The 56,453-nt window shown below is 48.5% G+C and carries 58 protein-coding genes, 1 tRNA gene and 5 pseudogenes (1 of these 64 running past the window's edge); 29 read left to right on the top strand and 35 right to left on the bottom strand.

The window, feature by feature from the left end:
- The 3 genes from NDA02_RS20640 to NDA02_RS20630 form a co-directional block, all read right to left on the bottom strand.
- Positions 1–199, bottom strand: partial view of a response regulator gene (locus NDA02_RS20640; protein ID WP_348255743.1) — the 5' portion only. The gene continues 59 nt to the left of window position 1, outside the view; 199 of the gene's 258 nt are visible here — the first part of the coding sequence; its start codon is at positions 197–199; its stop codon lies beyond the left edge, outside the window.
- Positions 200–250: 51 nt separating this feature from the next.
- Positions 251–451: a hypothetical protein gene (locus tag NDA02_RS20635; protein ID WP_348255741.1), complete on the bottom strand. Its 201-nt coding sequence runs from the start codon at positions 449–451 to the stop codon at positions 251–253.
- A gap of 89 nt (positions 452–540) precedes the next feature.
- Positions 541–2,181: a deoxyribodipyrimidine photo-lyase gene (locus tag NDA02_RS20630; protein WP_348255739.1), complete on the bottom strand. Its 1,641-nt coding sequence runs from the start codon at positions 2,179–2,181 to the stop codon at positions 541–543.
- A gap of 77 nt (positions 2,182–2,258) precedes the next feature.
- Here NDA02_RS20630 and NDA02_RS20625 point away from each other — a divergent pair, with 77 nt between their 5' ends.
- On the top strand, positions 2,259–2,540 hold the full coding sequence (locus tag NDA02_RS20625; RefSeq protein WP_348255737.1) for a hypothetical protein: 282 nt from the start codon (positions 2,259–2,261) through the stop codon (positions 2,538–2,540).
- A 453-nt stretch (positions 2,541–2,993) separates the two neighbouring features.
- Here NDA02_RS20625 and NDA02_RS20620 read toward each other — a convergent pair whose 3' ends face one another.
- The gene (locus tag NDA02_RS20620; RefSeq protein ID WP_348249199.1) at positions 2,994–3,338 is read right to left on the bottom strand and encodes a ssl1498 family light-harvesting-like protein; all 345 of its coding nucleotides are present in this window, start codon (positions 3,336–3,338) and stop codon (positions 2,994–2,996) included.
- A 380-nt stretch (positions 3,339–3,718) separates the two neighbouring features.
- Here NDA02_RS20620 and NDA02_RS20615 point away from each other — a divergent pair, with 380 nt between their 5' ends.
- A complete protein-coding gene (locus NDA02_RS20615) occupies positions 3,719–4,588 on the top strand; it encodes a DNA/RNA non-specific endonuclease (protein WP_348255735.1) in 870 nt (289 codons plus the stop codon).
- 2 nt (positions 4,589–4,590) lie between these two features.
- Here NDA02_RS20615 and NDA02_RS20610 read toward each other — a convergent pair whose 3' ends face one another.
- From NDA02_RS20610 to NDA02_RS20595, 4 genes are all read right to left on the bottom strand, one after another.
- Positions 4,591–4,995, bottom strand: a complete 405-nt coding sequence (locus NDA02_RS20610) for a nuclease A inhibitor family protein (protein WP_190790760.1) — start codon at positions 4,993–4,995, stop codon at positions 4,591–4,593.
- A 46-nt stretch (positions 4,996–5,041) separates the two neighbouring features.
- The gene (locus tag NDA02_RS20605; protein WP_348255734.1) at positions 5,042–5,539 is read right to left on the bottom strand and encodes a transposase; all 498 of its coding nucleotides are present in this window, start codon (positions 5,537–5,539) and stop codon (positions 5,042–5,044) included.
- A gap of 125 nt (positions 5,540–5,664) precedes the next feature.
- Positions 5,665–5,829 (bottom strand): transposase, encoded by a 165-nt coding sequence (locus tag NDA02_RS20600; RefSeq protein ID WP_199296415.1) that lies wholly within the window; start codon positions 5,827–5,829, stop codon positions 5,665–5,667.
- Between the two features lie 428 nt (positions 5,830–6,257).
- The gene (locus NDA02_RS20595; RefSeq protein WP_190790759.1) at positions 6,258–6,455 is read right to left on the bottom strand and encodes a hypothetical protein; all 198 of its coding nucleotides are present in this window, start codon (positions 6,453–6,455) and stop codon (positions 6,258–6,260) included.
- Between the two features lie 212 nt (positions 6,456–6,667).
- On the opposite strand from NDA02_RS20595, the gene NDA02_RS20590 reads away from it, so the two are divergent.
- Both NDA02_RS20590 and NDA02_RS20585 read left to right on the top strand, forming a co-directional pair.
- Entirely contained in the window at positions 6,668–6,832 is a 165-nt protein-coding gene (locus tag NDA02_RS20590) for a hypothetical protein (protein WP_347277832.1), read from the top strand.
- 205 nt (positions 6,833–7,037) lie between these two features.
- Positions 7,038–7,367, top strand: coding sequence for a YnfA family protein (locus NDA02_RS20585; protein ID WP_190790758.1), 330 nt, complete (start codon positions 7,038–7,040; stop codon positions 7,365–7,367).
- Positions 7,368–7,387: 20 nt separating this feature from the next.
- On the opposite strand, the gene NDA02_RS20580 is transcribed toward NDA02_RS20585, so the two are convergent.
- Both NDA02_RS20580 and NDA02_RS20575 read right to left on the bottom strand, forming a co-directional pair.
- Positions 7,388–8,665, bottom strand: a complete 1,278-nt coding sequence (locus NDA02_RS20580) for an ATP-binding protein (protein ID WP_190790757.1) — start codon at positions 8,663–8,665, stop codon at positions 7,388–7,390.
- A 36-nt stretch (positions 8,666–8,701) separates the two neighbouring features.
- Positions 8,702–9,379 (bottom strand): response regulator transcription factor, encoded by a 678-nt coding sequence (locus tag NDA02_RS20575; protein WP_190790756.1) that lies wholly within the window; start codon positions 9,377–9,379, stop codon positions 8,702–8,704.
- Positions 9,380–9,575: 196 nt separating this feature from the next.
- Between NDA02_RS20575 and NDA02_RS20570 the strand changes: the two genes are divergently transcribed.
- Positions 9,576–9,899 (top strand): hypothetical protein, encoded by a 324-nt coding sequence (locus NDA02_RS20570; RefSeq protein WP_348255732.1) that lies wholly within the window; start codon positions 9,576–9,578, stop codon positions 9,897–9,899.
- A 13-nt stretch (positions 9,900–9,912) separates the two neighbouring features.
- Here the strand turns inward: NDA02_RS20570 and NDA02_RS20565 are convergent, their stop codons facing one another.
- Positions 9,913–10,626, bottom strand: coding sequence for a bacteriorhodopsin (locus tag NDA02_RS20565; RefSeq protein WP_190790755.1), 714 nt, complete (start codon positions 10,624–10,626; stop codon positions 9,913–9,915).
- Positions 10,627–10,793: 167 nt separating this feature from the next.
- Here NDA02_RS20565 and NDA02_RS20560 point away from each other — a divergent pair, with 167 nt between their 5' ends.
- Both NDA02_RS20560 and NDA02_RS20555 read left to right on the top strand, forming a co-directional pair.
- The gene (locus tag NDA02_RS20560; RefSeq protein WP_190790754.1) at positions 10,794–13,508 is read left to right on the top strand and encodes a cation-transporting P-type ATPase; all 2,715 of its coding nucleotides are present in this window, start codon (positions 10,794–10,796) and stop codon (positions 13,506–13,508) included.
- Between the two features lie 86 nt (positions 13,509–13,594).
- Positions 13,595–14,122: a general stress protein gene (locus NDA02_RS20555; RefSeq protein WP_190790753.1), complete on the top strand. Its 528-nt coding sequence runs from the start codon at positions 13,595–13,597 to the stop codon at positions 14,120–14,122.
- A gap of 8 nt (positions 14,123–14,130) precedes the next feature.
- Here the strand turns inward: NDA02_RS20555 and NDA02_RS20550 are convergent.
- Positions 14,131–14,415 (bottom strand): annotated as a pseudogene (locus tag NDA02_RS20550) (IS1 family transposase); the annotation flags it as partial.
- 212 nt (positions 14,416–14,627) lie between these two features.
- Here NDA02_RS20550 and NDA02_RS20545 point away from each other — a divergent pair.
- From NDA02_RS20545 to NDA02_RS20520, 6 genes are all read left to right on the top strand, one after another.
- Positions 14,628–14,861, top strand: coding sequence for a hypothetical protein (locus NDA02_RS20545; protein ID WP_190790752.1), 234 nt, complete (start codon positions 14,628–14,630; stop codon positions 14,859–14,861).
- A 43-nt stretch (positions 14,862–14,904) separates the two neighbouring features.
- Positions 14,905–15,001, top strand: a tRNA-Ile gene (locus NDA02_RS20540).
- Positions 15,002–15,044: 43 nt separating this feature from the next.
- Positions 15,045–16,226, top strand: coding sequence for an RtcB family protein (locus NDA02_RS20535; RefSeq protein ID WP_190790751.1), 1,182 nt, complete (start codon positions 15,045–15,047; stop codon positions 16,224–16,226).
- A gap of 312 nt (positions 16,227–16,538) precedes the next feature.
- Positions 16,539–16,664, top strand: a complete 126-nt coding sequence (locus NDA02_RS20530) for a hypothetical protein (protein WP_277879055.1) — start codon at positions 16,539–16,541, stop codon at positions 16,662–16,664.
- Entirely contained in the window at positions 16,657–16,803 is a 147-nt protein-coding gene (locus NDA02_RS20525; RefSeq protein WP_190790765.1) for a hypothetical protein, read from the top strand. The genes NDA02_RS20530 and NDA02_RS20525 overlap by 8 nt, the downstream gene beginning before the upstream one ends.
- Before the next feature lie 91 nt (positions 16,804–16,894).
- A complete protein-coding gene (locus tag NDA02_RS20520) occupies positions 16,895–17,101 on the top strand; it encodes a hypothetical protein (RefSeq protein ID WP_348255730.1) in 207 nt (68 codons plus the stop codon).
- Positions 17,102–17,110: 9 nt separating this feature from the next.
- Here NDA02_RS20520 and NDA02_RS20515 read toward each other — a convergent pair whose 3' ends face one another.
- Complete coding sequence (locus tag NDA02_RS20515) at positions 17,111–18,856, bottom strand: hypothetical protein (RefSeq protein WP_190793959.1); 1,746 nt, start codon at positions 18,854–18,856, stop codon at positions 17,111–17,113.
- 809 nt (positions 18,857–19,665) lie between these two features.
- On the opposite strand from NDA02_RS20515, the gene NDA02_RS20510 reads away from it, so the two are divergent.
- On the top strand, positions 19,666–20,757 hold the full coding sequence (locus NDA02_RS20510) for a hypothetical protein (RefSeq protein WP_348249141.1): 1,092 nt from the start codon (positions 19,666–19,668) through the stop codon (positions 20,755–20,757).
- Between the two features lie 139 nt (positions 20,758–20,896).
- On the opposite strand, the gene xylB is transcribed toward NDA02_RS20510, so the two are convergent.
- The 6 genes from xylB to NDA02_RS20480 all read right to left on the bottom strand — a co-directional run bounded on the left by xylB (position 20,897) and on the right by NDA02_RS20480 (position 26,798).
- Complete coding sequence (gene xylB, locus NDA02_RS20505) at positions 20,897–22,378, bottom strand: xylulokinase (protein WP_190790926.1); 1,482 nt, start codon at positions 22,376–22,378, stop codon at positions 20,897–20,899.
- Positions 22,379–22,416: 38 nt separating this feature from the next.
- A complete protein-coding gene (locus tag NDA02_RS20500; RefSeq protein ID WP_190790927.1) occupies positions 22,417–23,298 on the bottom strand; it encodes a sugar phosphate isomerase/epimerase family protein in 882 nt (293 codons plus the stop codon).
- Positions 23,295–24,035, bottom strand: a complete 741-nt coding sequence (locus NDA02_RS20495; RefSeq protein ID WP_199296426.1) for an ATP-binding cassette domain-containing protein — start codon at positions 24,033–24,035, stop codon at positions 23,295–23,297. Before NDA02_RS20495 ends, NDA02_RS20500 begins: the two co-directional genes overlap by 4 nt.
- 140 nt (positions 24,036–24,175) lie before the next feature.
- Positions 24,176–25,135 carry an ABC transporter permease gene (locus tag NDA02_RS20490; protein ID WP_190790929.1) on the bottom strand — a complete coding sequence of 320 codons (960 nt, stop codon included), beginning with the start codon at positions 25,133–25,135 and terminating at the stop codon, positions 24,176–24,178.
- Between the two features lie 102 nt (positions 25,136–25,237).
- Entirely contained in the window at positions 25,238–26,266 is a 1,029-nt protein-coding gene (locus NDA02_RS20485; RefSeq protein ID WP_190790932.1) for a substrate-binding domain-containing protein, read from the bottom strand.
- A gap of 352 nt (positions 26,267–26,618) precedes the next feature.
- On the bottom strand, positions 26,619–26,798 hold the full coding sequence (locus NDA02_RS20480; protein WP_190790930.1) for a hypothetical protein: 180 nt from the start codon (positions 26,796–26,798) through the stop codon (positions 26,619–26,621).
- A gap of 358 nt (positions 26,799–27,156) precedes the next feature.
- On the opposite strand from NDA02_RS20480, the gene NDA02_RS20475 reads away from it, so the two are divergent.
- Positions 27,157–27,522 carry a hypothetical protein gene (locus NDA02_RS20475; RefSeq protein WP_190790931.1) on the top strand — a complete coding sequence of 122 codons (366 nt, stop codon included), beginning with the start codon at positions 27,157–27,159 and terminating at the stop codon, positions 27,520–27,522.
- Positions 27,523–28,040: 518 nt separating this feature from the next.
- Here NDA02_RS20475 and NDA02_RS20470 read toward each other — a convergent pair.
- Positions 28,041–29,825 carry an AAA-like domain-containing protein gene (locus NDA02_RS20470; protein WP_348255727.1) on the bottom strand — a complete coding sequence of 595 codons (1,785 nt, stop codon included), beginning with the start codon at positions 29,823–29,825 and terminating at the stop codon, positions 28,041–28,043.
- 314 nt (positions 29,826–30,139) lie between these two features.
- On the opposite strand from NDA02_RS20470, the gene NDA02_RS20465 reads away from it, so the two are divergent.
- The 4 genes from NDA02_RS20465 to NDA02_RS20450 all read left to right on the top strand — a co-directional run bounded on the left by NDA02_RS20465 (position 30,140) and on the right by NDA02_RS20450 (position 37,964).
- Positions 30,140–34,000 (top strand): AAA-like domain-containing protein, encoded by a 3,861-nt coding sequence (locus NDA02_RS20465; protein WP_190792002.1) that lies wholly within the window; start codon positions 30,140–30,142, stop codon positions 33,998–34,000.
- Between the two features lie 185 nt (positions 34,001–34,185).
- Complete coding sequence (locus NDA02_RS20460) at positions 34,186–36,648, top strand: hypothetical protein (protein WP_190792003.1); 2,463 nt, start codon at positions 34,186–34,188, stop codon at positions 36,646–36,648.
- Between the two features lie 17 nt (positions 36,649–36,665).
- Positions 36,666–36,977, top strand: a complete 312-nt coding sequence (locus NDA02_RS20455; RefSeq protein ID WP_190792004.1) for an ASCH domain-containing protein — start codon at positions 36,666–36,668, stop codon at positions 36,975–36,977.
- Between the two features lie 21 nt (positions 36,978–36,998).
- Positions 36,999–37,964: a GNAT family N-acetyltransferase gene (locus NDA02_RS20450; RefSeq protein ID WP_190792005.1), complete on the top strand. Its 966-nt coding sequence runs from the start codon at positions 36,999–37,001 to the stop codon at positions 37,962–37,964.
- 50 nt (positions 37,965–38,014) lie between these two features.
- Here the strand turns inward: NDA02_RS20450 and NDA02_RS20445 are convergent, their stop codons facing one another.
- The 3 genes from NDA02_RS20445 to NDA02_RS20435 are packed head-to-tail and all read right to left on the bottom strand — an operon-like array spanning position 38,015 to position 39,465.
- Positions 38,015–38,419: an NUDIX domain-containing protein gene (locus tag NDA02_RS20445; protein WP_199296548.1), complete on the bottom strand. Its 405-nt coding sequence runs from the start codon at positions 38,417–38,419 to the stop codon at positions 38,015–38,017.
- Positions 38,420–38,435: 16 nt separating this feature from the next.
- Positions 38,436–38,771: a hypothetical protein gene (locus tag NDA02_RS20440; RefSeq protein WP_190792006.1), complete on the bottom strand. Its 336-nt coding sequence runs from the start codon at positions 38,769–38,771 to the stop codon at positions 38,436–38,438.
- A 1-nt stretch (position 38,772) separates the two neighbouring features.
- Positions 38,773–39,465, bottom strand: a complete 693-nt coding sequence (locus NDA02_RS20435; protein WP_190792007.1) for a helix-turn-helix transcriptional regulator — start codon at positions 39,463–39,465, stop codon at positions 38,773–38,775.
- 360 nt (positions 39,466–39,825) lie between these two features.
- Here NDA02_RS20435 and NDA02_RS20430 point away from each other — a divergent pair.
- A pseudogene (locus NDA02_RS20430) lies at positions 39,826–40,224 on the top strand (class I SAM-dependent methyltransferase).
- 254 nt (positions 40,225–40,478) lie between these two features.
- On the opposite strand, the gene NDA02_RS20425 reads toward NDA02_RS20430, so the two are convergent.
- On the bottom strand, positions 40,479–41,369 hold the full coding sequence (locus tag NDA02_RS20425) for a helix-turn-helix domain-containing protein (protein ID WP_190792009.1): 891 nt from the start codon (positions 41,367–41,369) through the stop codon (positions 40,479–40,481).
- 146 nt (positions 41,370–41,515) lie between these two features.
- Here NDA02_RS20425 and NDA02_RS20420 point away from each other — a divergent pair, with 146 nt between their 5' ends.
- The gene (locus NDA02_RS20420; RefSeq protein WP_199296549.1) at positions 41,516–41,782 is read left to right on the top strand and encodes a hypothetical protein; all 267 of its coding nucleotides are present in this window, start codon (positions 41,516–41,518) and stop codon (positions 41,780–41,782) included.
- Between the two features lie 65 nt (positions 41,783–41,847).
- Here the strand turns inward: NDA02_RS20420 and NDA02_RS20415 are convergent, their stop codons facing one another.
- The gene (locus tag NDA02_RS20415; RefSeq protein WP_190792011.1) at positions 41,848–42,297 is read right to left on the bottom strand and encodes a LysR family transcriptional regulator; all 450 of its coding nucleotides are present in this window, start codon (positions 42,295–42,297) and stop codon (positions 41,848–41,850) included.
- A 96-nt stretch (positions 42,298–42,393) separates the two neighbouring features.
- Between NDA02_RS20415 and NDA02_RS20410 the strand changes: the two genes are divergently transcribed.
- Positions 42,394–43,107: an SDR family oxidoreductase gene (locus NDA02_RS20410; RefSeq protein WP_190792012.1), complete on the top strand. Its 714-nt coding sequence runs from the start codon at positions 42,394–42,396 to the stop codon at positions 43,105–43,107.
- A gap of 27 nt (positions 43,108–43,134) precedes the next feature.
- The gene (locus NDA02_RS20405) at positions 43,135–44,523 is read left to right on the top strand and encodes an MATE family efflux transporter (RefSeq protein ID WP_348255725.1); all 1,389 of its coding nucleotides are present in this window, start codon (positions 43,135–43,137) and stop codon (positions 44,521–44,523) included.
- A gap of 395 nt (positions 44,524–44,918) precedes the next feature.
- On the opposite strand, the gene NDA02_RS20400 is transcribed toward NDA02_RS20405, so the two are convergent.
- On the bottom strand, positions 44,919–45,761 hold the full coding sequence (locus tag NDA02_RS20400; protein ID WP_348249125.1) for a helix-turn-helix domain-containing protein: 843 nt from the start codon (positions 45,759–45,761) through the stop codon (positions 44,919–44,921).
- A 69-nt stretch (positions 45,762–45,830) separates the two neighbouring features.
- Here NDA02_RS20400 and NDA02_RS20395 point away from each other — a divergent pair, with 69 nt between their 5' ends.
- Positions 45,831–46,226 carry a DUF2834 domain-containing protein gene (locus NDA02_RS20395; RefSeq protein ID WP_199296506.1) on the top strand — a complete coding sequence of 132 codons (396 nt, stop codon included), beginning with the start codon at positions 45,831–45,833 and terminating at the stop codon, positions 46,224–46,226.
- 206 nt (positions 46,227–46,432) lie between these two features.
- On the opposite strand, the gene NDA02_RS20390 is transcribed toward NDA02_RS20395, so the two are convergent.
- Complete coding sequence (locus NDA02_RS20390; protein ID WP_190791590.1) at positions 46,433–47,080, bottom strand: TetR family transcriptional regulator; 648 nt, start codon at positions 47,078–47,080, stop codon at positions 46,433–46,435.
- 122 nt (positions 47,081–47,202) lie between these two features.
- On the opposite strand from NDA02_RS20390, the gene NDA02_RS20385 reads away from it, so the two are divergent.
- The gene (locus tag NDA02_RS20385; RefSeq protein WP_190791591.1) at positions 47,203–48,192 is read left to right on the top strand and encodes a Rieske 2Fe-2S domain-containing protein; all 990 of its coding nucleotides are present in this window, start codon (positions 47,203–47,205) and stop codon (positions 48,190–48,192) included.
- Positions 48,193–48,223: 31 nt separating this feature from the next.
- Here NDA02_RS20385 and NDA02_RS20380 read toward each other — a convergent pair whose 3' ends face one another.
- Positions 48,224–48,934 carry a LuxR C-terminal-related transcriptional regulator gene (locus NDA02_RS20380; protein ID WP_348249124.1) on the bottom strand — a complete coding sequence of 237 codons (711 nt, stop codon included), beginning with the start codon at positions 48,932–48,934 and terminating at the stop codon, positions 48,224–48,226.
- Between the two features lie 139 nt (positions 48,935–49,073).
- Between NDA02_RS20380 and NDA02_RS20375 the strand changes: the two genes are divergently transcribed.
- The gene (locus NDA02_RS20375) at positions 49,074–49,535 is read left to right on the top strand and encodes a DUF6220 domain-containing protein (protein ID WP_199296475.1); all 462 of its coding nucleotides are present in this window, start codon (positions 49,074–49,076) and stop codon (positions 49,533–49,535) included.
- A 9-nt stretch (positions 49,536–49,544) separates the two neighbouring features.
- Positions 49,545–50,378 (top strand): sulfurtransferase, encoded by an 834-nt coding sequence (locus NDA02_RS20370; protein WP_190791358.1) that lies wholly within the window; start codon positions 49,545–49,547, stop codon positions 50,376–50,378.
- A 248-nt stretch (positions 50,379–50,626) separates the two neighbouring features.
- Here the strand turns inward: NDA02_RS20370 and NDA02_RS20365 are convergent.
- Positions 50,627–51,362, bottom strand: a protein-coding gene (locus tag NDA02_RS20365) for an IS6 family transposase (RefSeq protein WP_242067261.1) whose coding sequence is annotated in 2 segments (ribosomal slippage) — positions 50,627–51,082 and positions 51,084–51,362 — 735 coding nt in all. Because the reading frame shifts where the segments join, the coding sequence is not laid out codon by codon here.
- Positions 51,363–51,629: 267 nt separating this feature from the next.
- On the opposite strand from NDA02_RS20365, the gene NDA02_RS20360 reads away from it, so the two are divergent.
- Both NDA02_RS20360 and NDA02_RS20355 read left to right on the top strand, forming a co-directional pair.
- Entirely contained in the window at positions 51,630–52,460 is an 831-nt protein-coding gene (locus tag NDA02_RS20360; RefSeq protein WP_190791357.1) for an AAA family ATPase, read from the top strand.
- Positions 52,461–52,509: 49 nt separating this feature from the next.
- Positions 52,510–53,610, top strand: a complete 1,101-nt coding sequence (locus NDA02_RS20355) for a ParB/RepB/Spo0J family partition protein (protein ID WP_347277853.1) — start codon at positions 52,510–52,512, stop codon at positions 53,608–53,610.
- Between the two features lie 93 nt (positions 53,611–53,703).
- Here the strand turns inward: NDA02_RS20355 and NDA02_RS20350 are convergent.
- The 6 genes and pseudogenes from NDA02_RS20350 to NDA02_RS20325 all read right to left on the bottom strand — a co-directional run.
- Positions 53,704–53,811, bottom strand: a pseudogene (locus NDA02_RS20350) (hypothetical protein); the annotation flags it as partial.
- A 217-nt stretch (positions 53,812–54,028) separates the two neighbouring features.
- Positions 54,029–54,256 carry an ATP-binding protein gene (locus tag NDA02_RS20345; protein WP_348249120.1) on the bottom strand — a complete coding sequence of 76 codons (228 nt, stop codon included), beginning with the start codon at positions 54,254–54,256 and terminating at the stop codon, positions 54,029–54,031.
- The gene (locus tag NDA02_RS20340) at positions 54,253–54,471 is read right to left on the bottom strand and encodes a hypothetical protein (protein ID WP_348249119.1); all 219 of its coding nucleotides are present in this window, start codon (positions 54,469–54,471) and stop codon (positions 54,253–54,255) included. The genes NDA02_RS20345 and NDA02_RS20340 overlap by 4 nt, the downstream gene beginning before the upstream one ends.
- Before the next feature lie 21 nt (positions 54,472–54,492).
- Positions 54,493–54,570: pseudogene (locus tag NDA02_RS20335) on the bottom strand (hypothetical protein); the annotation flags it as partial.
- Positions 54,534–54,998 carry a hypothetical protein gene (locus NDA02_RS20330; RefSeq protein ID WP_199296473.1) on the bottom strand — a complete coding sequence of 155 codons (465 nt, stop codon included), beginning with the start codon at positions 54,996–54,998 and terminating at the stop codon, positions 54,534–54,536. The pseudogene NDA02_RS20335 and the gene NDA02_RS20330, both read right to left, overlap by 37 nt.
- A gap of 121 nt (positions 54,999–55,119) precedes the next feature.
- A pseudogene (locus NDA02_RS20325) lies at positions 55,120–55,669 on the bottom strand (methanogen output domain 1-containing protein).
- Positions 55,670–56,453 lie beyond the last annotated feature (784 nt).

Below are 56,453 nucleotides of genomic sequence, written 5' to 3'. Positions count from 1 at the left end.
TCGAGACATGCTGTTGAAATCCAGCTTGCAGGGCTTGTTGCTGGTTGAAGTCGCCTGTGTAGGCAGTGACTGCAATCGCCCGAACTTGTCCGCCTTGCTCTGATGGCAGTGCTTTCACCTGTTGCAACAGCATATAGCCATCCCTATCTGGCATCCCAATGTCACTCAGCAGCACTATTGGCTTAGCTTGAATGAGCATAGTTAGTGCTTCATTAGCGGTCGTTGTGGTAAGTACAGTTGCATCCGCTTGCTACAACACAAACGCCACAAACTCTCGTGAATCTGCTTCATCATCGACGACCCAGACTTGAATCCCATTCAAGTCATAAGATGGCTCTGACGATCGACTATTGTGATCGGCGATCGCCTGAATAGGTATGAGTGGCAGCCTGACGGTAAAAGTTGTGCCCCTTCCGATTCCCAGGACTTTCGACTGCGACCGTTCCTCCATGCAATTCGACTAAATGCCGTACGATCGCCAGTCCTAATCCCAGTCCACCAATCTGCATCTTTAAGAGAGTGCTGTCTAGATTGCACTTGCTACAGGAGGGTGAGCTGTTCCGCTTGAGACTTGGAAGGGGATTTTCGTGCACCTGATGGTTTAGAAGGACGAGCGGCTCCAACAAACCAAGTTCGCAACATTTGCGCTTGGCTCTCGTCCAGTTCAGCTAAATTAAGCGCCGTTGGAAACAAGGCTCGATCGGCTAATCCTGCCCAACTCACGTCACACTGAACCCGATCGCTGCCAAACGGAAGGAAGCTTTCTGGCAAAGGCGCAAGGTAAGGCACAAGGTTACCCTGTTGAATTAACTCCTGCCGTTGCCGATCGAGTTGCTGTACTCGTTTTGCTCTGGCTTGCCTATAGTCGAGAATCGGTGCAGGATACCCCTTTGTTGACGGTGGAGTTCCAAGCTGTTGCGGCGAGAGATGCCGCAGTTCGGGTACCCAGCGTTTAATAAACTGTCCTTGGGGGTCAAATCGATCGACTGCGGCTTGCCCTGGGTTGTAGATGCGCGTCCAGGACTGGTCAATTGCGGCTGTAATCCCGGCTTGCATGGCCCACTGATAATGGTCGATCGGGCAATCCCCATCAATGAGATGCCGCATGAAGTGCAGCGCCCCATAGCGCCAGTCCATCCCCAACAGGTTACTCAAGAAGCTGGCATAACAGGCACGGGTGCGAAAGTTAAAGGCCTGCCAACCTCCAGTTGCAATTAAACAACGAGCGGCTGCATCAATAATCGGAAATCCAGTCTGTCCCTGTTGCCAGGCTTGGTACAGGTCTTCATCGAACTCAAAGCCTTCTTCATCAAAATGACGATAGAGGGATCGCACTTCGAGTTGCGGCAGGTAGCGAAAGCGTTGGGCAAAACCACTGTTCCATCTCAGGCGAGCAATAAACTGCTTACGGCTGCGCTGCACTCGCTCATCGAGCACGGTCTTGAGGGTTTGGGCAGCGTGATAGCACTGTCGCAATGAGATGACACCGAATTTGATGTGAGGACTTAATCCACTGGTGGCAGCAGCACTGGGATAGGACAACTGCCAATAGTAGCGCTGCGTTTTCTCCTCCAGGAAGCGATCGAGCAGTTGGTAAGCAGCCTGGGTTCCAGCCGGAGGCAGGGGCTTGCCATCATCGTGGAGCTTGAGGTCAGCCAGCGTGGGTAACGATGTACTCAACACCTCTGACGGGACTTCGATTCGTTGGGGAGTTGGGACGATCGCCTCACGCATCTGGTCGTACCACAACTGACGATACTGCCTCGTTGTCATGAGGTCAGGAGTTGTACCGGATGGCTCAAACCAGCGAATCTTAAGATCTTGCTCTGTGAGAATGCGATTGAGTCGAGCATCCCGGACCCGACCATACAATCGCTCGAAGTCAAGATGAGCATAGATGCCATCAGCTTTCGTCTCCCGAATCAGTTGCGGCAAGACGGTGAGCGGATCACCCAAGCGGAGGATCAGGCGTCCCCCGCGCTCCTGCAAGTCAGCATCCAGCGATTGCAGTGACTTCAACAGAAAGGCAACGCGAGCAGGGGCGGTTTCAGGATGGTGCAATAGGGCAGGATCAAAGACAAAGACGGGAACAACCGCTCCTCGACGTGCCGCTCGATCGAGGGGAGCATGGTCAGAGATGCGGAGGTCACGGCGGAACCAGACGATCGTGCAGTTGCTCACAACCCTTCCTTGAAGTACGCTTGCTCTAGCCTAGCAAAGAAACTTTGAGCGCTGGGCAGTGGCAGTTCAGTCCACCAATGCAGAGCAGTCTGTTAATCAAAGCCTTCAAGAATTTGTGCAAAGCTAAGCAAGCTTTTCTGGATACGCATCGAGTGGGGGAAGAGGGCGATCGGATGCTGCAGCAAAGATTGTTGTTTCTAGGGCGGCGCGGCTCTAAAGCAGAACACCTGACACGATCGCGGGCGGATGAGATTTTAGGGGAAGCTTGCGATCGAGTGGGGCTAGAGGGAGTTTTGACGCACTCGTTTCAACGTACCTATGTTACAAAGCTGCGCGATAAGGGGTATTCGCCTGCTTAGATTCAGAAGCTGACGGGGCATCGACGGTGGGAGAATTTGATGCACTATTTCGATCGGGTTTAATTGCTGCTTGAATGACCCAAATGAAGGCGGAGCGGAAGTGAAAATCCTCTTCTATAGATTCTTAAAACTCCTCAATCCGTTCTCTAGACTTTTTCTATAGCATCACAGCGTAATCAATTAGTCATTTCCCAGCAGCGTCGTATCCTTGCAATTGCAATCGGTACATTTACAGTTGCCTACACGCTAGGCGTGGTTCTTGGATTTATTCCAGAGTCTCAGCAACTGAATGCAACCAATCGAGCAATCCTTGCTTTTTCGTTCATCAGTGCAGAGGCGGAGGATGACGTTGAAATGCAAGACAGCGAACAGGGAACGTAACCCTACAACAAAAACCTCAGTGCCGAACTGAGGCTTATCGATAGGGAAAATCCAAACGAGATGAAACTTTAATTAGCTCACTGCAAAGGCAGTCAAGAGGGTGAGAGTCACGACGAGAACCGCAATCGCCCCTTGCAGCGCATATTGACGAGCCTGCTCTGGAGAGGGGAAGTGTGCATAGTAGAGGGTGGGTTCAACGGCGTAGTTGTTAGCTAAACCTTCTCGATCGATCGTTGCCCCATTCAATGCCGGACGACGGAGGAAGTTACGTCCTTCGCGGCGCATCCGGGAACGAACTTCAGTGGGGGTCAATTCAGTCCCATTGCTGACCCCTGCTTTGAGGGACAGCCCTTGGGTTGTTCCTAATTCACGAGCGATGGAGACGAAATCAAGGGCGGAGTCAGCAGTGTAAGTCATGGCGCTCTTTTCTGTAAACTTGTGCAACAAAAATATAACACTTTGTTAAAAATATTTGCAAATACATTTTGCTTATGGTACTTATTCTGCCTCTATAGGAGGAACTGTCCGATCGTACTATCACCAGGGGGAGAGGGGCGATCAGAGTCCGTTGACATAGAAGCTGCCAATTCGTCCCTCCCCCACCGCCGTCCCGCTTCCACCTAGCTCTGGCACACCTCAAAAAGAAGGATTCGATCGAGTTCCTGTTCTATTTCAAAAGGAAGGTTTTCTCGTGGATTTAGAGGCGCTAGACTGCCTTGATTAGGGTGAATGAAATGATCAAGTAGTTCAGGAGCATTGTCATGGGTCTCAAACATTTGCCCTGGCTAGGTGGATTTTTGTTGCTTTTAACCGGCTGCGCGATCGCTTCCGCCACTGAATCGCTATCCTTCAGCTCTTCGGAAACAACATTCCCCTCCCAAACAGTTGCACAGTCAACCCCTTCAGCAGATACAACTTCTAGCAGCGCTCATCTTTTATTGGGTAACCCGAGTGATGCAAAGGCTGATGTTGCCAGCCCTGAAAATTACCTCATGATTAAGCCTGAATATGCCTTATCCTACAGTCGTAGCAAAGGCATTCCCAATTGGGTGAGTTGGCAACTGAGTCAGGCGTGGCAAGGCGACGCTCCACGGCAAAACAATTTTCGCTCAGATACAACTCTTCCAACGGGTTGGTATCGAGTGACAACGACAAACTATACCTATAGCGGGTTCGATCGTGGACATATGACGGCGTCAGAAGATCGAACTGCGATCATTGAGGTAAACTCTGCAACTTTTTTGATGACCAACATCCTGCCCCAATCCCCAGACAATAATCGTGGTCCCTGGGCGGTTTTGGAAGAGTATTGCCGAACCTTAGTTAAACAGGGTAATGATCTCTACATCATTGCCGGAGGAAGTGGCATCGGGGGTATCGGGGAGAACGGTTCCATGTCAACCTTGGCATCTGGCAGGATTACTGTCCCTGCTAACACTTGGAAAGTCGTAGTTGTTCTTCCAGCAGGGGGCGGGATTGGGGGAATCAATAACAATACGCGAGTGATTGCTGTCAACATGCCGAACAGCCAGGGAATCAGAACGACAGATTGGCGCAGCTTTAGAACGTCGGTTGACCAGATTGAAGCCACAACTGGCTACAACTTCTTGAGCAATGTATCGGAAGCTTTGCAAGAGACGCTTGAATCCAAAGTCGATACGCAATAGCTCTAAGTCTCAATGACCTTGGTGGATATGCCTACCAGGTCGTTGGCGTGCTGACCCACAATATAAACATCAATCTCAATGTGACCAACTCGATACACCTTTATGTTGGTCAGGTTACTGGCGAGCGTATTCTCCAGAGTTTTGAAGCGATCTGCAATCTCTTGTTCTTCCGAGCCAAACCATCCCGAGGTCGGTCTAAAGAATTCAGACAACTCCATCACTTGAACTGAGGCATCTGCCGGATGTCCTGTTTGCTGAGCGACCTGTTCGGGAGTAAGACCGTCACTGGCTTGTCCTTCCCAGATAAACACCTCAAATGATGACTCTGACTCGCTTAAATACACCAAGCCTTGAGAAGCTTCTTTTAATTGAATCAAGAGGTTTGTACTGGTCTCAGTGTCGCTCATACTTCACCCTAACGCTTTGAAATCGACTATAGAATCCGTTTGAGATCTATGCACTTGCTAACCGCTTGAGCATTAATCGGATAAAACATAGGTTAAGCTTTGCTCTGGCATGGTCAAGCGTTCGCTCAAAATTCTTAACCAAACTCTTGCACCGCTCCATCCAGGCATTCGACCGCTTCACGATCCACCGAGTTGCTACAGGGACAAAGCCCGTTTTCCCTTGTGCTGCCTTCTCCGCTTTCGTCGGCTTTGGGGCGAGTTCAAAGCGAATCTTGGTCATAATCTGGGGGTAGAGTTGCTGCAAGGCAGCGATAAGCTTGTCCGGGTGATATCCGTGGTCTAGCAGAATTGTAATCTTGGGGATATTAACTGGCTTGGTGCGAAAGTAATCTAAGTTGCAACTGAGCAGTTCAATCAACCCTTGATCATCTGAAACATTTGCCCTAGTGCAATGGGTGAAGAAGGGAAACCCCAATGTATCAATGGCTAGATGGCGTTTGATGCCGTTAGTGCATTTGTAGTGACAAAAGCCTTTGGATGCCATACTCGCGTTGCAAGTGTTTTTGACCGCTTGTGAGTCAATGATGAGCAGACGGGTCCATTTCGGTTTTTTTTACGTTGGCTCGAACTTGTTGATGTAACGTTGCCAAGATGCAGTCAAGGACACCTTCAGAGCGCCATTGAATGCAAGTGCCAGAAGACCGTGGAATAAGGCGGCAGGTCTTTGGGCAAGTCACACCAATTGCAGCCGTTTTTGAGTTGATAGAAGATACCGTCTAAAATTTGTCGTTTTGTCCACTTGGGCGGTCGAGTTTGCTTCTTTTGGGGCAGCAACGGTTCAATGAGTTCCCATTCTTTGTCGGTTAAGCTGCTGGAGTATGGTATTTATGTTTGAGGTTAACCCATCTCAAAAGGATCCCAAATAGGTTCTATAGGCTGTAGCGATCGCTATTAAGGCTTCACACCGAGTCATCAAGCCACCCGCAACTAGGGCAATCCCCGTGATATTGATCTGGCTGATCTGGGACGATCGGGATCTCACATGTAAGACACCCCTGAAACCCTGAAAGAGCTAACCCTATGCTAGTTCAGGTTTAGAAACCAATAAAAAATGAGCCTTTGAGAATGCTTTGCAAGGGTTAGCTTTTATCCTGTCGAAATCCCTGAAACATTTTTTCTGAGGGTGGAAGATGCAGCGATATCACACCTTTCACTCTCAAAGCAACAGATTTCCATGCGGGATAATTTTACGGCTTATCTTTTCATTCTCGACCCATCGCTTTTTCAATCTTCCTGATTTGAGTATCAACATCTCCATCTTGCTTGAATGCTTGCCAAGCTTCAGCAATCAAAGCGTCGAGCGATCGTAAGTCACCGGGAGCTAAGTAGTCAAAGTCACCAACATCGTAAGCTTGAGCGATCGAGGCGAGATATTCTTGTTGTTGTTCTCGTGTAGTCATAAATAAACCTTATAAAAAACAAGGATCTTTATCCTTTGAGTTTATTTATACCTGATTCCATCTGGATCACACATCCTCCAATTCTGTGAGATTTCAACGTTGGCAGGGTAGACCTATTTAGGGCAACAAGCCTTATATCGAGTCATTCACCTATCCACAACGGGAGCAATCCCAATGAGGTTGAGCAGGCTCACCGATCGATCAAGCGAATTGTGAAGCCGATGATGGGATTGAACGTCTTCAATCCGGCAAGAAGAACGTTGAGTGGAATTGAAGCGATGAATATGATTTGCAAAGGACAAGTGAATGGTATTGACAAAGGGGATATTGCATCTCAGGTTAGATTTAATGATGGCAACCGTATGCCCCTGTTCTAGCAATTGCTGGGCTAAACCCCACCCCATCATCCCTGCACCACCGATGATCCCGTTCATCGTTAAACCATTAAAGAATGAATATTACAGATTACTATAGGCGTTTCAACTACCGAAGGTTGCGGATTAATGGAGCGTGAAAACCCAGTGAATCAGTTCCTTTCAACCACTAGTAATCTCAACATTGTGATCAATGATTTGATTTATCATGACAACAATTTTTTCACTATTGGTCTTTGTTTTATCGGGTCTGTGTGAGATTGGGGGCGGCTACCTGATTTGGTTATGGCTACGTGAAGGAAAAAGCATCTGGTTAGCAATGGTTGGCGCTATTTTGCTGACAACCTACGGATTTGTTGCAACGCTTCAACCCGCGAATTTTGGACGAGCCTATGCCGCTTATGGCGGTATCTTTATCATGCTGTCAATCCTTTGGGGATGGCGAATCGATAATGTTGCTCCCGATCGCTTGGATTGGGTTGGAGCGACCATTATCCTAGTGGGTGTCCTGATCATGATGTACGCTCCAAGAGTTTAAGACAGAAGATGGAAGAGTCACTAGGAGGGTAGTTTGAGGGGTAGTTCAACTTGAAACGTTGAACCTTGACCGATGACGCTCTTTACATGAAGATGCCCACTGTGAGCCTGAACAATCTGTTGAGCGATCGCTAACCCCAGTCCAGAGCCACCGCTGTCGACCGATCGCGCCGTATCAACCCGGTAAAAGCGATCGAAGATATAGGGTAAGTCCACTTCTGGAATTCCGATTCCGGTATCAATGACTTGAATCACGGCCCAACCTGGATGGGGAACAAGTCGCAACCGCACTGACCCACCTGTAGAAGTGTATTTACAAGCATTACTGAGCAAGTTTTCAATCACCTGCCTCAACAAATCAGGATCAGCCCAGACCTTAATCGCTTGTTCTGGCTGCTCATATTCAAGTTGAATGTCTTGTGCTTCTGCCAGTACCCGAAATTGGGGAACGATTTCCGCTAGAAATTGATTGAGGGTGAGCAGTTTGAACGACTCAGGCGCGAGCTTTCCCTGATGACGCGCTAGGAGCAACAGATTATTCACCAGAGAACCCATTGATTTAGCACTATCTACGATATTTTCTAGGGATGGCTGGAACCGGGAATCATCTGATGCAAGCATCAACCCTACCTGAGCATTGGTCAAGATGGCAGAAAGGGGCGATCGCAACTCGTGGGAGGCATCGGCTGTAAAGCGTTGAAGCTGTTGATAAGACTGCCGAATGGGCTGCATGGCAATTCCACTCAATAGCCAACCCGCTAAGCCAATCAACCCCAATGCGATCGGCACTGCCAGGGTTAGTGCAATCTGAAGCTCTTGCAACTGATTGTGGGTTTCTGTTAGGGGCGTTGCAACCTGAAGGTAGCCCAGCGTCCCTGTTCGCCCCTCAACAGGTAGCGTAATCTGGCGCAACCAGCGATGCTGCAACAAGGGATCAGCCGGTTGAATCGTTTGATAACCCGGAGAAGTATTGAGCTGATTGGCAGGGGCAGCCCCAAAGAAACGAACCAAGCGTCCTTGGGCGTTGTACCAACGCACATAGATCAAATCCTCAGCCAGTGGGTGAGAACCACTCCCTAGTAGAGGAACATTGGTTAAATCGACCGCAGTTTGATTCTGGCGAACATCGTAATGAACGCTCGCCGCCATAATCCGGGTTTTGTCGAGCAGCAAGCGATCGAGTGCCTCTCGTTTGTCTTTCGCCTCAATCTGGTAAATGACTCCTGCAAACAACACAAGAATACTACCCATTGAGAGGGTAAACCAGCGGGCTAGATTGCGACGACTCTGATTAAACACATTCTGCTGTGAATAGGATGGTGATTCCGATAAAAATTAATTCTCCGGAGGAGACAGCCGATACCCCATTCCATAAATACTCTCAACCCAATCACTGGCTTCTACAGACTGTAAGCGTTGACGAAGTTTACGAACTAAAACGGTAATCGCATTGCTATCAGGCTCTGTCCCCCATTCCCATACGGCTTGCTCAATCTGGTTGCGGCTCAAGATCTGGCGAGGGTGACGCATAAAGTGTTCTAGCAATTGAAACTCACGGCTGGAGAGGGTGATAGATTTACCCTGTCTTTCTACAGTTAGCGAATCAAGATGGAGGTACAGATCTTCTAAATTCAGCGTGTCTCCAACCCATAAGGGAGATCGCCGCCTCAACGCCCGCACGCGTGCCATAAACTCAATTAAGTCAATGGGCTTTACTAAGTAGTCATCGGCTCCTGCATCTAACCCGGTCACTTTTTCAGAAGTTGTATCTCTTGCCGTAATCATCAAAACGGGAGCCGTTTTTCCCAGGGCACGATAATGCTGACAAAGATTTACCCCGCTGACATGGGGCAACATCCAGTCCAGAACCAAAAGATCATAGTCCTTCTCAGATAAAAGCCACTGAGCCGTTTTTCCGTCTTTGATACCATCTACGCTATGCCCTGCTTGAGACAAAGCAATCTGGAGTGGAAGTAGTTGTTTCGGGTCGTCCTCTACTAGCAATATTTTCATTTTTCCGCCCAGCCTTTCGATGGCTTGCAGTTCTAGCATTGAGTTCTGAGATGAGATTACACATCTCCTTAAAGCTAGATTTTAAGTAGCAGAAGGCTGTATTACAGTCAGGGAAAACGCTATTGAGGAGCATCGATCGAGGGTGATCAAACGCTGGTTACAGGCATCAGGTGCAGAATTTTGGTTGCCCCTCCCAGTGGTAGCAATAGCATTCTGGCTTGGCTCCAGCATTTTGACGGCTCAAGAATTGCAGCAATCTCAGCCAACTGCAACGAAGCTTCAGGCAGATACTCAGCTTAAAGCAGTTGTGTCTGTGAATATCCTGCTGATCAATGCCGTCATTAACCGAAACCAGAATATTACTCAGGTGAAGGTCGAAACAGCCGATTCGGTTTTGAAACGGATGGAATTAGAACTTGTCACAACAGACCCTAGCCAAATTGAAGCAGCGATCGCCAATGAGCTTCAGTTGTCGCGTCAAGATGTGCGCCAGCTAGTCCGTTACGAGATCATTGAGTAAATCTACTTCTGCCTCAATAAAGGATTTTAGGGCTTGTCGCTGTAGACCGTGTTCTCAAACGGCGTAGACCATTCAAATCTAGATAGCTGAACCCAACCTTAGAGAAAAAGGGCAGTACACAAAACAGCAATGTCTCAATTGTTTGGTTGACCCAGCCCAAACCAGAAGGACCAATTAACCAGGCGATCGGGTAGCTAATCCAAAATACCGTGAAATAGGCAACGAGCTTTGTATAAAGGGTGGAAAACTCCATCCCCTGACCCCGAGTCTTTGCCCGCAACGGCACCCAAATTCCCCAAAGAACCACGAGAAACGCAACAACACCGCAGGTATACCAAACAAAGCGTGTTTCATCTGTGGTAGATAAATCTGCGATTAGCCCGCTCCCAATCACAATCACTTGCGTTCCCATCAGCCCAGCAATCAGAGTCCAATCTTTGGCAATGTGATGCATCGCTGTCCACGATAACGACAGCAGCAGTAGGGGAGTGGTTACGAACCAATCGATGTAGCGGGCATAGTGCGTGATTTGTCCTGCTATCTCAACTTTTCCCTGCCCCATTGCCATTGCCATGTAGGCGAGTCCCGACCAGATGGGAATAAAGGTCGCAACTAAATACTCATATTTGGGCACCCCGCATGGATTGCGACTGAGAGCCATGAAATAAAGTGCCCCGATCACCATCGCGGTGACATAGACCCAGTGAAATATTGCTTGCCAGTCCATACGCTACTCCAATTCGCTTGCCTCTTACTTTGAAAGCCAAATGTGATCGAAAAGTGAGTGGTTAGAATCGAGTGATCATATTTAGTTCACTTTTCTCATCGACGCTAGAGGTAATGAGAAACAGTCTTGGGGCTGTGTGATTACCGAGTTCGAGTAGAGAAAACACAATGGTTGAAACACTGGCGAAACATCCAACACAGGATCAATGGCACCATCTGTCGGTGAAAGAGGTTGTTCAATCTTTAGAAACTGACCCTGATACAGGTCTTTCCACTCAGGAAGCAAAGGAACGGCGCGATCGCTTTGGTGCTAACGAACTGACTGCCCAGAAAAGCCAGAGTGCCTGGGTTCGTTTTCTCCAGCAATTCAACCAACCGTTGCTCTACATACTTCTAGCAGCAGGCATCGTCACCGCTTTTCTGCACGAATGGATTGATGCTGGAGTGATCTTCGGAGTCACGATCATCAATGCCGTGATTGGCTTTATCCAGGAGTCAAAAGCTGAGAATGCGATCGCCGCTCTCGCAGAATCCGTCACAACGGAAGCAACCATCCTGCGGGATGGACAAAAACAGGTCATTTCTTCCAGTGAACTGGTGCCGGGAGATTTGGTGCTGCTGGCATCAGGGGATAAAGTCCCGGCAGATTTGCGTTTGATTAAAGTTTTTGACCTCCAAATCGATGAGTCAGGCTTAACCGGAGAGTCTGTTCCTGTTGAGAAAAGCCTCACCCCACTGCCGCCAGACACTCCTCTGGCAGAACAGGCAAACATGGCTTACACCGGAAGCTTAGTCACTTTTGGACGGGGGCAGGGATTGGTTGTCGCCATTGGTGACAAGACTGAAACTGGGCATTTGTCCCAGATGATGCAGCAGAGCCACAGCCTGGAAACCCCTTTAACCCGAAAAATCGATCGATTTAGCAAAACCCTGCTATACGTCGTTCTGGCTCTGGCAACATTAACCTTTGCGGTGGGAGTCGCCCAAGGTTTCTCCTGGGTTGAGGTCTTTAAAGCAGCCGTTGCGCTCGCCGTGAGTGCCATTCCTGAGGGTTTACCCGCAATCCTGACAGTAACCCTGGCGATCGGGGTTTCCCAGATGGCAAAACATCATGCCATCATTCGCAAACTGCCAGCCGTTGAAACTTTGGGCAGTACCACCGTCATTTGTTCCGACAAAACCGGAACGCTCACCGAAAATCAGATGACGGTGCAGGAAATTTATGCCGGAGGGAAACTTTATCAGGTCAGTGGTGGCGGTTACGCGCCAGAGGGAGAGATCACACTCAAAGGACAGCCCATTGATTTAGCAGAAACGCCTGCTCTCTCTCAATGCCTGCAAGCAGGGCTACTATGCAACGACGCCCAAATTAAAGAGCAAGAGGGCAACTGGACAGTGGTGGGTAGCCCAACCGAGGGAGCCTTGGTAACGGCGGCTCGTAAGGCAGAGCTAATCCCAGAATCCCTGGCAGAAACCTTGCCGCGCAGGGCTACCCTATCGTTTGAATCTCAATTTCAGTACATGGCGACCTTACACAATCGGGCTTCCGAGCAGTTGATTTACGTCAAGGGTTCCATTGAGGCGATCCTCAAACGGTGTTACCAAATGGTCGATGCTGCGGGAAATTCAACCGCCCTTGATGCAACTGCAATCGAACAAATGGTCGATCGCCTGGCAAACCAGGGGTTAAGAGTGCTGGCTTTGGCAAAGAAAACTGCTGTCCGATCCAAATCCTCCCTTGAACATTCCGACATTGAGCGAAACCTGGTCTTCCTCGGACTTCAAGGCATGATTGATCCACCTCGCTCAGAAGCGATTCAAGCCATTCGCTCCTGCCAGTCTGCCGGAATCCAGGTGAAGATGATCACGGGCGACCATGCCAAAACAGCTGCTGCAATTGCTCAGCGCATGGGAATCAATCAAACACCGGATGCACCCATCTTCACCGGACGAGAACTAGCGGATATGAGCGAGATGGAACTGGCAAACGCTGTTGAACAAAGCAATGTGTTTGCCAGGGTTGCCCCGGAACAAAAGCTCCGCCTGGTCAAAGCACTTCAGTCAAAAGGTGAAATTGTCGCCATGACCGGGGATGGCGTGAATGATGCGCCCGCTCTGAAACAGGCAGACATCGGAACTGCGATGGGAATTACCGGAACCGAAGTCTCGAAAGAAGCGGCAGATATGATCCTGACGAATGATAACTTCGCCTCCATTGAACGAGCCGTAGAAGAGGGGCGCACCGTTTATAAGAATTTGCTGCGGGCGATCGCCTTCATCCTACCGGTCAACGGGGGCGAATCGATGACGATTTTAATCGCGGTATTTTTAGCAAGCCCCCTGCCCATTCTTCCGGTGCAAATCCTCTGGCTGAACATGGTGGGTTCGATCGCGCTATCTGTGCCACTGGCATTCGAGCCCCCCTCCCCCGACGTGATGCAAAACCCGCCTCGCCCAACGAATGAACCGTTACTCTCTCGTCGTCTGATTACCCGCATTCTGGCAGTTTCTGTATTCAACTGGATTGTTATTTTTGGCACCTTTGAATGGATCATTCGGACAACGGGCAACGAAGCCCTGGCGCGGACAATGGCAATTCAGGCATTGGTAGCAGCCGAAGCGTTTTACCTCTTAAGCATCAGCCGATTTGTCCCAGCTATCATTGCCAAAATGCGTGGTCGAACAGAATCCTTTGGTTATGCAGTCCTATTTGGCATTGGCGCAGCATTCCTATTTCAAACGCTGTTTAGCCAATGGAACGTAATGAATCAACTATTTGACACAGCAACGTTGAATTTAAGTCAGGCTCTCCTGTGCATTGCGATCGGCTTACCCATGATTGGTTTAGCCACACTGCTAAGGCGATTCGCTCCCCTCAAGTAGTTGCCCCAAGAGAGACAGCAACGGGTTTCCGATACTCCCCTGACATTAGAAAAATTACGACTGAACCCTTATCGATTGAATAAATCATGAAGACTAACAACCTCAAACAAGCAATTGGTGTTTTTCCAAATCAGGAAAAAGCAGAACAAGCACTGCTTGAGCTACAAAGCGTCAATTTTCCAATGCACCAAATCTCCGTAGTGACCAAAAATTTAAACGCGACCAAGAATTTAGTAGACAAAGCAAATCAGCTATCCATCACTCGTATAGAGGGGACAAAAGCAGGAGCCATACTAGGAAGTGTAGGAGTTGGATTAACGACACTAACAATTGGATTAGGAGTTTTATTAGTTCCTGGAGTAGGTCCAGCACTCGCACTTGATAGCATCCTGACAGCATTTTTAGGCAGCAGTGTTGCCTCTGCCGCAGGTGGGTTATACGGCGCATTTTTGGGATGCTTAGACCCTGAAAAGCAGGTCAAACTCTACAAAGAACAAGTTAAGCAGGGAGATTGTTTAGTCATCATAAAGGCAACAGAAACCCAAATTCTTTCTGTTGAACCAGTTCTTCGCCGTTGTAGCGTTCGATCGTGGCAGGTCTATGACCTTCCCTAAAAAAATAAAAGCCGTGTATTTTCTCCTTCAACTCGGGTCATGTAGGTCTTGCTCACCATCGGGGCTCCCTTTGGAATAAATCCTGGATAAACAGACCAACCAGCAGTGACATAGAAGGAGCACGGCTAACTTACCACGATCATCCAGAACGGTCGGAATGTCTCAGCACTAGGGTCGCCCAACACCCACCCTAGAATCCCTTTTCTACAGTGGTCAACGGCAGTCCACAACCAGATTTTGTTTTTTTAGCCAACAAAGGCCTCCAGTGCATCCAATTCACCGACTTCAGGAAGAGCTGGAAAGAACAGCAATCTGGCGCCTCCTGACCCCGACCTTCATTGTTGAACTAAGCCAAAGTCTAAGCGAAGAGAGCAATTCAAAGCATTCATTCATTCTTGCTCTCTCCCCACCTCGAGAATTTGTAGTATGCCCTTGACAGCCTGTATTACAAATATTACATTTGTAGCATAAGATGAGACACAGAACAGCCGAAAGGAGCTAACCCATGAATTCTCGCTCCCTCCCCAGCATCGGTCTTTTCTCGAAGTGGCTAGCGTTCCTCAAACCATCCTCCCCTGGTGCAGTTGCACCCCTTCGAGACAAAACCCTTGATCTAGAACATCTTGATCTGGAACATCAATCCGATCGCAGCTTAAAACACGATCGCGGCTTGAAACAGATTGAAGCCTTTCGCCATCTAGAGCAAATCTATCGTCTGGAACGGCGCAACTTCTTCTAATTTCTGCAATCACTGCTGCTAAAACCCAGCTCCGCGACCAAATGCTGATGTAGCTTAGTGGGTAGAGCAATCGCCTTATAAGCGATGCGGTACGGATCAGCTTCGCTGCGCGTAGGCAGGTTCGAGTCCTGTCATTAGCTTGGGTTTATCCCAGTTCACAATCATCGATAAGGACACGAAACTATGCCTTACGACAAGCTCAATTTATCAACTCCAGTGCCCGTTCTGTCTTGGGCAGGACATGAGTTGGGACATGATGAAATGAAAATGGCAAAGAACGTTGCCTCCTTGCCGTTTGTTCACAAGCACGTTGCCCTCATGCCCGATGTTCATCTGGGTAAGGGTGCATTGGTGGGGTCAGTGATCGCCACCAAAGATGCGATCGTCCCTGCTGCTGTGGGCGTGGATATTGGCTGCGGGATGTGTGCTGTAAAAACGCCTTATCATGCTGACCAGCTCGACGGGAAGCTGAAGCAGATTCGTCTGGACGTTGAAAAGCTGATTCCGGTTGGCTTTAACGAGAACAAGGACACTGACAAAGACGTGACCAACTGGCAGGGCTGGGGTGACTTCAAGGATTTGCATTCTGGGGTTCAACACCTGGATGGCAAAGCTTTGAAGCAGATGGGTAGCCTTGGCGGGGGCAACCACTTTATTGAACTGTGTCTGGATACCGAGGGACAGGTGTGGCTGATGCTGCATTCCGGTAGCCGCAACATCGGCAACATGCTGGCGCAGCGTCACATTGAAACGGCAAAAGAGCTGGCAAAGCTGGCTGGATTAAAGCTGCCTGATCCGGATCTGTCTCACTTTGTTCAGGGCACTTCTGAATTCGAGGCATACTGGCGCGATCTGCAATGGGCGCAAAACTATGCCCTGCGGAACCGGGAAGTGATGATGGCACGATTCAAGCGCGTTGTTGAAACGCATCTGGCAGGCGGTAAACCGTTTAAGCCCTCCATTCAGGTCAACTGCCACCACAACTACGCCGAGCGGGAAACTCATTTTGGCGAATCGGTGTATGTCACCCGTAAAGGGGCAGTGCGGGCGCGCCAAGAAGACTATGGCATTATCCCTGGCTCAATGGGTGCAAAGTCCTTCATCGTGAAGGGCAAGGGCTGTGCAGATGCTTTCTGCTCCTGCTCGCATGGGGCAGGTCGCCAAATGTCACGCAATAAGGCAAAACTGCACTTTACGCTGGACGATCTGATTCAGCAGACCGATGGGGTAGAGTGCCGCAAGGACGAAGGCGTGCTGGATGAAATTCCGAGTGCCTACAAACCGATCGAGCAGGTGATGGCGAACCAGAACGATCTGGTCGAAGTCGTTGCCACGCTGAAGCAGGTGATGTGCGTTAAAGGCTAGAGGTTGGAGGAGTCATAAAACTGCGATCTGCAGGATTGATTGGCTCTTCAATCCCTTCCTTGCAATCTTAGATACTCTTGCCTCCACCCCGTTTGAGCAGTGTCTTCCCATTACCCGATCGTTCAAAGATGTAACTGCAAATGCCAGCATCCATGCCGTTCGACACCGGGAGCTTGGACTACTCTACGTAGGCAAACATGCTATAGCCGCGAGCGGTTCTGGGATAGACACAAGGCTTTTCTCTGGTCTTAGAAGCTATTATCATCGCTGCTGCACAACCGCCCTATAATGCCAGATACCCTGTGAGGGGTAATGCAAACCGTTGGCACACCCCTACCTTCTAAGCAAAGCGACGAGCATCTTAGCCCGATCGCTGCCAAAATGTTCCTGGCAGCCCTACCCGAACACGTTCAGCAAGCATTGTTAGGTCATGCCTAGGAAACACAGTATCCGATCGAAATGGTACTGGAAATGGCGATCGCAGGCTTTCTGGACAGTGAAGCGATTACGTTTGCAGGCTGCCGCTCTGAATATACAGATCGCTAAAGGGCTAATTTGGCAATCCCACTTTGCGTAGGAGCTAATCGATCACTTGAGTCGGGTGACAGCCCAGATAATCTCAACAGTCCTGCCAAACTAGATCCAGGAGGCTTATTGTCCAAAAAGCCGTGGAGATAGCTTATTCAGTCGAGGCCTTACTGGAAACGACGTTAGCTAACGTCCTCGATCGCGAGGCTTTCAACTTCTCGGATTGCCAGCCCTACTATCGAGGAGAAATTGATGTGCTGCTCAGCACCTATCAGCTTCGGTACCAGCGGCTTACCTTTTCCAACCGGGATCTATTGCCTACGTCTAGCCCTGATAAGACAGCTTAACTCCCTGCCCTATTCAGAATCAGGTATCTGGATGAGCGGCAGTTGCAGTTGCTCCATGTCCAGCACTCCTGGATTAATCTCTGCCCATGCCCTTGCTTCTGCTATAAGAATTGGATCACCAGACGCAAGATATTGCTGCATCTGGTCAATCTGCTGCTTCTGTTGAGCTTCAGAGCGGATGTGCTGCAGCCGCAATTGAGCCGATCGCCTTGCCTGCTGATACGCTTCCTGCTGTGCCTTCACCTGAAACAGAGCTTGCTGAATATACTCCACCCCAGTTGAACCGGAAGGAGCAAGAGCATTACCATCAGCCGATCGCCCTTCAGAACTAAAACAATGGCTAGAAGCCTTGTCCTGTCTATTATCACCGCCACCGTTAGGAAATAAGCTTGGAGAACTGAGCCAGTTAGATGCTGCTTCAGTGCAATCTAACTGGCTGTTCTCACTGAAGCAAGGGGGGTGCGGGGGGTTTTCCACAGGTTGATGACCTGCTCCCTCTTCCTGAGCAGATCCCAGTCCAAAATAATTGGGATGCCACAGGTCACGGTGGCGATAGAGTGATCCACCTCCAATGCCATATTGGAGCAGTGCCTGAAAACGAGCTGTTGGTCGAACAGGTAAACTACCCTTTTCAAGCAAATCTGCAATTGCTTGCTTAATACGGTCCCTTGTCACTGCTGACTGTCGCTGGTTCCAAGAAGGCAACTGGTCAATTGCGGTCGCCAGTTCTGGGGCTTGAAGTTCTAGCTTAGATTTGGAAATTCGAGAACCAAAATGAAAGTAATGGCTGTTTTCAATACATCGTGCCCATTCCTCAGCGCGGTGTTCAATCTCATGCTGATGCTGGCACCAATCTGTGTACCCAGGTAGGGATCGTGCAGTTACTACAATGTTATCCACTAATGCCTGTCCTTCTAACGGCTGACCACCTACTAGAAGGTGATGAAAAATATAGGACCGCATGGTAATGCGTCCTAGAAGGCGATTTGTTTGCCCTACTCCAGTCCAACCTTGCTCAATCTCAGCGTTTAGATCATTGATAAACTTTTCCACTTTGCCAGAAATTCCGTATTGGCGTCGCCTTGCCTGCTTCAGCACTCGCTTGATTGTGCTGGTATCCAAAGTATTCCGCTCTTGAACAAACTGCCACTGTCGAACGAAAGTTTGTGTATTACCCCAAACAGGCTGCCACTCAGTATTTAAGAGATAGGAACCAGCCTGTAGAGGCAGACGGTGAGCATTAAAGAGGCTATAGGTTCCATCCGTTGTGAAAGGCCTGGGATTCGGAAAAAGTTCAAGCTGCCCAGGCTGAAGTTTGAATCCAGCATTTTCCAGAAGACAAGCCAGGACAATAGCGACCTGCCAGGAACTCTGAGATCGCTGAAATGGGAAATAAAGGTGAAGTCCCCCGCTATAGCTAGAGGTACAAGCAAGATAACCGACAAGTCCCAGTGGTTCCAAGGCAGCAACAATGCGAGAAATAGCAAAGGGATCTCGACTGGGGTGATAAAGACTGGTCACGTCAATATCAACCAGAGCATACCGAGTTTCCGCACCAAAGCGCACACCATACAAAGAAGATCCTTGTCGAATCAGGCGATCGCTTAAGGGATGTCGACTCTCCGTCTTCCACTGGGGCTTTACACCTGGATCTGAATGCTCTGCCCAGATGTAGTCAAAACGATGTGGGAAAAGCATAAGAAATGCATCGTCCCACTCCTGAACATATTGAAATTCACGAGCTGCACTGACCATGATGACTCTCTTGAGAGCCAGGGCAAGCAGCAAATGCCTCTATTGATTCTCCAGCCTATAGCCAACACAAAACTCAGACTGCCACACCAAAGAAAAATGTGGTAGCCTTAGCAAGAAGGTAAATCAAAAGAATCTGAAACGATGGCAGTCGTTCCAGACTCGAACTAGAGAACCGGGTGTAGAGAGGCTTTGCGAGAGGCTCCGCCCCGGTTTTTTAGGTTTTCCAAGACAAAGCGTACCACTGCACTATAAGGATCTCAAGAGGCGAAATCTCAGTGTACGCGGGAGTTACAGGCCAACAATACGCGGGAGTTACAGGTCTTTTTAGGCAAAACCATACGCCGGAGTTACAGGGTAAAACCATACGCCGGAGTTACAGAGTCCTTCCAAAACCATACGCCGGAGTTACAGGGTAAAACCATACGCCGGAGTTACAGGCTTAAAAATAAGACTTTAATAAACTCAGTGCTTTCATAAGCTGTTTTCTACGACTTATACGTCGGAGTTACAGGGTAAAACCATACGCTGGAATTACAGACTGATTAAATCGTAGTACGGCGGATTTACAGGCGAAACCATACGCCGGAGTTACAGGCCTTTTCAGGCGAAACCATACGCCGGAGTTACAGGTTACTCCTGCAAAATCATACGCCGGAGTTACAGAGTAATTCCAGATTTAGCGGATTTTGTTTTCCTTCAGGCAAGGAACGCTAGTTCTGGGATATTGACAGATGCTTAAAAAATATGCCTTGCTGGACTACTTCGCTGGTAAAATTGCCAAACAACCCCAGACCGATCAGCAGGAGCTTATGGTAGAGAAGCAGGAAAACGGATCGTTCGCTGTTGATGGGCAACTCTTGATGGTGCTGCCTCGCGCAGGGGCATCTCTTAGAAACCCCGATGTCCAGCTACCAATCCTACGAGCCGATGAGGATGGGTACTACCTGGAGATGCGGGTTGAATCAGATTCTAATGACCCTAGTGAAGTGATACTGACTCGACGGGTACAGTTAGAAAACCTATCAGTGGAGGAATGGGAAGAACTAAAGCAGCAGTATGCCGATCTCGATCTACAGTCCTGTAGTGATGAAGGGATCAGTAATGGATTGGAGAAGATCCAGGATCGCAGAATCCAACGGTTATTCATGGCGCTGCTGACTTTCCTCAATCCCAGACAGGTCGCAATCGTGCTTTACCTATATCGATTAGCAGCTCACCAAGGTAACGGACGACTGGTTACGTTTCGATCGAATGACCTGCTAGAGTGCCTTGGCTACAAGCGTACCAAAGACGGTGGGTTTGCTTCAAAGGTGCGATCGCAGCTCAACCGCGATCTCGTCGCTCTGCACCGCACAGAACTTGTACTTGCCCAATCCCTTCGGAAGGGTAATCAGGTTGGTGCAAAGGTCATGATCAAGAGCGTGTTGCGAATCAAAGATTATGAAATTGATAACGTTCCACGCGACTTTGACTTATTGAAGGCTGCTGACTATACCTATGAATTAGCAGATGCCTACACAGTTGCTCTAGAATTCTTCGAGGGTCCAGGACGCACTGGAGATTATGTATTGTTTGCTAGCGATATTGACCTAAAGCAGAAGCTAGGAAACAATGCGAAGAACGACTATAAGACAAAGCTGTTGATTTACCTAGCTAGCCGGTTGAAGTGGGACTCCCCGCAGGACGGACAGTACCTCACGATTTCTAAACAATATCTGTTCAAGAATCTTGACCTGTTCGGGAGCAATACTGCACGCAACAACCAAATCTTCTGGCGTACTGTAGAGGAGTTGCAGCAGGAAGGCTATATCTTAGGGGCACAGGAGCTTCCTGGCAAAAGAAAGGCTGCAACAATTCAGTTTCAAATTAATCCTGAGAAGTTGAAAGCAAATGCAATTTGAGCTTAAGCTCAGTTCGGCAGAGCTGCGACAACGGCTTCACCTCCTCCTGTTCGCTAATTCAACTAGGAACTGATTCCTACAGGACTTGTGTTATGACTATCTGCTTATTCTTAAATTTGTCCAGTTAAGTTAACAGTACCTAAGGAAGTTGCGATCTCCACTGGAGCAAGGTTGGATAAAGAGTCTGAAAGCGTATCCAAGCATTGTCTAACTTGGGAGAAAAGGTATCTGGAAGGGTTGGGGGAGCCGTAATCCTTAATTGAGGAATCATGTGTTTATCGCCATAGGCTCCGATTCCTAGACCTGCTAGAATCGCGGCTCCTCGGGCTGAGGCTGCTGATACCGCAATGCTATAGAGTGGCACTTGTAGCACTGTCGCGAGCAGTTGTCTCCAAGCAGGTTCAAGGGTACCACCACCCGCCAGGCGAACGTGCGGAATAGACATATCAGGAGTCGTGGTTTGCGGGTAGCGCAACTCAGAAGGAAGCGCTTCCATTCCCTGCTTGATCGCAAAAGCAACTCCTTCCAGAGCAGCCCACATCAGGTGCGATCGCGTATGGTGTAATCCCAATCCGACCCAGGTACCCCGTGCGTGAGGATCAAGATGAGGCGTACGCTCCCCAGTAAGATAGGGCAAAAACGTCAGTCCTTCGCACCCAGGAGGAATGGAATCAGCGGCTTCATAGACCTCTGTCCAGCTTAAGCCCAGAATTCCTCGTACCCATTCCAGAGCCAGCCCGGCATTTTGAATCGCTGCTAACCGATACCATTGTCCGGGCAAAGCTGTACGAAAGAGATGGGTACGAAGGGAATCATCGGCATGGGGCTGAGCGAGCGGCGTAATAATTTGAGCTCCTGAACCAATTGTGAGCTGCACTGCTCTGGGGTCGAGCAGGCCACTACCCAGCATCGCTGCTGCGGTATCAGCAGCCCCCGCAACCACAGGAATTCCTGTCTCTAAACCCAAATGATGAGCAGCTTGAGCCGTTAGATGCCCTGTAATACGGTTGGAGGGAAAGAGGTCTGGAAGCCAGTCGGTGCGAAGATGCAATGCTTCCATCACCTCAAAAGCCCACTGATCCGATCGCACATTAAACAGTAAGGTTCCAGAGGCATCTGAGGGTTCTGCCCCGACTTCCGCTGTCATTCGGAAACGTAGCCAGTCTTTTGGCTGCAAAACCCAACGAGCGGCAGCATAGATATTCGGTTCTTCTCGCTGCAACCACACGAGCGTTGGCCCAGCCATTCCCGCCGTAATCGGGTTGGCGAGTCGGTGCAGCAAGTCGGCAGGAAGCTGCTGATAGACTTCGAGCACATCGCTTGACCGCATATCTGCCCAAAGAATAGCAGGGCGCAAGGGTCGCCCCTCTTTATCGGCTAGCACAACCCCATGCATCTGGCCCGAAAGCCCGATCGCCTCAACAGGATACGAAGAATTCGCCATCGCCTGCCGCACTGCGATCGCTACAGCCTCCCACCATGCTTCCGGGTCTGTCTCTGCCCAACCTGGTTTTGGAGATTGCACCCCATAAGTCTGCGAAGATTCAGCCAATACAGTTCCAGCCTTATCCAATAACAAAGCTTTAACGGAACCTGTACCCAAATCAATTCCCAGCAGCATGGTAATTCTAAAGGTTTGTTGAAAGGGTTGAAGAACGGTTATGGGTTCGCTTCAGCAAGCGATCGCGATGCGGTTCGCAATCCTTGATCAATGAACTGACGCGCATGGCGAGCCAAATGCATCCCATCGCTCCAAAGATTGCGCCAGATCGCTAGCGTTGTGGAAAGATTGGGGGAAACTACTGCTGAGGAGAAGCTTTCAAAGGTAATGGTGCCCTGGTAATTGATCTCAGCTAGCGCATCAAACAGCGTCGGAAAGTCTATCGTGCCCGTGCCGAGGTAACCCCGGTGGCTTTCCCCGACATGCACGTAGCCTAGACGATCGCCAGCAGTTAATACCGGAGTGCGAAAACCCGACTCTTCAATGTTCATGTGATACGTGTCAAGGTGTACCACCACATTGTCCTCGCCGATCGCGTCAATCATTTCGATTGTTTGCTCGGCTGTATTGAGGAGGTTACTTTCATACCGATTGACGGTTTCTAAACCCAGCGTGATGCCATCTGCAGCAGCCTCCCTCGCTAAGCCACGCAACACATTAACGCAGTTTGCACGCCCTTCCCTTGTGGGCATTTGAGAATATTTGCCCAAAGCGCTATAGAGAATGCCCCCCAAATAGTTAGCACCAATGCCGCGAGCAACCTCCAAAGCTTGATGGAGAAGGCGATCGCCTGCCGCCACAATTGCTGGATCTACGCTTGAAATATCGGTATCAAAACTGAGACCTAGAGAGCAACCTGCCTGCAGCCCAACCGACTGGAGGACTTGCCGGGTCATGTCGATGTCGATCGTGGAAGGGTCGAGAACTGGGATTTCGATCAGATCAAACCCCGCAGCCTTGCTACTTTCGATCGCCCTTCGGCATTCCGCCTCGCTCCATCCTCCAACCCACACCAGCGCGTGGACACCAATTTGATTCATGATTGTTCCTCCTGTTGGGCTCCTGTAATCATCGCCACCAGCTCTTTGCCGCTAGTATTCTCAGTGCGTCGTCCCCCGACTAAATGACCACTGCGCATCACCCAAATCTGGTTTGAAAGGCGCATTACCTGATCGAAGTTATGGCTGATGAGCAACACTGCCAAACCATCATCTCGAAGCCGCAAAATCAATTCTTCAACGCGAGCGGTTTCGCGTACACCAAGGGCTGCGGTCGGTTCATCCATAATCACCAGGTGCGACCCCCAACTTGCAGCGCGGGAGATAGCAACTGCCTGTCGCTGGCCACCCGATAGACGCCGTACTCTGGCATTAATGCTGGGAATGTTAACCTCTAATCGACTGAGCATTTCAGCAGATCGACGCCGCATTGTCCGCTGGTCAAGAAATGCGAGCGGTCCAAACCGTTTAACCAACTCGCGGTTCAAAAACAGATTCTGCCAAATGCTTAGGTCATTGCAAAGCGCCAGGTTTTGATAAACCGTTTCAATCCCTGTCCGTCGAGCATCTTCTGGGGAGGCAAAATGAACGGGTTTGCCATCGATGAGAATTTGTCCTGCGGTCGGCGTATGCACTCCTGAAATGCATTTGATTAATGTAGATTTTCCTGCCCCGTTGTCACCAACGATCGCCGTAATCTCGCCTTTGTAAGCCCAAATCGTAATATCTGTGATGGCATGAACATTGCCAAACCATTTGCTAACCCGATCGACATGCAAGAGTACGTTTGAAGAATTGGGTATTGTTGCGCTTGAGCTATTTCTAGTAGACGGGGAAAGGCCCCCATTTCTAGAAGGGGATGAGATGGAATTGGAAGGGTTCGAACCATCTCCTGATGGATGAATCGGTTCATCTAAACTCATTGTTGATACCTCATAAGCAAGGCGGCAAGAACAACGACAATCCCGACCGCCAGTGGCTGATAAAACTGGGAAACCGACAGCAACGTCAAACCATTAACAAGCGCTGTGAGCAACAACGCACCGATGACTGGACCCGCAACCGTGCCTCGTCCACCAAACAAACTGACACCCCCCAGCACCACAGCCGCCACAGAGTTGAGCAGAAAACTGGTATTCGAGGCAGGCTCTGCTGCGCCTACACGAGCAGTTAGCATAATACTGGCGATTCCTGCTAAGCAGCCGGAGATCATATAAGCCATGATTTTCATGCGATCGGTGTTAATTCCCGTTGCCCGTGCTGCTTCTGTATCTCCCCCTGTTGCCAGCAGATGAGTACCAAATCGATTATGGAACAGCACAATATGCGCGATGATGGCGATTATCGCTGCCAAAATCACAAAATAGCTGATAAGACCCAGACCGCCCGTCGCGAACCTCAATAGAAAAGGACTGGCAATTTGGACGGGCTTCCCATCGGATAGCACTAAGGCTGCGCCTGCCGCTGCACTAAGGGAGCCAAGGGTTACAATAAAATCGGTAATTTTGCCTTTAGCGATGACGAGCCCATTAATTAGTCCTAGGAGAGCACCTGCCGCGATTGCCAACAAGCACGCCACTCCAATTCCCCAGCCGCGACTATAGGCTTGCCCAAGCACGACACTTCCTAGCGTCAAGATCGAAGCGACAGATAGATCGATTCCTCCAGTCAAAATGACGTAAGTTTGTCCAATCGTCAGCACGACGAGAATTGCTGCTGCGAGCAGAAGGGCTTGCACATTCCCCACCGTCAGGAATACGGGGGAAGCAATGCTAAAAACGATAATTAACAGAACTAGCGCGACGGCTGCTGTCCAATCTGCCCAGAAGCTAGGGTCTCGCAGTCGCCCCAAGGTTGGAGATGTATGAGCCTGTGTCATGGCATACCTTCTACGATGTAGGAAAATTGCATCAATGGGCAATCGCAGGGGCATTTGAAGAAACACCCCTACGGCAAGAAATGGCGATCGCTGCTTCAGGCTTTACTGCCCCAGCAGATCGGCAAAGGGGTTTTCATAGTCAGAGAAGGGTTTGGGGAAACTTTGCAGCGCTCGATCTGCATTGCTCCTGTTCACCACGGCAACGGGGGCAGTCACGTCCTGTGGCAGGGTTTCACCCGCAATTGCTGCCCGACATGCGTCCATGCCCATTGCTCCGATCGCATAAGGATACTGAGCAACCGTTGCTGACAACGTCCCCTGCTGCACTGCTTTAATGGCATCTTGGAGTCCGTCTACACTAATCACCTTCACTTGAGATTGTTGTCCCCCATCAGCGAGTGCTCGAACCACTCCTAATCCCATATCGTCATTCGCAGCAAAGAATCCTTTCAAATCGGGGCGTGCCCGCAGAATGTCTCCAGCGGCGGTCAATGCTTTCTGCCGCTCCCAATCTGCGGAAACGGTTTGCACAATCCGAATGTTATTGGGAATGCCTTGTTGAAAGCCTTCCAGCCTAGCCTGACTAGTTGCATCTCCAGAAACACCGCCTATCAAAGCGACATCTCCACCATCCGGCAGCAATCTAGCCATTTCCTCAGCAGCCAATCTACCCGCACTCACGTTATCGGTGCCAATGTAAGTCGAGAGCTTCAGATTAGCTGTCTGTGCAGCCTCCTTACTGATCGGGCTATCAATGTTAACGATATGCTTGCCTGCATTAGCAACCTGAACAAGGGGCTGCACTAAGTTTGTTTGTGTGATGGGATTGATGATAAAACAGCCATAATTTTGCCCCGCCAATGCCTGCACTTTATCAGCCTGTCCTGTCGTGTCGTTTAAACTATTGGCTGCCTGCACTGTGACAGTCGTACCTGCGGTTTTTGCCTGATCTTCAATGCCCTGCTGCATTGTTTGGAAGAAGGGATTATCTAATCCTTTAATCACTGCAGCAACAGGTTGTGTGTTCCCTCCATTTTGATTGCTACTCTCATTACTGCTGTTATTGCGTTGAGGTCCACTACAGCCCGCGAGTACCATCACCGCGACCAAAAGCACTGAAGCACTCCTCATGTCGCATCGTTTCTTGCCCACTTTCATGCCTCCTATCGTGAGACTATCCCTAGGGCAAACGCATCTTCATAAACAAAGACAAATTTTGAATTTTATTCAGAATCTTCTCTAGATGTAGTGTTTATTAGAGAATGATGTCTAGAGAATATTCATTTACAAAATTGTAGTGCGTTTATCCTGGAAAACTTTATTTTTCTATCTTCTACGGAGGCATAAAACTGTGCGTCCACCTAAAGACTGACCTCAATGATGATTCGATGGACACGAATGATAAACAAAAATAGCAAAGAAAGTAAAACGAGGATAGCAAAGAAAGTAAAACGAGGACGGGGAGATGGAGATATTGCGATCGTCACAGATGCATTCTCTGAGGTGGGTCGAGCCGAAGATAGCTTCGGCAGCCCATGACGCTAATGTTTCGTATCGTCGAATGCTCTTTTGCAGGATGTGCCACAGTTTCCGTCCGAAACAACACCCGCTCACCGCTCAGTGCTACCGTGAACAGATGCGCCAACGGATTCAGGATTGGCAAGAGATTGTTGGGTTGAAACCTGCCGCATAATCCTGTGATTCCAACTTGCCAGGGACTATCTGCTTATTCTTAAATTTGTCTAGTTGAGTTGACAGTACTGCTGCAACTACATTGCACCCTGATTAGGCGATGTGGCACAGCTTATGGTTTATTGCTTCTATAATATTGCAGCTGCCTTTGGTTCTTAATCATCTAGGAATTCGCGCTTCTTTGGCTTCTAAGTGTTTTGACAATTTTTGTAAGGTTAAAAATCTAATCTGACAAAATCAGAATGATTTTTCAAATTTGCAAGTGCGGATGTAAAGTCTTCCCCGATCAGTTATTTTTGTAAGATAGACAAGCAAACATTACGAAAATAATGATGTTCTCTTCTCACCTCGAAGCCGAGAAGCAATGCCTTTTAAATTGCATCGAAGCAATTCGCAAAAGTGGGTCTGTAGCTCCAGCACGTTATTTTCTCACAACAACAACGACGACTTCTAAGGCAGGCAAGACCTACTACTATGCTCGCCTAGTAAAGGAGGAAAGTGTGGGTAAGCAAACTGTTCGTTCTCTAGGGCGCATTGGCAGTGGCCAGCACCTTGCTTGGGAGCGATCAATCGTGCGACGGGATGCGATCGTTGAACTGGAGCAGCAGCTTAAGCTCTTGGATGAACTGATGCAAAGGCAGCAGGAGCGATCGCATCTAGTCGCGCGAGACTTTTCGGAGCCAAAGAAGGATTAATCTCAGTTTTACTTCCAGAATTTGCGCTGCGATTGTTGCCTAGCGTTTTCCTAAGAATTTTGTAAGGTTTAAGCAAAAACGTTACAAAACATTTATATAATGAGCTTAAGCACAATAGGAAAGCCTCAAGAGGTAAATCTTATACGAACGGCACTACGGTAATGTTGTACAGTGCTGACCCTTCAAGATTTGGTTGTGTCGTATAAATGACAAGGTGGGGAAGCTCAATTTTCTCTAGTCACACCCTAAATAGCCTCCCAATTCTTGTTGAAGTGGAAACACTTCCTGCCCGAAATCATTGTATTGAAGCAATGAGTCTAATTCGCAAAGGACAAGTCAAGGGAATCAGCAAAGGAGACAGTGTGTCTCAAGTAAAATTGATTGAAGCATTCTTCGGAATTAGCGCTTAACGGAACGCGAACGAGATACTGTGTTTGTCACTAAGTTTGTCACTAAAAAGTATTTGCGACACAACTGCTCTGACAGTTTCGTTTATCTGACTCATTCATTTATCTGGCTCATTCAAAGTAGCGACGGAAGTAGTTACGATAGAGCTTGCATCGGGGCAGCGCAGTATTCCCTACTAATTTAACCAGCCCCATACTGTCTAGTTTAAAGGCTTGTTCGGAGGGAAGCCGCACGGGGGTCTCGTGCAAAACAATGTCCCGAAATGCTTGCATTAAAAACGGATTGCGTTCGAGATTGCTGAGGTGGCGACGCAGATGATCTGCATAAATGCTGCCTGTTATGAAGGTCTCTTGCAGGAGTTGATCAAAGCTCAGAGTTTGGTGAGCGATCGCATACAGTGCCAATCGCACCAAAAACGGATGTCCTCCAATCAATTCCATTAAGGCTTGGATAGCTTCAGGAGAGAGTGCAAGACCATAACGCTGCACCAATTCCTCCACCTGAGGCACCGTGAATTCTGGTAACTCGATCGGTAGCCCGACGTTAAACGGAGATTTGTTGATATCAAGCGGAATATAAACCTCTGTGGAATGCACGACAATCAGACGAATATTCTTCCAAATCTCTCGCCGTTTTGCTTCTTCATGGAGGGCACGCAATAGCCCAAAAAAATCATCAGCAATTTCGAGGTTTGCAAAGACGCGATCGACTTCATCTAAGCCCAGGGCTAGGGGAGTGGAGAGAGACGGCAGCAAATACTGTTCAAAGTAGGCTTTGCAGCATTGGTTGCTGCCAATAACGGGAGCAAGTTGCCAGTGGCTTGCCAGTTGGTCAGGGTCAAGCAGTCCCAATTCTAAACTTACACTCGCACAGAACCACTGGAGAAACGTATCGGGGTTGGTCAGGCTGCGCTGATTAGCAAGCTGAAAGCTCAGGGGGATAGCCCGCGCTCCTTGCTGTTTTGCCTGATGAAGAATGCGAGCCATTAAGGAGGTTTTGCCCATTTGGCGGGGGGCTTTGATCCGAATGAGGGCCCCGGGTTGGGCGATCGCTTCGTAGCATAATGTCTCGATCGGAGGTCGCTGGATATAAAACTGCGATTCGAGATCGATTTGCCCACCGGGGATTTCAGGAGCTGCGCTGGGGAGAGGTGGAAGAGGTGATTGGTCAGTAGGCGTTGTTAGCTGTCTCCAAGATATGGCAAGCTCATGGTTAGCCGGAAGAGTCATCCGCCGCTGTTTCAAAACCTCCAACAGAGCTGATGATAATCGGGTAAATGATTCAGATAGCTGCCATTGCCACGGTTGGCTGTCCTGCAAATAGCTCAGTAAATCAAACGGTAATCGCTGCATCCAGGGTAAGTTGAGCAGTATCGGCAAAATTCCAGGCTGGCACCTTTTCGTCTGCAATTCCCTGGCAAGCTGAACGTTTGCTAGAGTTGCTTCACTAGCAATGGATTGTTCTGTTAACAGCAACAGCCAGTAATCCGAGAATTGCAGATTTTCGGCAGATAGCAAAGGCGTGGAGGGGGTCACCACTTGATGCCGAGTTTGGGCACACGACTGCTGAAGCTGCGTGATCAGTTCAGCACAGCTTGCATCACCGCTAATCAAAATGGTTACAGTACTGTCCTGCCCGTTCAACTTTGGCTGAGTTTGTTCCGCGGGTGGTTCTGCTTCTAGGTCGGCGAGATCGCGCCAATCCCGCCCCAACGCTTGACAAAGTTCTACAAAATTAACGAAATCTACGGGTTTGCCATTGAGAAAATGACTGACCGTTGATTGGGCAATCTCAAGCTGCTCAGCGAGGAGCCGCTGGCTGGGAAATCCGTTTCGCAATAGAGACAGCTTTATGTCAGAGATACAGGACTGACGGAGTTTGAGCGATCGCGGCATAGTCAGGGCAAAGGGGAGAACAAAACAGAATCTCAGCGTGTTGGCAATTTCAATTATGACGAATGGAACAAACCCCGGTAGTATAGCCGTCACTTACCCGTTTCGGACGAACATCTAGGACGGCACAATTCTCCTTCTTCAATGCTTTGACGATCGCTGTTTTGGTGCAGGATAGGAGTCAAGCTCAATAAAGTCGATGAAAACTTGATTGCAACATAAAGTTTTCCTGCCTGAACTCACTAACCTCTCAACTTTCATAGGAGATAACCACAGATTCCCAGAATCTATTTCCCTCATTTCTTGTCTAACTAACTATGACAGCACATCCCAATCGAACGGTCGCTCACTATCCCTATTACCAGGCAGGCGGCACTTTACCCGAACAGGCTCCTACCTACGTCAGGCGGCAGGCTGACCTCGATTTGTATGAGGGGCTGAAGGCAGGTGAGTTTTGCTATGTGTTGAACTCGCGTCAGATGGGGAAATCCAGCCTTCAGGTACAGGTGATGAATCGTTTGCAGGCGGAGGGAATTGCCTGTGTCGCGATCGATATTTCTGACATTGGCAATCAGGTGTCTCTGGAGCAGTGGTACGGCGGCGTTGCCTACAAGCTGGTGAGCCAACTAGGCCTGTTTAATGCTGCGGAGTTTATGACCTGGTGGCGCGATCGCAGTTCCCTCTCTCCGGTGCAGCGGCTAAGCCAACTCATTGAAGAGATTTTATTAAAACAGTCTCAGTCGATTGTGGTTTTCATTGATGAAATCGACAGCGTTCTCAGTTTTCGAGACTCACTCGATGATTTTTTTGTTCTGATTCGCGCCTGCTATAACAAGCGAGCACACCATGCTGCCTATCGTCGGCTCACCTTTGCGCTGCTAGGTGTTGCAACTCCTGGCGATCTGATTAGTGATATCAATCGCACCCCTTTTAACATTGGTAGAGCGATCGATTTGTATGGCTTTGTTGAACACGAAGCCCAAGTTTTAGCGGAAGGATTCAAAGGTGTTGTGCCCGATCCTGAGATAACGTTACGCGAAGTTTTACGATGGACGGATGGACAACCGTTTTTAACGCAAAGAGTCTGTCAATTAATTGTTCAGGAATGGAGTTGTGAACAGGCTGGACAGAATTGTATGACTCATTCTGTTGATGCTCTTATCAGGACGCGGATTATCGATCGTTGGGAAGCACAAGACTATCCCGAACACTTGAAAACAATTCGCGATCGCCTGCTTCGGAATGAGCAGTGGGCAGGACGATTATTAGGGCTTTATCAGCAGATTTTGCTGTCTCCCAGTCAATCCATTCCTGCTGATGATTCGCGGGAGCAGATGGAGTTGAAGCTGTCGGGTCTGGTGGTGCAGCGTCAGGGCAGGCTATGGGTTGCAAACCGGATTTACGCAACTGTGTTTGATCCAATCTGGGTCGGTGAGCAGCTTGACAAGCTGCGGATTTACAACGAGGCGATCGCTGCCTGGCTAAACTCCGATCGCCAGGATGATTCCCGCCTGCTGAGAGGACAAGCCTTGCGCGAGGCGCTAGATTGGTCAGCAGGTAAGAGTTTGAGCGATGAGGACTACCAGTTTTTAGCGGCGAGCCAGGCCGTTGAGAATCGCACGATTCAACTAGAGAAACTGGAAGCTCAGATTGGCTGGGATATCGAGAAACAGGAGAAAGAGAGCATTGCCAGAGCCAATCAAATCCTGACCCAAGCCAATCAAACGGCTAAACGGCGAATTCGCATCGGATTAGTCGTGCTAGTGGCTTCAATTGTGGGAGCGGCGATCGCGGCTCTGTTTGCCCAGAATGCCCTGGAAAAACAGCAAACTGCCCTAGCAGGCACACGCCTGGAACGACAGGGAATGACCGTTTTACGACAGTTTGAAACCTCTGAACTGGATGCTCTAGTTTCTGCGATGAAGGCTGGGCAGGCGCTAAACCAGTTGGTGAGGGGCAATCGTCCCTGGGCTGAGTATCCAGCGATCAGCCCCGTTCGAGCACTGCATCAGGTCTTGAGCCAGATTCGCGAACAGAATCGGGTAACAGGTTTTCCGGCTAACCTGGGGGCGGTGGAATTTAGCCCTGATGGAGAACTCGTCGCAGTAGCTTCTGCATCTCCCTCCGCAGGAGTTCATGCCGCCGCTCAACTCTGGACAACTCAGGGAAAGCAAATTGCAACGTTGGGTGATCATGGTGGCACAGAACTGGAGATGGCGTTTAGCCCAGATGGTCAATTGCTCGCAACCTCCGGCTTTGACGGTAAAATTCGCTTGTGGGATCGACAGGGTGATTACCCCGAAGGGGGAACTGCTTTGCATCGTCTGCGAGAGTTGCAACAACCTCAAAATCGTCCGGTGTTCGGTCTGGCATTTAGTCCTGATAATGAGCGGCTGGCGGCGGCTAGTGTTGAGGCAGTCGATGTCTGGTCATCTCAGGGACGCTACCAGTTTAAGCTGGAGGGGTTTGAGGGCAATATTCATGCGGTGCAGTTCAGTCCAAATGGGCAATATTTAGCGGCGATCGATGAGCGGGGTAATGTAAAAATTGCGTCCCGCAGCGGTCAAACGTTAGCTAGCTTCAAAGCCTCTCCTCACTTGAAGATGCAGTGGAGTCCCAATAATCAGCATCTACTAACGGTTGGGATGGACGGTATTGGTCAAGTGTGGACGTTGAGCGGCGATCGGTTTGGTGAAATCAAAATTCCGGGCAATGGCAATGTCGCACATTCACAGATCGCGGATGCTGAATTCCTCTCGAGCAACGAAATTGTAGCGATCACAATTAATGGAGACGTAACCTACTGGACACCTGAGGGAAAACAACAAACTCCCAGGGTTCCTGGTAACCGTTCCAAATCCCAAACCATTACGCCAGTGGAAGCGAATTTACATCTCAGTCCTCAGGGTAATCACCTTATCTTTAGCGATTTCTCTGGCAAGATTTACCTGGGTCAACAGCTTAAAGCGGTTAAGCCAATCGTCTCAATGATGCAAGGGCAGGGCAGAATTCTCAACGCCTGGTTTTCTCCAGAGGGTAATCGTCTGCTCACGTTTTCAAGCGCTGGAACGATTCAGGAATGGAACCTGCAATCGTTCAATTACTACCCACTACAGGGAACTTCGTCTGACTTTATGCCATCCACCGATGTCAACGGAGCAGCCGATCGCGTGATTGGTATCAGTGCCGAGGGCAAAGCCCAACTCTGGGATACCGCAGGACGGAGACTAACAACACTAGATACCTCCGGACAATCCTACCTGCAAACACAGTTCAGCCAGGATGGGCAGGTGATTGCGATCGCCGGACAGGAAGGGCTAATTCGCCTGTGGAATCCGCAGGGACAACTGCTGCAAGAACTGAAGGGTCGCCTTCCTTACGTCAGTTCCCTTGCCCTCAGCCGAGATGGAAGCCATATCGCCGCTGCGACCACCGACAATCAGATTCATCTCTGGAATCGTGAGGGAAAGGTGCTGCTACAAACTCGGCTCTCTTCTACGTCATCGATTAACGCACTGCGGATTAGCCCCAATGCAGAATGGATTGCAGCAGGACAAGCCGATGGCACTGGCACCCTAACAATCTGGTCTTCTAATGGGCAAAGACAAGCAAGCTTCAAAGCTCACGATCAAGCTCTGATCGCTCTGCAATTCAGCCCAGATAATCAACACCTAGTCACAACTGGCTTAGAAGGAACAATCAAAATCTGGACAGCTCAGGGACAGCTTGTTAAAACGCTAGAGCAAACCCAACCAGATGCCTACTCGATCGAATTCAGCCCCGATGGACAATACTTTGTGACCACAGGGATGAACGGCAATATCAAAGTCTGGAGCCGCCAGGGACAGCTCCTCAGCGATTTTACAGGACACACCGATTCTATCTTCAGAATTGCATTTAGCCCCGATCGCCGCAGCTTTGCCACCCTGGCCAGCACTGAGCTGCGATTGTGGACACTAGATGGACAGTTGCTGAGCGATATGAGTGTTTCTGAGGGCACACACAACATCAGCTTCAGCAAAGATGGTCAAACAATCTTCACCGTTGGAAATAACAATACGATCCATCACTGGCAAGTGCCTGAATTGCCAGGCCTATTAAAGCAGGGCTGCAATTGGTTATCTCCCTATTTCACCCATCATCCAGACTTGCGCGATACACTTCAATGTCCTTCCTAAATCTAAAAGCCATTCTGGAATTAATCTTACTGCTGATGAAGCCTAACTACTCAGTATGAGTTCCTAGAAAAATCGCAAAGCATTTCAAAAAGCCTCTCAAATGATGTATCTATGCTTTAGTGTAATTGCGAATAATGCTCTTCCATTTTCCATCTGAAACCACCGTAGAATCAGAGAGATCTGTCATGCAGCCCTGGATGGTGCCCATCATTGTCAGTTTGTTTGCTGCTGTACCTGCTGCCGCAGAAGCAATTCCAAATTTGTCTGCCTTGTCAGGGGATCATTCTGTCCCTACGATCGCCCAAGTCAGTCCTCAGTCAAGCCCTGCTGCTCAAGCCTGGGAGCTAATTCGGGCAGCCCGGCGCAATGCCGCCAATGGTCAAGTTGCTCAAGCGACAGAAGCCTTACTCCAGGCTGAACAAATCACCGCGCTCCTCTCCAATTCCGTTACCCTTGACCAATTCTTTGCCACCATTGCAGCAGAGTTAGCAAAACTGGGACAGTACGATTGGGCGATCGCTATCACCAACCGCATGAGCTATAACTCCCTGCCTTCATTAGGGTGCTGTGTGCCTGTAAGGACGGATGCGGAAGTTGCAATCGTCCAAGCTTATTTGAATGCCGGACAGATTAAGACAGCCCAGCAATTTGCCGAGAAAATTCAGTTTGCTCCATCCCGTGACCAAGCCTTAATTCCTGTGGTCTCTTATCTGGCTGAGCAAGGACAGTTTAGCGAGGCAATTGCCCTCAGCCAATCTATACAGGATTACGGCGACCAAGCACGCGATGCCATTCTCAAAAGCTATATCAACACCGATCGCTTCACAGATGCATTGGCATTCACAGAAAAGATCACAGACCCTAACGAAAAATCATCCCTGCTCTCAACCCTAGCACGGTGGGCATGGCGCAGCGGCAAGACTGACCTGTCTTACCAGATTGCCAGTCAGATTCCAGAGCCAAGCAGCCGAGTTCAGCTCTGGATAGAAGTCGCTCTTGCCTATGCTAAAGCTGGAGCAAAAGAACGCGCCGTCAGCATTCTTTCCGAAGCCTATGAGCTAACCAAAATGCAGCCATCGCAGGTCTTCGCTCAGTGGGCAGGTCACTTCGCCCAGGTCGGAGCCTTCGATCGCGCTCTAGCTCTTACCAACAGCTTCACCGGGTATGAACAGGCTCATGCCAAAGTCATCATCGCCCGCGTCTACTCCGATGTTGGACGGTATAACGAAGCGATCGCTCTTACGCAACAGGTGCCAGATGGAATCCTGCAACCCTTTGGCGATATGCCTGACCTGAAAGTAGAAGCCCTGCAACAGATCGTTCAGCAAGCGGCGAAAGCAAAACAGTACGATCGGGCAATGCAAGCTGCAAATGTCCTTCAGGAACAGGCTCGCGTCAATGCACTGCAAACGATCGCTCAACAGTACCGGCAGGTTAATCAACCTCAAGATGCGATCGCCATGCTAGATCAAGCTTTGGCTGTAGCTCGCACTGTGGATAAAATGACTATCTTTTACGATCGCAATACCTACGTCACCGTTTCTAACGCAGGATTGTTGCTAGAGATTGCTCAGGATTATCTGGCGTTCAATGAATCCGATCGAGCCAGGGCAGTGTTAAATGAGGCGCTTGAATCAGCTAAAACTCTAGAGGTTCAGAATCAAGATTCGGTGCGAGAACAGGTGCGGTATCTGGGAACGATTGCCCGATTATATGCCCAACTGCAACAGCGTGAGGAGGCACAAGCAGCGGCAGAAGGCGCGTTTAATCTGATCAGTCAATTTCCTGGAAGTGAGCGGTCGTCATCTTTCCCCTTCTGGACAGTAGTGCCGATGGCTGAAGTGGCTCAAATGTTTTTCCTTGCGGGGGATGAGGAAGAAGCGATGCAAATGCTGTCGGGTTTAAGGACAGTTAACAGCACCGCTACAGAACCATTGCAGCAGCTTAGAGGAATGGAGGCGATCGTCAAAGCCTATGCAACTATAGGCGCGGAACCGCAAATGCAGGAAACTGCAGAAGCCGCCTTGACCCTAGCACAAAGCCTGGAACCTGCTCAACAGGATTGGATGATTGGACGCATTGCAGTTGCAGCAGCATCTTCTGACCCAGCCTATGCCCTCCAGATTATCCAGAATCAGCCCCACCAAGCTGGATACATTTCCACGCTGGCTCAAATGGTGGTGAACTATCATGCCACAGGTCAAAACGCTCAGGCACAAGCCGTTGTCATTCGACTTCAGCAAATTGCGGAAACGATTCCTAATGATAGCCAGCGAGAACAAGCCTTGAATGATGCAGTTCGTTTTTATTTCGTGCTTTCGGGAGTCCAAAATCCATCTATCTCACAGTTGCTACAGGCGGGGCAAATCAACGCTGATCTTCAGTCTCCTAACTTGAAGGCTTATAACTGGTTCCTCATTGCTCAAGCCTATGCCTTTCAGGGGGAAACGAGCCGCGCTAACCAAGCCGCACAATTTTCGCGCGAGGCTGTAGAAACAATGCCCAATCGCTTCGAGCAACGGGAACTCCTCTGGCAAATGGTTGAAGAAGCTTTAAATGCCAAGGAGCCTGCTCTCGCAGTACAAATGGTAATGGGGTTTAACGAAGAATCTTATCGAACGATCGCGTTACAACAATTCAAAGTTTAATTCTCAAAGGAGTTAAAATGGCAGCGTGTTCAACCGTATGGGAATGGGAAGCAGAGAGTAGCGAACCCCCTAAAATAGGTTCTAAAACAATTGTGCTGGATGGAAGCGATCGCCCTCTTTGCATTATTGAAACGACAGAAGTAACACTCCGAGCATTTAATGAGGTGGACGCACAGTTTGCCTATGAAGAGGGTGAGGATGACCGTTCCCTGGAATCCTGGAGAGAGGAACATTGGAGGTATTTTTCACGGGGATTACCTCAAATCGGTAAGCAGCCCACTCCTCAAATGCTGCTGGTTTGCGAGCGGTTTCGTGTGGTTTACTCGTAGTCATCAGGATGCTGAAGAGCGATGTCATTTCCAGAACACTTTCTTCCCCAACAAACTGAACGACTGACGCTTCGGCGCTTTACTGAGACTGATCTCGATCGCTTCCTTGCCTACCGGCATGACCCTGAGGTTGCCCGCTTCCAAAGTTGGTCAATGCTATTAGAGAATGAGGCGATCGCTTTCATCAATGAAATGAGTACAGTTCCAATTGGAATTCCAGGGGAATGGTTTCAAATTGCGATCGCTCTCCAGCAATCCAATCTACTGATTGGTGATATTGGGATACAGGTAAGTGAGCACGATACAACAACAGTAGAAATTGGTTTTACGCTACATCGAGAAGAACAAGGTAATGGCTATGCAAAAGAAGCGATTCAAGCATTGCTTTGCTCATTATTCGAACCTGGAAATATTACGAAAGTCATTGGCATCACAGATAGCCGCAATCATCCATCAATTAATCTTCTGACACGATTAGGAATGAACTTAGTAAGCTCTGAGGAGGTTGTATTCAAGAATGAACTTTGTCTAGAGCAAACATTTGAGTTGAGGAAGAAAGGCTGGTTATTGCATACAGTCAATGAGTTAAAACCAGAGTATATTCTTGATGGTCGTCGCACCACCACACTGGAGGCATTCTACAACCAAGTGGAACAGATTTTGCTGGCAGGACAACCCTGGGATAAGAACCTCGATGGTTTCCATGCTGTACTTCGAGGTGATTATGGATGCTTACCTGATTCATTCCGATTAGTATGGCGAGAAGTAGACTATGCGAGAGCAGCTTTAGGTTATGACGAGACTGTTCGCCAACTGCTGCAACAGTTACGGGATTGTCCTCCTACTGCGTTAATTAAAACCGCCTGGGCACTACGAGCAGCCCTGAGAGAAAAGGGACCCACGGTTTTTGACTGGTTGGTGGAAGCGATAAACCGTTATCCAAACGTAGAGTTGGTGCTGGTCGAAACGGCGGATGATGTTGAGTAGCTACCGCTTGTAAGCGATGCGAAGCAGTTCCCCCTACGGGGTAATCGCGCCTAATCAATCCATTGCTGCTTATACAAATACTCCAGTACCCGTTGCGTAGCTGGAGCACATTGGTCTAAATCTATGTACCTCAGCCACGCGATCGCTTCAATTTCAGAATCTGCCATGATTTCACCCCTGTAGTCTGCCCCAAAGCAGCGCATCGTCACCTGAGTTGGTTCTGTGTAGCCATGAGCAACCTCCTGCACGACCATTACTTCTGTTAAGGTTTCAGCGATCAGGCTGACATTAAGTTCTTCCTGAACCTCTCGGCGCAATGCCTCCCAGTCAGACTCACCCTTCTCCCGTTTTCCACCAGGCAGATAGAACACATCGTTACCCGTTGTCCGGGCACATAAAACCTGTCTATCCCTGATGCAAATCCAGGCGACAACATCAATGATCATGCTATTCATACTGACACAGGGGATTTCAGCTTTGATAGAATATCGTGCGATCGCGTCCACAGAATGGAGCCTCCCTCATTAGGATCAAGGATATGGGTAGCCGTGGCAAGTGAGCAGCGAGGGTTACGCTAAAATCGGGGGAGTGAACAGGACTGGTATCTAAACCGTCATACCAGAGGTCTACAGGAATCGTGATATTCTCCAACGCAAACGACCACGCACTCATCGCATTCACTGAATCGCGGACGTAACCTCCTCCCTGAGAAAATCCTTCCTGGAGGCAACGCTGGTATGCCTGAGTGAATGAATCACTCAAATACAAGGATCGATCGCACTCTGCGCTCATATCATTTGTACCCATCTCAAATGACTTCTATGAGTTGATGATTCAAAGCTTCAAGATTGATTCCGTAACGGTGAAACAAATCAGTCTGAATGGTCTTATCGGTATCAGCTAGCCGCATCAAACCCCATAAAAGATGTTCTGTGCCAATCGACTTCTTGCCCTGAAGCCGAACGACCTGTAAAGCAAGCTCCAGGACAAACTTGCTTTGTGAACTCAATTTGAGATTCTCACCTCGTTCAAAACTATGCTCATCAGTTATGGCTCTCAGTGTTGCACCATTCGCTTGCAGTAATTGAGCAGACGTTGCTGCTGGATCAGCCAATAAGCCAGCTAGCAAATGTTCTGGTTCAACCTGCGGTTCCTGCGAAGTTGTGCCCTGTGCTGACTGTTGCAACCGTAGGGCTTCGTTTCGAGCGAAGGTGATAGCATGAATTGCCTGTTCTGTGAACCGCTCAAACCCAAACTCAAAACCGAAGAAATTTTTGACTCGTTCAAATAATGTTTGCATTGAATTCTTTGCCTCAAAGATGAAAACGTCTTCGATCGAGACCTGAAACAAACTGGCAATTTTGAACGCCATATCCAAGCTTGGGTCGAACTTACCCGATTCAAACCCGTTGACCGCTTGACGGCTTACTTCTAGTTCTCTGGCGAGGTCGGCTTGTGACCATTGGCGTAATTGTCGAAGCTCTTTCAGCCGATTCTTCATCCTTTCGCCTATTTGCTGTCAAGTATTACTTTACATCCCTAAGAAACAACTTGTCAAGTAGTACTTGACAACATCGGTTTAACAGCTAGCTTAACATTGTTGAAAACCTGCTGTGCCTGACAACTCCTGCCTAAGCGATGGATTGAGGCAGCAGTGTTAAGGTGTGATTGATGTTTGGAATATGGCAATGAGCAATCCTGCTGATCCAACCGTCTTACAAATTGACGGTTTTACGATGCGTCCACTTCAATTCTTAGATTTGGAGGCGCTTGTATCCATCTGGGCTGATCCTGAAGTAACTCGCTTTTTGCCAAGTCGAGGCGTTTCAATTCCCAGAGAGAATGCAGAAAGGGCACTACAATCGTTCATTCATCACGATTAGGAATTGCTGCAGAACATACAGTTATCGATTTAGGTGCGGGTACAGGTAACTTTGCCATTCAATCTGCGCTTACAGGAGCTTCTGTTCATGCGGTTGATATCTCGAAAGCGATGCTCACTTATGCTCAAAACAAAGCCCAATAAGCAGGCGTTACCACGATCAAGTTTCATCAAGCAGGCTTTTTGAGCTGCAAGCATCCAGATCAATTAGCCGATTTCGTCGTCACCAAAAATGCACTTCACATTCTGCCCGATTTTTGGAAGATGACGGCTTTTTTGAGAATTGCCACGATGCTGAAGCCGAACGGTAAGTTTTATTTGCGAGATGTCATCCTCCCATTTGCACCCGCAGATTATGAATCGTCAATCAATAACTGAATCAAACAGGTTGCCAAATCAGACGGCGAAGGGTGGGCAACCAAAGACTTTGAGATACATGTACGTGAAGAGCATAGTACTTATGGATGGATCATCGAGGGAATACTAACGCGAGCAGGTTTTGAAATTGTTGAAGCGAATTACAACACACCAACCTATGCTGAATAGTTTTGTATCAAACCCAAAATCCTAGAATGACCAACTATATTTTTTAGCAGTTCTTACCTCAGTTAGCTGGCAATAACGCTCTTAATTTAGTACTTACGGTAATTACCAGGAGTCATGCCGGTTGCTTCTCGAAACGCCTTACCCAAGTGGCTCTGGCTATTAAATCCACACTGAAGCGCAACTTCTGCGATCGCCAATTGCGATGTTTTTAACAGCTGCTTGGCTCGCTCCACTCGCTGTTGCAGCAAATATTGGTGTGGAGAGATTCCTGTAGACTGCTTGAATAAACGGCTGAAATGAAACTGACTCACCGACGCAACATCGGCAAGATGAACTAATTTGATGTCTTGGTCCAGATGGGCATGAATGTATTCTGAGACTTGTAGAAGTTTGCGATCGCCCAATCCTCCCTCGTACTGTGTGACACGAGGTTGATCGCTGGAATACTCCCGCAACAAGTGAGCTGCTAGCACATTAGCTAACGATTCAGCATAGAGCCGCCCAATTCCACCACCTCCTTTGTAGAGTTCTGCTTTTAGCAGCAGCAGAATTTGCTCTAATTGAGGATCGCGCACCCGAAATTCTGTCACCAGTTCCAGGCGATCAGGGTTAACTGCTGCTTCCTGGGCAACGGATTGCAGAAACTGGGCAGGCATTAGGACGTGGAGATAGTGATCATCCCCTTCGGCACGGTAGGATGCAGGGATGTCTGCCGGAGTAATGGAGATATCGCCTTTAGAGTAGAGTCCAGTGTAACAGCGATCGCCCACCATTTGATGAATGCGATGGGGACGAGGAGCCAAACAAAGCGCGATGGAATGCCCAACCCAGGCTTCTGGTAAATCGGTTCCCCCAGGCGGTTGCTGAAATTCCTCAACCAGCAGGGGTTGCCAGCCAAGCGATTCACTAGACATCACCGGGATGGGAATGTCTGATTTAGGTAGAGAGGTGCTACTAACCTGGGATGCTTTTGCCATAAGAGTTTTGAGTCATTCCAAAACTGACAGCAAGATTTTGACAAACGGGCAAAATTCAAGTATTCCAGGGCTTGTAGATTCCCTTAATGTGTCATTGTAATCGATTTTTTAACAAGGTGTTATCCAAGGCAATCAGGAGAAGTAGCGTGGAAAAGCGAATCTTAATTGCAAGTTGGCTATTTTTGATTGGTTCTAGCCTGTTTCTCATTGATTCAATGTTTGAGGCTGCTCAACATTTTTCATTTATGTCTCTGCTGCACTTATCGGAGGGCGTTCTATTTCTGATTGGTTCTATCTTCTTCATGCCATCTTCTTCAAGTTCTTCTCCATCTCTCCCAAAAACTGTCTGCAATAACCATTCAGAAACTCAAGGAAAACTCGAACTCGTGGCGACAGATTACGCTGATGAGTAAACAGCGCATGAACTGCAAGACCAGGAAATGATTGATTGGGAAACAGCAGAATTAGTTGCTCTTGATCAACTTCTTGTTTCACTTGAAAACCAAGTAAGCGAGTGATACCTAAGCCTGCGATCGCTCAACCGTAAGTCAATCTGGATCTCTGGATATTGGGCTAAAAATTCTGGAATCGATTGCATGAGCAACCACTGCCCAAAATCCAACGATGTACTGACGGTCAGCTTGCCGCGTGGCTTGCCTTTGGAAATGACCAGATCATGGGCTTCGTCGAGTTCTCTCAGTAAGCGGGACACCCGTTCGTAATAAGCCGCTCCCTCTGCGGTTAAGCTAAGCGATCGCGTTGTACGGTGCAGCAGTCTTACCCCTAATCGGTCTTCTAACTTGGCAACTCGCTTGCTGATGGCGGAGGGAGTGGTGTCGAGCGATTGGGCAGCCGCACTGAAGCTATTGCACTCTACGCTTTCGACAAAGGCGATCAGTTCGGGAAGTTGATTGAGAACATTCAGCATTTATTCCGGTCAAGCACAAATGTTTTGCCAAAATACTGCTTTTTCTTCTAGTGAGGCAAAGGATATTTTGATGAAAGTGTAACAAAGGATAAAGCAATGAGTTCCAAGCAAGTTGTCATTGTCACCGCAGCAAGTCGTGGCATTGGGGCAGGTTGTGCGCGAGAATTAGCCGCTCAAGGGTATGCTGTCTCGTTGTTTGCGCGATCCCCTAGCATCCTGGATTTAGCACAAGAATTAGGTGGGATTGCTGTTCAGGGTTCTCTATCCAACGCTCAGGATTTGGAAAATTTAGTACAAACAACGCTGAACCAGTTTGGGCGAATTGATGCAGTAGTGAACAGCTTTGGTGATCCACCCCGACCTGACTTGTTAGAGATTTCTGATGATCTGTGGTTGGAGAACTTTGAGATGTTGTTTTTGAGCGTGGTGCGATTAGCTCGTCTGGTGACAGAGCCAATGCGTCAGCAAGGCGGTGGTGCGATCGTTAATATTTCTGCCTGTGACTCTCAAGAACCCTCCATTGGAACACCATTTAGCGGCACACTGCGAGCGGCAATGGAAGGATTTACCAAGCTGTATGCTCAACGCTACCGGGGCGACCATATCCGCATGAATTGTGTTGCCCCTTACTTTGTGGTAGATAGCCTGGAGGAATTAGCGGGATGGGATGTTCCCAGTGATTTGATGTGGGGTCGTCCGGCAACCTATGCGGAACTGGCAAAAACTGTTGCATTTCTCATTTCAGATGATGCCAAATTCATTTCAGGAACGACGTTGAAAGTTGATGAGGCGCGATCGGCTGCAATTTAGTGATTAGAGAAGTGGGGAGATTTCATTATGACAGTTATCAAAATCCAAAAGAACGATCTTCTAGTTGAAGTACGCGAGTTTTTTAAGTTAGCGGTTCCCCTTGCCAGTGCTCAAGTTGCTCAATCTGCGACCGGCTTTGCTGATACCGTCATGATGGGGAGAATGGGAGCCGATGTCTTAGCGGCTGGAGGGCTGGCAGCCATTACATTTCTTTGCATCATGATGACTGCGAGTGGTGTTGCGATGGGAGTCAGTCCACTGATTGCGGAAGCATTTGGAGCGGGGCAAAAAACGCGCGTTGAGCAAATTGCGCGTCAGGGATTGTGGTTGTCCGTATTGGTGGCGATTCCCACGATGCTGTTCACCGGACATCTGGATATCCTTTTGAGCCGTACAGGACAAACCGAAACTACTGTTCAGCTTGCCAATATTTATTTGGATATTATGCTGTGGGGATTGTTTCCAGCCATCGGTTTTGCGGCACTGCGGGCAACTGTTTCAGCCTTGTCTCAAGCCCGTCCGATTATGCTCATTGTTGTATCAGGAACCGCCTTCAACATCGTCTGGAATTATATTCTCGGCTTTGGTAAATTCGGCTTTCCCAAGATGGGAATCGCAGGATTAGCGTTAGCCAGCGTAATTACGCTGTGGGGAATGTTCCTGGCTTTAGCCCTGTATATTTCAACAAACGAGAATTTAAAGCACTACCGCATTTTTCAAGAACTGCATCGGGTCAAACCCTACATCCTGAAGGAGCTAGCCTGGGTGGGTGTACCGATCGGGTTGTTCTCTGGACTTGAAACAGGCTTTTTTATGGTGATTACCTTCTGGATAGGATTGTTAGGTATTGAAGTGTTAGCTGCCCACCAGATAGTATTTCAAACGATCGTTGTTGTGTTTATGGTTCCCTTAGGTATCTCTTATGCAACAACGGTACGAGTTGGGCAGTGGTTAGGACGACGCGATTGCACAGGCATTCAACAAGCAGCATTGGTGAGTATGAGCGTCACTACAATCTTTATGATTGCTGTATCAAGTGCATTTCTCTTCTTTCCTAAATTTATTATTGGTCTTTACATCGACATTACCAATCCAGTGAATGCAAACATTGTTGCGCTTGCACTTCCGCTATTGATGATTGCAGCGATCGCACAAGTTCTCGACGGCTTTCAAAAAGCAGTTTATGGCTCTCTTCAGGGACTACAGGACACGCAAATTCCAATGTTGCTGAATGTGTTGGGATACTGGGGAATTGGTTTATCAGTGGGCTATGTATTAGGCTTTCAGTTGCAGATGGGAAGTGTAGGCTTGTGGATTGGGCAATCGGTGGCGATCGCCGTTGTCGCAGGGCTATTCACTTGGCGGTTCTGGCAATTGATGAACCATCAAAAGCTTTCCCGAGCGCCGCAACGCTAGAAGCTCAGACTGACGGATACCAACAGGTTTGAGTGGTCTTAGGGCTGCAATTCTTTCAACTGGTAGGCATTGATTCGAGCAGTTTAGTAAGAATTTGCAAAAACCGATTTCCAAACGCTGTGGAGAATATTCCACACAGCAACACAAACATGGCCGAACCCATGTAATGAATGAAGTGAACGGCTTCCGGTGTAAAGTACATGAAATAGGAGAGAGGAACTAGGATCAAGAAAGATCCCAGGAGCGAACCCAATAAAAATTGAGTAGCTCTACTCCGCCAGGTTTGAAGGTTGGGTTGGTTGTGTTCAGGTTGCATAATTGGGTCTACAACTCAAGCTGTGTCTATTCTAGAGTAAGACCAGGCAAAGCATCCGTCCTCAACAGTCCTGAGACTCCTAAGATTTCAGGAGTTGTTTCCAGTGATGTTCCGTACTGTCATTGGCTGGAAACAAACACTCAATCCTCAGTTCTTGCAGGGTAATGTCGTAGGGGGTGCCGAGGGTGGCGATCGTTGAAAAAAACTCTAATTCTAGATTCCCTCGTTTGAGATGAACAGTCAGCAGCATGGCATTTTGAGTTGTTCGAGTGAAAGGCTGCCAAACCTCAGCAATGCCCGGATAACTCATTAATTCGTTCAGTAATGTTTTAGATTGTTCACTTTCTCCCTCAGCAATTGTCTCTCGGTGCAGGCGCTGTAGCAAATGCACTGAAAAATCGTCCCAGTTAATGACAAATGGACGAAACCCTTGAGGATGAAACATCGCCCGCATCAGGTTAACTTTTCCATCCCGGTAGAAGCGGGCTTGCAGTTCTTCTGGGGCAATGAAAGCATTCAGTAGTCGATTGGCAGCATGGTTGGTCAGCAGTAGATTCCAGTAGCGATCGACCACAATGGCCGGATAGGGTTCCTGTTGTCGCAGCATGAAGTCGATCGCTTTACGGATAGAAGCCATTTCAGGAGCCGATAGATCAGTCTCGGCGTGAATGGGTGTAAATCCTGCGGCAGTCAGCATCAAGTTTTGCTGTCTCAACGGAATCTCCAGCACCTCCGCCAGTTGCAACACCATCTCTCGGCTGGGTTTGGCTCGTCCCGATTCAAGAAAACTAATATGGCGTTGGGAGACCTGGCTGGTCACAGCTAAATCAAGCTGGCTAAATCCTCGCTGGCTACGCCATTGCTTCAGAAGCAGTCCAAACGAGTCGAGGGTCGGATTTGAGGCATTGGTGCGCTGTTGCATCACAAAGTTTGCAAAAGATGAGTTTGATTACCTGGCAGGTAATTGCTTTGATTATTTCCCTATTCCATCATGAAAGCACACCGATTAAGGATAAACATCATGTTGAAGACAACAAACCTCCCAATGACGCGCACGTTCAGCAGTATCAAAGTTTTGTATCTGATACTGACCATTGCCGGTTCAATTGAACCCTGGTTCTGGCTCCTGCAAGATCCGTCAGCATTGCTTTCTCCCTCATTTTTCCTGCAACAAGCGTTTGCGAATAACATTGCAGCAGGGTTAACAACGGATTTATTGATTTCTGCGATCGCCTTCTTCTGCTTTGTATGGATTGAATTGAAGCGGTTAAACATATCACGCGCCTGGATCATTCTGTATATTGGATTGACCTTCGGCGTTGGGCTTTCCTGTTCTCTTCCCTTCTTCCTGTACCGCCGAGAACAACATTTAGAGCGCACTGTTTGAGATTATTTGAGATGAGGCATTCCTGAGTTTAGAGCCAATAGCAGGCACGATTAGAACACCCGCTTCTGAGATTGAACCTGATTTAGGTCCAGGTCTGGTTTTCGATACGATGAGCGGCATCATGCTGTATGCCATGATTTTCCAGCCAACACCTGAGTTCTGGGAGGCTTATGTGCGTCGTTCTTTAAAGCTAGTTCTTCGATAACCTAATCCCTTCGCTGAATAGCTGCCAAAATAAATGCGATCGCTTCTTCAGTGTGTTCTTCGACCATCTCTGGACTGAGGCGATCAAGGTCTGGCGTGAGATGCTTCCAATTTTCATGAACTGTGAAATAAAACCAGCAAACGCTTAAGATGTGGGTTAATGCCAAGAATGGCTTGAGCGGACGGAAGTAACCTTCTGCAGTACCGCGCTCTAACACGTTCAAGAGATACCCGTGCAGGGTTAGCACATTACACTCCTTAAAGTACGCCCCCTGATTTTGGCTCGATTCCTGAAACCATAGCATTTGTCGCTGAGGATTTGCTGCTTCGTTGGCGATCGCAATGCGAATGATTTGCTTCAGCGCCTCTTCGGGAGACAGTGCATCAAACTTTTGTTGCGCCAGGATTTCTTGAACTTCGTCTACAGGACGCTGGAGAACTGCTTTGTACAGATTCTCTTTGTTCTCAAAGTAATAGTGCAAGGTTGCAGATGTGACCTGAGCAGCTTGGGCGATCGCACTCATCCGTGCGCCTTTCAAGCCGTGATGGGCAAACTCTTGTTCGGCAGCATCTAGAATTTGCTGCTGTGTTGCCTCAGCATCTCGCACTGGACGCACTGATTTTGCTGTTCGCTTTCCTGCTCGATTCACAGCCTTAATTCATGACTATCGGTTCAAAGCCATCTTAGCAAAGACTAGGCATTGCCAAATTGACGCTCAGATGAGCTTTTGATAGACTTACTAATTAATTAGTAAGTTAAGGGTTGACGATTATGGAGCAATTACAAGGTTCTCCGTGGCTGTTGGCGCATCGTTCTATGCTGAAGCTGAATCAACCTCGGAAGTTTTCCTTGTTGGGGCAAGATTATGTCCTCTGGCAAGATTCTCAGGGCACAATTACTGCCCTCCCCAACGCCTGCCCTCACATGGGAGCAATGCTTTCAGAGGGGTGGTGCATCACTCAATCCGATGGCAGTAGTGCCATTGCCTGTCCGTTTCATGCCCTAGAGTTCGATCGTAAGGGTTGCACGGTATTACCGGGCTCTAATAAACAAACAAAATCTTTGCTGTCACCGCTTGAATTGGTAATTCAAGGGGATTTGATCTGGACTTATGGGGGTTATGAGCCGAAGATCCCAATTCCAGATTTAATGAACACGATTGCAACTGAGTATGAGTTTATTGGCGTAACAGGTGAGCGCAGCATACCGACGGATATTCTGAGTTTGTTGCTAAATATGCATGACTACAATCACCAGAATGGTACCCACCGGGAGTTATTTGAGATTGAGGAAGTGCAGGTCAAGCAGTTTATTGATCAGGGTTTACATTCTCACGCTTATCTGGCGCAACCCAGGAAACAAGCGACCTGGCGTGAAATCCTCAAAAATCCAGCTCAACTCGCATTACCCAAGGTTTTAGAAGCGCATCTAGAGAATTACTTTCCGTTCATGGGTGTGATGCATGGCGACAATCAACTTTTGAGTTTGAAGGAATGCCACTTTTATTTGCCTGAATCGGTAGAGCGATCGCGTGTGTTTGTGCTGATGTATATGCAGGCACGCTCCCCAATTGCTCATTTACTAAAGAGAAACTTACTGAAGTTGATTGATGTCGTTGTAGAACAGGATGCCAGAATTCTCAGCCGGATCTATCCCAATACGCCTCAACGAATCAGATTGAACAACGAGGTCGGAATGGATTGGGTACGGCGCAACTTTGAGAGTTTTCCGCAAGTTGTAGAACCTAATCTTTTTAGATAAACACTCAATTACGTCAAAGATTAACCACTACTCAGGATGCTGCAAGTTTATTACTGAATTTTGCAATTCGTGCCACCAGTTCCGCACGTGATGAAATCTCTAGTTTGCGAAACATTCGCTTCAATGCTTGCTTCACCGTGTGTTCAGTAATCCATAGGGCTGCACCAATCTGAGCATTGGTAAGTCCTTGAGCAACTAATTCGGCAATTTGCATTTCCCGTAGAGTCAGACGATCCTCCACAGAAGACGTTGCATTACTGCTAGCCAGTTCGGAAATAATAGGTTTTGAACGCAGTTCTGCAAGCCGTGTCGAGAGATGAAGACATAGCGCACTCAAATCTGCTAGATCGTCTGCATTAAATGCGGGAGCATCGCGATGGCGGGTAAAAGCAATTCCGCCCACTAACTGCCCCTGATTGACAATCGGACCTGCCATGACATGTCCATGATCGGCGCGAGGACAAATCGATTGCCATACTCCATGGGGCAAGATCATTTCCTCATGAACCGTCGAATGGCGTTGAACTAGATAACGCAACACAGGGTTGTAATCAAGTGATAATGCTAGTTTCAGCATTAATGGCGAATTTTCATCGACAGTAGGAAGCTGGTCTAAAAAACTTAACCCCCAACGTGTAGCGGCAAAGTACTCACCAAGTTTTGCCATCATCGCTCCTCTTAGCTCAGCTTCATCTTGTGCTGTTGCGATCGCTTGAAACAAGGGCTGCAAAGGAATTTCCATTATGTCTATCCAGCTTGTCAGGGAGCCAATACAGCAAAGTGTACTCGATCGAGGTCTAGTCTACAGTTGATTGCCAGTTTAATTTAATTTCAAGGTTGCTACAAACCACTTGATTCATTCTCAATGAGCAAACAGATCTATGGCTCCCTCTACACCTTCATTCGATGCGATCGCCAAGTCAACACCAGAAGATACTCCAGCTTCTCTAAAACCCGCTATCACAGGCTTTTATGCCATTACCGTTCTGTTTAACCTTTGTTTGGTGGCTCAGGTGTTAACGGTTGGGTTGGCTTATTTCGATAACCCTGCCTGGTGGAATAATCATGTCTGGCTTGTACGAGGTTACAGTGGATTATCTTTGGTTCTTCTAGTTTGGGTGTATTGGATCCCCATGTCTCCAAGAATCCGAATGCTAACCCTCAGCCTACCGATTTTGTTAGGATTGCAATTTCTAACGATTCATACGCAACTCTCTCTACCAATTTCCCTAGCCATTTTTCATCCTCTACTCGGATTCTCCCTGTTCTCTGCTTCAACAACGCTGGTTCATCGGGTAGGGCACATTATCTTTCCTAAAAAAGATAACAACACAACGACTTAGGAGAGATTCATGACCTCTAAAGCTGATTCACAGGTTGTTGTAGACACGCAATGGCTGGGCGATCGCCTCCACGCTCCCAAGGTGAGAATTGTTGAAGTTGAAATGACTCCAGACCATTACAAAGAAGCTCACATTCCAGGTGCAGTTTTCTGGAATATCCTGACTGATTTGCTTCTGCCAAACTTAGGCCAAAATCTGGATGTCAATCACATTGAACGATTGCTCTCGCGATCGGGCATCACTAACGAAACAACCGTAGTTGCCTATGGCAGCTATCCTGGAACCGGAGCCTGGATATTTTGGTTGCTAAAGCTATTTGGACATGCTGATGTGCGAGTGCTGGATGGAGGACATCAAAAATGGATGGCAGAAGGTCGTCCTGTGGCCACAGAGTTCTCAACCTTTGCACCCGTTGAATATCAAGCAAAACCTTTGGACACGAATTTGCGAGTACTGGCTGATGAGATGCGAACTGTGATCGATCGCCCCAACCAAGTCATTTTGGATGTCCGCACGATGCAGGAGTACCAAGGTGAGTACTTCTTAATGAAACCGCCTGAAGGAACAGAACGAGCCGGACACATTCCCGGAGCCATTCACCTGGAACATACCCTCACACTCAATGAGGATGGAACCTTTAAATCGATGAGTGAGTTGCAGGAACTCTTTACTAGTAGAGGGATTACACCGGATAAGGAGATTTTTCCCTACTGTGCGATTGGTGGGCGATCGGCTTACACCTGGTTTATTTTGAAGTATTTGCTGGGCTATCCCAATGTTCGCAACTATGACGGTTCATGGAATGAGTGGAGCCGTTTACCGGATGCGTTAATTGAGAAGTGACTTTATGTTCGTTTTACAGATGTCGTTAACTAAAAATGTTCTGAGATGAGTTCCATAAGCCTTTTATCCAGGGAGCTAAGCACATGAACGTTAAAGCTGGTGCTAAGTCCGTTCTGAAGCTGATTGTGATTGCCAGTCTTGTTTCTACTGCAATTTACTTCACTGATAATTACCGATTCATTGAAAATTATTCTCAACCTGGCTGGATTACTTGTTAAGGACAAACGATCGGTAACGTTTGCATTCCCTTAAGCAGCAATTCCAAAGATCGCTTCGATAAATTTCACTTGAGACACACTATCTCCTTGGTCGATTCCTTTTACTTGTCCTTTGCGAATCATCCTCATCGCTTCAGTCCCGCTCAACGTTCTTCTTGCACTATTGAACGACTTGAACCCCATCCTAAGCTTCACGATGCACTGGATGTTTCGATGATCCTGCTCAACGATGTTATTCAAATATTTACTCTGCCTTAATTGGGTCCCTTGGTCGACCCTTGCGGTAACTGCGAAGTAGATCGTCTCTTCTGCTTTGAGAGCATCTATTGCTGCTGGGGAAGCGGCATTCTTGTCCACTGTAATGACTCGTGGAAATTGAGTGTGCTGACCTTTGAGCACCTTACGGAAAAATCGTGCTGCTGCCTTGCCATCGCGCTTTGTACTCAGCATAAAGTCAAGGGTATTCCCCTCCAAATCAACAGCAAGGGTATAGATACTTCCACTCACCCTTGATATGGATATACGTCTCGTCCGCCCTCCACGAGTCGTTTATCAACTTCGGGTGGGGTCGAATGCGTTTGTCCAGCTCTAGGGCATACTTCAGCACCCAACGATTGATCGTCGAATGATCGACTTCCACGCCCCGCTCCTGCATCATCTCCTCTGAGTCTCGATAGCTCAAGGCATCGCGCCAATACCACCGCACATTGAGCAGGATGATTTCAGGCAGAAAGTGCCGCCCTTTGAACAGAGCAGGAGTAGACATCAAAGGGCAAGAAGACACAACAGGGCTTGTCTGCCTTACCATTGACCAGTTTTTGTGACACAACCCCTGATTCTGCCTTCTCTACCCACACCCGTGTGGGTACGATACTCTACTTAACCAAGCCAACGTCGCTTTAATTCCTCCTTCCATACCCAGCTATTAGAAATTAGAAAATTTTTTAGATACTGTCGTGGGAAAAGTAAAATTCTTGATCTAATCAATTCGTTTTCCAGTAGGATTGAGGACATTCACTCGCCAGTGTTAGATATGGCAGTAATCACTTCAATCTTCAATCAAGCAGGAGGCGTAGCGAAATCAACGCTAACGCTGAACTTAGGATATACCCTCTCTCAAGCAGGGCAAAGAGTTTTATTAGTTGATTTTGATCCTCAAGGCAGTCTCACCGTTTTTCTGGGATTTGAGCCTTGGGACTTGCCCGTGACTGTGTACGACACGCTGATGGGAAATTACAGCAGCAAGGAAGCTCTGAGCGCAATTCTTGAGCAGGCGATCGTCTCTGCTCACAATATGGATCTTCTTCCTGCCAATCGACGGCTCGGTAAAGCAGAACTTGAACTGTTCACCGCTATGAATCGAGAGCGCAAGCTGGCAACGATGTTAGAACCATTGCGCGATCGCTATGACTGGATTCTGATTGACTGCCCACCAAGTTTAGGGCTACTCAGTGTATCTGCGCTGACCGCTTCTAATGGAGTGCTAGTTCCGGTTGAAACCGAGTATAAATCCTGGGTTGGGACTGACTTACTGCTGGAGACGATCGCTCTGGTCAGACGTGAGATCAATCCAGACTTGAGTATTTTTGGCTTCATTCCTACAAAGCACGCGAAAACGAAAAGTCAGCATCAGCGAGTTCTCAAAGCAATGCGGGAACAGCTTGCGACGGTTGGGACTGTATTTGACCCCATTCCAAATGCGACTGCCTTTGCGGATGCCTCAGAAGCCGGACAACCTTTGGTGGTCTATGATCGCCGGCATGTTGCTTCGCAATCGATTCAGAATCTTGCAAATTCGCTTCTTGCTACCCACACCCGTGTGGGTAAGAGTAAAGCAGCAAAAGCTCAACCTGCCCGTCGATAAAAAATCCTGCCCCATCTTCTCGTTAAACAACTCTCGTTAAATAGTCACGATGGTTAAAGCTGCAAAATCTGAACGTCCCTACCGAGAGCTTCGATCGCTCGGTGGCTTGTCTTCTCTTTATGATGTTTCTCCCGCTCCTGCTTCTGCTCCGGTTTTAGCACCGGATGAGTGTCAAGTTCCGCTTAATCAAATTCAGCGCAGCAATAAGAATCCGCGTAAATCTTTTAATGCTGCAAAAATGGCCCAGCTTACCGCTTCAGTGCAGAAGTACGGTGTGCTGGAAGCTGTTCTGCTCAAGCCACTTCCGGCAGCACAGGAACCATTCCGGTATGAGTTAGTATTCGGCGAACGGCGTTACCTAGCAGCAGAGGCAGCAGGGCTGAGTGAAATCCGTGCCCGTATTCTGACATCGGAAGAGGTGCAGCAGTGGAAGGAAGTTGACATTGCTCAGATCCGATTAATTGAAAACTTGAACCGTGAAGACCTCAATGCAGTTGAGGAGACTCATGCGATCGTTGAATTGCTGGCACTCCAGCTTCAAGTTCCAGCGCCGGAAATTCCGCGGCTGCTATACCGACTGCACCAGCAGCACCGTAAACGCAGAGGTGAAGAGAACCATGCTTCCCACACGGGTGTGGGTATGGTCCCGCTGACCTCACTGAACGAACAACTTTCCCAGTGGATGAACAACAGCGATGATGCAGTGATGTTCGAGCGAGTTCTGTGGGAGGTTGAGTACGCTTTTGAGGGATTGGGACGATTTAGTTGGCAGTCTTTTGTTCAGCATCGACTGCCTCTCCTGAATTTGCCTCTGGACGTACAAAATGCGATTCGAGCTGGGCAGCTACCTTATAGTGCAGGCAAGTTGATGGCTCGAATTACGGATAAAGATCAGCGCCAGGTATTACTGGAGCAGGCGACTGCCTCTAGCTGGACAAGGGAGCAAATTGCAGAAGCAGTGCGATCGTATCTTGAACCAAAATCTAGTCACTCTGCACGAGGTTCAGACCCAACTACAAAATTCCAGGAGACACTGCAAACCACAATGAGCAAACTCAGGAAAGCAAAGCTCACACCCAAAAAATGTGCAGAAGCCGAAAAACTGCTCCAGCAGCTTCTGGCGATCGTTGAGTCGGATAGTAATAGTTGATAGTGTGGCAATTGCAGGAATTCGTCCTCCCTGTTCGGGTTTCAGTGCTCTAACTCGACGCAACAAAGCGTAACCATCCTCGTCGGGCATCCCAATGTCACTAATCAAGATATCTGGCAGGGGTGAGGATTGAGTCAGCGCCAAGATTGCTTCGTTTGCTGATGCTACAGCGATGACTTCTGCCCCACTCAATTCAAGCATATGGCTCAGTAACTCTCGCATATCCGCGTCATCATCCACAATCAGTATTCCCAATCCATCGAGCCGAGGGGAGCCGTCAAACGGCACACTGCCTCCGCTCACAGGATGTACCCGTTCTGGTTCCATCGCTGTCGGAATCATTGCCATTAGGGGCAGCTTTACAGTAAACGTAGCGCCCTGTCCTTCTCCTGGACTTTCAGCCTGCACCGTCCCCCCCCTACAATTCCACTAATTGACGGACGATCGTTAAACCCAACCCTAACCCACTAACAGACCGGGTTGTAGAACCATCCGCCTGACGAAACCGATCGAAGACGTAGGGCAGGAATTCAGCACTAATGCCTTGACCGTTATCCACCACCACGATTTCAATATCAGAATTAATGCGTTGCAGGCAAACCTGAACTCGTCCTTGTTGCGGAGTGAACTTGATCGCATTGCTCACAAATTCCAGACGACCTGCTGTAACCGCTCAGGATCTCCCAACACAGGACCCGAAGTTGGATCAAGCGCCGTTTGTAGCTGGATGTTTTTGGCATTTGCAGCAGGGCGCACCGTATTAATTGCTGCTTCAATCACTGGCAATAGCTGGACGGTTTGCACGTTGAGGCGAATCTTGCCCGTAATGATGCGGGAAATATCAAGCAGATCATTAATCAACTGCCCTTGAGACCTGGCGTTGCGCTCGATCGTTTCTAACGCCCGATGCAGCCTTGCTTCGTTTACCTTCGTTGTCTGTAAGAGGTGAGACCAGCCCAGGATGGCATTTGCGGGGTTCGTAGCTCATGAGAAACGGTCGATAAGAACTCGTCCTTTAATCGATTTAGCCGCTCAGCCTCTGCACGTGCTTGTTGCTCTTGCACCAGCAGTTGAGCACGCGCTTCTTCCGCTCGTTGGCGCAGCCGGATCTCTTTTGCCAATTCATCAATCTTTTTGTTCAGTAGGATGAATCGAGTGCTGGCTGATTCGCTATTGTGCAAACGCAGCAGAATGAGGGCAGGCGATTTGGGTGACCAGGGTTGGAGGTCAGCCCCTTCACAACGACACAAGCAAGTCTTCCCTTCATTAATTGTTAGGGTTAACGAGCCAAGCACCATGGCTCGGCTGCTTGAGCAAGCGCGCAAGTACTGTTTCACCTTCTCTATGGGGTCCGTAACCACCTCAAAGATCGTTTTTCCTTGCAGCATTTGACGTTGCCGCCCAGCATTTGGGTGAATGACGGGTTAGCAGCCAGGAGCTGACCCTGACCCGTCACCAGGAGCATAGGTTCTGGTAGCAGTCTGGTAAACTCAATAAACTGCTCGGGCGTCACCCCTCACACTCTCCCTTAAAGTATTCCCTGCCTGGACTCGCTTCTGCTTCTGGGGTGGGCTTGAGGTAAACGACCACTCGACATTCAAGCGCACCCAGCGCGATCGTCTCTTGCAGTTCGACTTTGGCGTACCCGACATTCTCGGCTGCAATGGAACCAAACACATTGGAGGTCATCATACACATGGCAGGGCAGTCGATGACCTTCTCAGCAAACGGACAAGCCCGGTTTCCTAAGACAATTCTGTCATTTGTTTGTTCGATAATGTAAAAATCTCCCTGGATGCGCCGCTTCAAATCCACGAGGGCATCAGCGACCTGCTCTGGCGTGAAGATGGGATACCTGCAGAGCCGCTTTATAGTCCTGGTCGATCTGCCGCCCCATATTCTGCCTCACAACGCTAATAAATCCTGAGGCTTCCTCTAAACCCACAACCTCTTGTAGTGTTCTCGCTAACTCTCAAATTAAGGTGCGTAAAAACACATCCCGATTCAAAGGAATTGGAAGATTTTCGACAGATGTTTCAGGCTTAATAAAACTGTTCATCACACTATTTCTTGAGATGAGCAGCAATGCTCTTACTGAATGGCTTCCCATCCAACCAGTCAAAAGCGTGAGATTAGCGACTTAAAGAGCCGAAATTAACATAGCTATATCCTGCAATTGCACTAGGTGCTCTGCACTGTTGTCTCTTGCAGGTTGTAGCGCAAGAGAAAGCTCGATCAGAAGGTGAGTCTAGAGGGGCTGTTGTTTTAAGCGCCATTGAAGAAATGCTTGTTCCTAATGAGCAGACACATCGCTGCTTGAAAAGTTATGTATGAAAGTCTGAGTAATCCTTGCGTTTTTAAGACAATGTGAGAAAAATTGGATCCATCAAAAAGCGTATTTTGGACTCAGAGATTTCAACTAGCGTTTTCATCGCAAGGTGCTGACCTCTTGCCACTGCCATGAAGCGAATCACGGGGGAAGTTATGAAGCAACTCCTAGGTTGCCGCTTGTTAGTTGCTGATGCTTACAAAGATACATGCCTGCTGTTTGAAACCTTCTTTGAGAGCCAGGGAGTTAGGATACTCACTGCTAAAAAAAGCATTTTCGGCAGTGCTTACTCAATCAACGACTGCTGTGGATCTGCAATCAAATTGAGCGCAAGAAATAGCACCGCTAGCTCCTGGTATTCCTTATGTCTTATTAAGAGAGAATGATCGATATACCACGTAGTATAAGTAGTAAATGCAATGCAATGATTCGTACTCTATGCCCACGATCGGTCAAACAGAGCTAGCAGATCTGGTGCGGGAAACGCGACAACGCCTAGCACTCTCGCAAGCCA

The sequence above is a fragment of the Leptolyngbya sp. ST-U4 genome, assembly GCF_039962215.1.
In the GTDB taxonomy this organism is placed as follows: Bacteria; Cyanobacteriota; Cyanobacteriia; order Elainellales; family Elainellaceae; genus Leptolyngbya_A.
Note: the sequence above shows the minus strand (reverse complement) of the source record. Positions and strands in the feature narration are given on the sequence as shown.

Bases quoted from the DNA above. Each gene is read 5' to 3' on its own strand.
- NDA02_RS20425 (WP_190792009.1), bottom strand. From the start codon at position 41,369: ATGGCAAAAGCATCCCAGGTTAGTAGCACCTCTCTACCTAAATCAGAC.
- NDA02_RS20385 (WP_190791591.1), top strand. From the start codon at position 47,203: ATGGAGCAATTACAAGGTTCTCCGTGGCTGTTGGCGCATCGTTCTATG.
- NDA02_RS20565 (WP_190790755.1), bottom strand. From the start codon at position 10,626: ATGGACTGGCAAGCAATATTTCACTGGGTCTATGTCACCGCGATGGTG.
- NDA02_RS20585 (WP_190790758.1), top strand. From the start codon at position 7,038: ATGACAACAATTTTTTCACTATTGGTCTTTGTTTTATCGGGTCTGTGT.
- NDA02_RS20465 (WP_190792002.1), top strand. From the start codon at position 30,140: ATGACAGCACATCCCAATCGAACGGTCGCTCACTATCCCTATTACCAG.
- NDA02_RS20510 (WP_348249141.1), top strand. From the start codon at position 19,666: ATGGTAGAGAAGCAGGAAAACGGATCGTTCGCTGTTGATGGGCAACTC.
- NDA02_RS20435 (WP_190792007.1), bottom strand. From the start codon at position 39,465: ATGAAGAATCGGCTGAAAGAGCTTCGACAATTACGCCAATGGTCACAA.
- NDA02_RS20575 (WP_190790756.1), bottom strand. From the start codon at position 9,379: ATGAAAATATTGCTAGTAGAGGACGACCCGAAACAACTACTTCCACTC.
- NDA02_RS20380 (WP_348249124.1), bottom strand. From the start codon at position 48,934: ATGGAAATTCCTTTGCAGCCCTTGTTTCAAGCGATCGCAACAGCACAA.
- NDA02_RS20395 (WP_199296506.1), top strand. From the start codon at position 45,831: ATGAAAGCACACCGATTAAGGATAAACATCATGTTGAAGACAACAAAC.
- NDA02_RS20595 (WP_190790759.1), bottom strand. From the start codon at position 6,455: ATGACTACACGAGAACAACAACAAGAATATCTCGCCTCGATCGCTCAA.
- xylB (WP_190790926.1), bottom strand. From the start codon at position 22,378: ATGCTGCTGGGAATTGATTTGGGTACAGGTTCCGTTAAAGCTTTGTTA.
- NDA02_RS20610 (WP_190790760.1), bottom strand. From the start codon at position 4,995: ATGAGCGACACTGAGACCAGTACAAACCTCTTGATTCAATTAAAAGAA.
- NDA02_RS20360 (WP_190791357.1), top strand. From the start codon at position 51,630: ATGGCAGTAATCACTTCAATCTTCAATCAAGCAGGAGGCGTAGCGAAA.
- NDA02_RS20405 (WP_348255725.1), top strand. From the start codon at position 43,135: ATGACAGTTATCAAAATCCAAAAGAACGATCTTCTAGTTGAAGTACGC.
- NDA02_RS20330 (WP_199296473.1), bottom strand. From the start codon at position 54,998: ATGCTGCAAGGAAAAACGATCTTTGAGGTGGTTACGGACCCCATAGAG.
- NDA02_RS20530 (WP_277879055.1), top strand. From the start codon at position 16,539: ATGCAAACCGTTGGCACACCCCTACCTTCTAAGCAAAGCGACGAGCAT.
- NDA02_RS20440 (WP_190792006.1), bottom strand. From the start codon at position 38,771: ATGGGTACAAATGATATGAGCGCAGAGTGCGATCGATCCTTGTATTTG.
- NDA02_RS20560 (WP_190790754.1), top strand. From the start codon at position 10,794: ATGGTTGAAACACTGGCGAAACATCCAACACAGGATCAATGGCACCAT.
- NDA02_RS20605 (WP_348255734.1), bottom strand. From the start codon at position 5,539: ATGGCATCCAAAGGCTTTTGTCACTACAAATGCACTAACGGCATCAAA.
- NDA02_RS20410 (WP_190792012.1), top strand. From the start codon at position 42,394: ATGAGTTCCAAGCAAGTTGTCATTGTCACCGCAGCAAGTCGTGGCATT.
- NDA02_RS20545 (WP_190790752.1), top strand. From the start codon at position 14,628: ATGAATTCTCGCTCCCTCCCCAGCATCGGTCTTTTCTCGAAGTGGCTA.
- NDA02_RS20445 (WP_199296548.1), bottom strand. From the start codon at position 38,419: ATGAATAGCATGATCATTGATGTTGTCGCCTGGATTTGCATCAGGGAT.
- NDA02_RS20635 (WP_348255741.1), bottom strand. From the start codon at position 451: ATGGAGGAACGGTCGCAGTCGAAAGTCCTGGGAATCGGAAGGGGCACA.
- NDA02_RS20515 (WP_190793959.1), bottom strand. From the start codon at position 18,856: ATGGTCAGTGCAGCTCGTGAATTTCAATATGTTCAGGAGTGGGACGAT.
- NDA02_RS20455 (WP_190792004.1), top strand. From the start codon at position 36,666: ATGGCAGCGTGTTCAACCGTATGGGAATGGGAAGCAGAGAGTAGCGAA.
- NDA02_RS20355 (WP_347277853.1), top strand. From the start codon at position 52,510: ATGGTTAAAGCTGCAAAATCTGAACGTCCCTACCGAGAGCTTCGATCG.
- NDA02_RS20400 (WP_348249125.1), bottom strand. From the start codon at position 45,761: ATGCAACAGCGCACCAATGCCTCAAATCCGACCCTCGACTCGTTTGGA.
- NDA02_RS20460 (WP_190792003.1), top strand. From the start codon at position 34,186: ATGCAGCCCTGGATGGTGCCCATCATTGTCAGTTTGTTTGCTGCTGTA.
- NDA02_RS20475 (WP_190790931.1), top strand. From the start codon at position 27,157: ATGATGTTCTCTTCTCACCTCGAAGCCGAGAAGCAATGCCTTTTAAAT.
- NDA02_RS20525 (WP_190790765.1), top strand. From the start codon at position 16,657: ATGCCTAGGAAACACAGTATCCGATCGAAATGGTACTGGAAATGGCGA.
- NDA02_RS20450 (WP_190792005.1), top strand. From the start codon at position 36,999: ATGTCATTTCCAGAACACTTTCTTCCCCAACAAACTGAACGACTGACG.
- NDA02_RS20490 (WP_190790929.1), bottom strand. From the start codon at position 25,135: ATGACACAGGCTCATACATCTCCAACCTTGGGGCGACTGCGAGACCCT.
- NDA02_RS20470 (WP_348255727.1), bottom strand. From the start codon at position 29,825: ATGCCGCGATCGCTCAAACTCCGTCAGTCCTGTATCTCTGACATAAAG.
- NDA02_RS20500 (WP_190790927.1), bottom strand. From the start codon at position 23,298: ATGAATCAAATTGGTGTCCACGCGCTGGTGTGGGTTGGAGGATGGAGC.
- NDA02_RS20485 (WP_190790932.1), bottom strand. From the start codon at position 26,266: ATGAGGAGTGCTTCAGTGCTTTTGGTCGCGGTGATGGTACTCGCGGGC.
- NDA02_RS20370 (WP_190791358.1), top strand. From the start codon at position 49,545: ATGACCTCTAAAGCTGATTCACAGGTTGTTGTAGACACGCAATGGCTG.
- NDA02_RS20415 (WP_190792011.1), bottom strand. From the start codon at position 42,297: ATGCTGAATGTTCTCAATCAACTTCCCGAACTGATCGCCTTTGTCGAA.
- NDA02_RS20535 (WP_190790751.1), top strand. From the start codon at position 15,045: ATGCCTTACGACAAGCTCAATTTATCAACTCCAGTGCCCGTTCTGTCT.
- NDA02_RS20375 (WP_199296475.1), top strand. From the start codon at position 49,074: ATGGCTCCCTCTACACCTTCATTCGATGCGATCGCCAAGTCAACACCA.
- NDA02_RS20555 (WP_190790753.1), top strand. From the start codon at position 13,595: ATGAAGACTAACAACCTCAAACAAGCAATTGGTGTTTTTCCAAATCAG.
- NDA02_RS20625 (WP_348255737.1), top strand. From the start codon at position 2,259: ATGCAGAGCAGTCTGTTAATCAAAGCCTTCAAGAATTTGTGCAAAGCT.
- NDA02_RS20620 (WP_348249199.1), bottom strand. From the start codon at position 3,338: ATGACTTACACTGCTGACTCCGCCCTTGATTTCGTCTCCATCGCTCGT.